The 46,673-nt window shown below is 35.9% G+C and carries 34 protein-coding genes; 14 read left to right on the top strand and 20 right to left on the bottom strand.

The annotated features are described in order from the left end of the window. The 4 genes from AC3HD6_RS14880 to AC3HD6_RS14865 form a co-directional block, all read right to left on the bottom strand. The coding region (locus tag AC3HD6_RS14880; protein ID WP_488897054.1) for a transposase at positions 1-331 on the bottom strand (331 nt) is incomplete at its 3' end. A gap of 124 nt (positions 332-455) precedes the next feature. Beyond that, a complete protein-coding gene (locus tag AC3HD6_RS14875) occupies positions 456-809 on the bottom strand; it encodes an ISAon1 family transposase N-terminal region protein (RefSeq protein WP_488897053.1) in 354 nt (117 codons plus the stop codon). Between the two features lie 108 nt (positions 810-917). Then, positions 918-1,787 carry an alpha/beta fold hydrolase gene (locus tag AC3HD6_RS14870; RefSeq protein WP_488897052.1) on the bottom strand — a complete coding sequence of 290 codons (870 nt, stop codon included), beginning with the start codon at positions 1,785-1,787 and terminating at the stop codon, positions 918-920. 96 nt (positions 1,788-1,883) lie between these two features. Further along, on the bottom strand, positions 1,884-2,375 hold the full coding sequence (locus tag AC3HD6_RS14865) for a tetratricopeptide repeat protein (protein ID WP_488897051.1): 492 nt from the start codon (positions 2,373-2,375) through the stop codon (positions 1,884-1,886). Between the two features lie 146 nt (positions 2,376-2,521). Between AC3HD6_RS14865 and AC3HD6_RS14860 the strand changes: the two genes are divergently transcribed. After that, entirely contained in the window at positions 2,522-3,403 is an 882-nt protein-coding gene (locus AC3HD6_RS14860) for a DUF808 domain-containing protein (protein ID WP_488897050.1), read from the top strand. A gap of 68 nt (positions 3,404-3,471) precedes the next feature. Here AC3HD6_RS14860 and AC3HD6_RS14855 read toward each other — a convergent pair whose 3' ends face one another. From AC3HD6_RS14855 to proS, 7 genes are all read right to left on the bottom strand, one after another. Next, the gene (locus tag AC3HD6_RS14855; RefSeq protein WP_488897049.1) at positions 3,472-4,476 is read right to left on the bottom strand and encodes a hypothetical protein; all 1,005 of its coding nucleotides are present in this window, start codon (positions 4,474-4,476) and stop codon (positions 3,472-3,474) included. A 75-nt stretch (positions 4,477-4,551) separates the two neighbouring features. Continuing rightward, on the bottom strand, positions 4,552-5,670 hold the full coding sequence (gene dnaJ, locus AC3HD6_RS14850) for a molecular chaperone DnaJ (protein ID WP_488897048.1): 1,119 nt from the start codon (positions 5,668-5,670) through the stop codon (positions 4,552-4,554). Positions 5,671-5,770: 100 nt separating this feature from the next. Continuing rightward, positions 5,771-6,310, bottom strand: a complete 540-nt coding sequence (locus tag AC3HD6_RS14845) for a nucleotide exchange factor GrpE (protein WP_488897058.1) — start codon at positions 6,308-6,310, stop codon at positions 5,771-5,773. Positions 6,311-6,619: 309 nt separating this feature from the next. After that, positions 6,620-6,913, bottom strand: a complete 294-nt coding sequence (locus AC3HD6_RS14840; protein WP_488897047.1) for a Bor family protein — start codon at positions 6,911-6,913, stop codon at positions 6,620-6,622. Between the two features lie 148 nt (positions 6,914-7,061). After that, the gene (locus AC3HD6_RS14835) at positions 7,062-8,402 is read right to left on the bottom strand and encodes an Nramp family divalent metal transporter (RefSeq protein WP_488897046.1); all 1,341 of its coding nucleotides are present in this window, start codon (positions 8,400-8,402) and stop codon (positions 7,062-7,064) included. Between the two features lie 113 nt (positions 8,403-8,515). Beyond that, positions 8,516-9,847, bottom strand: coding sequence for a DUF937 domain-containing protein (locus AC3HD6_RS14830; protein WP_488897045.1), 1,332 nt, complete (start codon positions 9,845-9,847; stop codon positions 8,516-8,518). Positions 9,848-9,963: 116 nt separating this feature from the next. Next, positions 9,964-11,439, bottom strand: a complete 1,476-nt coding sequence (gene proS / locus AC3HD6_RS14825) for a proline--tRNA ligase (RefSeq protein WP_488897044.1) — start codon at positions 11,437-11,439, stop codon at positions 9,964-9,966. A gap of 142 nt (positions 11,440-11,581) precedes the next feature. On the opposite strand from proS, the gene AC3HD6_RS14820 reads away from it, so the two are divergent. Beyond that, complete coding sequence (locus tag AC3HD6_RS14820) at positions 11,582-12,676, top strand: prolyl-tRNA synthetase (protein ID WP_488897043.1); 1,095 nt, start codon at positions 11,582-11,584, stop codon at positions 12,674-12,676. A 35-nt stretch (positions 12,677-12,711) separates the two neighbouring features. Further along, a complete protein-coding gene (locus tag AC3HD6_RS14815; RefSeq protein ID WP_488897042.1) occupies positions 12,712-14,115 on the top strand; it encodes an OmpP1/FadL family transporter in 1,404 nt (467 codons plus the stop codon). 155 nt (positions 14,116-14,270) lie between these two features. On the opposite strand, the gene AC3HD6_RS14810 is transcribed toward AC3HD6_RS14815, so the two are convergent. Both AC3HD6_RS14810 and AC3HD6_RS14805 read right to left on the bottom strand, forming a co-directional pair. Further along, positions 14,271-14,978, bottom strand: coding sequence for a ZIP family metal transporter (locus tag AC3HD6_RS14810; RefSeq protein WP_488897057.1), 708 nt, complete (start codon positions 14,976-14,978; stop codon positions 14,271-14,273). Positions 14,979-14,980: 2 nt separating this feature from the next. Then, positions 14,981-15,706, bottom strand: coding sequence for a class I SAM-dependent DNA methyltransferase (locus tag AC3HD6_RS14805; RefSeq protein WP_488897041.1), 726 nt, complete (start codon positions 15,704-15,706; stop codon positions 14,981-14,983). Between the two features lie 137 nt (positions 15,707-15,843). Here AC3HD6_RS14805 and AC3HD6_RS14800 point away from each other — a divergent pair, with 137 nt between their 5' ends. The 3 genes from AC3HD6_RS14800 to AC3HD6_RS14790 all read left to right on the top strand — a co-directional run bounded on the left by AC3HD6_RS14800 (position 15,844) and on the right by AC3HD6_RS14790 (position 18,516). Next, positions 15,844-17,010 carry a THUMP domain-containing class I SAM-dependent RNA methyltransferase gene (locus AC3HD6_RS14800; RefSeq protein WP_488897040.1) on the top strand — a complete coding sequence of 389 codons (1,167 nt, stop codon included), beginning with the start codon at positions 15,844-15,846 and terminating at the stop codon, positions 17,008-17,010. Between the two features lie 12 nt (positions 17,011-17,022). Continuing rightward, a complete protein-coding gene (locus tag AC3HD6_RS14795; protein WP_488897039.1) occupies positions 17,023-17,424 on the top strand; it encodes a branched-chain amino acid ABC transporter substrate-binding protein in 402 nt (133 codons plus the stop codon). Positions 17,425-17,508: 84 nt separating this feature from the next. After that, positions 17,509-18,516: a glycosyltransferase family 2 protein gene (locus AC3HD6_RS14790; protein ID WP_488897038.1), complete on the top strand. Its 1,008-nt coding sequence runs from the start codon at positions 17,509-17,511 to the stop codon at positions 18,514-18,516. A gap of 393 nt (positions 18,517-18,909) precedes the next feature. Here the strand turns inward: AC3HD6_RS14790 and AC3HD6_RS14785 are convergent, their stop codons facing one another. Beyond that, complete coding sequence (locus tag AC3HD6_RS14785) at positions 18,910-20,136, bottom strand: aminotransferase class I/II-fold pyridoxal phosphate-dependent enzyme (RefSeq protein ID WP_488897037.1); 1,227 nt, start codon at positions 20,134-20,136, stop codon at positions 18,910-18,912. A 156-nt stretch (positions 20,137-20,292) separates the two neighbouring features. Here AC3HD6_RS14785 and AC3HD6_RS14780 point away from each other — a divergent pair, with 156 nt between their 5' ends. Further along, entirely contained in the window at positions 20,293-20,751 is a 459-nt protein-coding gene (locus AC3HD6_RS14780; protein WP_488897036.1) for an Lrp/AsnC family transcriptional regulator, read from the top strand. 67 nt (positions 20,752-20,818) lie between these two features. On the opposite strand, the gene AC3HD6_RS14775 is transcribed toward AC3HD6_RS14780, so the two are convergent. The 4 genes from AC3HD6_RS14775 to AC3HD6_RS14760 all read right to left on the bottom strand — a co-directional run bounded on the left by AC3HD6_RS14775 (position 20,819) and on the right by AC3HD6_RS14760 (position 28,766). Continuing rightward, positions 20,819-21,850 carry a bestrophin family protein gene (locus tag AC3HD6_RS14775; protein WP_488897035.1) on the bottom strand — a complete coding sequence of 344 codons (1,032 nt, stop codon included), beginning with the start codon at positions 21,848-21,850 and terminating at the stop codon, positions 20,819-20,821. Between the two features lie 207 nt (positions 21,851-22,057). Beyond that, positions 22,058-24,130, bottom strand: coding sequence for an alpha-ketoacid dehydrogenase subunit alpha/beta (locus AC3HD6_RS14770; protein ID WP_488897034.1), 2,073 nt, complete (start codon positions 24,128-24,130; stop codon positions 22,058-22,060). Between the two features lie 76 nt (positions 24,131-24,206). Next, the gene (locus AC3HD6_RS14765) at positions 24,207-26,357 is read right to left on the bottom strand and encodes a S8 family peptidase (RefSeq protein WP_488897033.1); all 2,151 of its coding nucleotides are present in this window, start codon (positions 26,355-26,357) and stop codon (positions 24,207-24,209) included. A 276-nt stretch (positions 26,358-26,633) separates the two neighbouring features. Continuing rightward, a complete protein-coding gene (locus tag AC3HD6_RS14760; RefSeq protein ID WP_488897032.1) occupies positions 26,634-28,766 on the bottom strand; it encodes a S8 family peptidase in 2,133 nt (710 codons plus the stop codon). A 271-nt stretch (positions 28,767-29,037) separates the two neighbouring features. Here AC3HD6_RS14760 and dnaE point away from each other — a divergent pair, with 271 nt between their 5' ends. The 3 genes from dnaE (at position 29,038) to AC3HD6_RS14745 (ending at position 39,485) form a co-directional block, all read left to right on the top strand. Continuing rightward, complete coding sequence (gene dnaE, locus AC3HD6_RS14755) at positions 29,038-33,705, top strand: DNA polymerase III subunit alpha (RefSeq protein ID WP_488897031.1); 4,668 nt, start codon at positions 29,038-29,040, stop codon at positions 33,703-33,705. Between the two features lie 300 nt (positions 33,706-34,005). Next, entirely contained in the window at positions 34,006-37,398 is a 3,393-nt protein-coding gene (locus AC3HD6_RS14750; protein WP_488897030.1) for a T9SS type A sorting domain-containing protein, read from the top strand. 125 nt (positions 37,399-37,523) lie between these two features. Next, positions 37,524-39,485: a T9SS type A sorting domain-containing protein gene (locus tag AC3HD6_RS14745; protein ID WP_488897029.1), complete on the top strand. Its 1,962-nt coding sequence runs from the start codon at positions 37,524-37,526 to the stop codon at positions 39,483-39,485. Positions 39,486-39,842: 357 nt separating this feature from the next. On the opposite strand, the gene AC3HD6_RS14740 is transcribed toward AC3HD6_RS14745, so the two are convergent. Next, positions 39,843-40,670 carry an ion transporter gene (locus AC3HD6_RS14740; RefSeq protein ID WP_068942290.1) on the bottom strand — a complete coding sequence of 276 codons (828 nt, stop codon included), beginning with the start codon at positions 40,668-40,670 and terminating at the stop codon, positions 39,843-39,845. A gap of 61 nt (positions 40,671-40,731) precedes the next feature. On the opposite strand from AC3HD6_RS14740, the gene AC3HD6_RS14735 reads away from it, so the two are divergent. After that, positions 40,732-41,829, top strand: a complete 1,098-nt coding sequence (locus AC3HD6_RS14735) for a Nif3-like dinuclear metal center hexameric protein (protein WP_488897028.1) — start codon at positions 40,732-40,734, stop codon at positions 41,827-41,829. Positions 41,830-41,831: 2 nt separating this feature from the next. Continuing rightward, positions 41,832-42,608 carry a zinc ribbon domain-containing protein gene (locus AC3HD6_RS14730; RefSeq protein WP_488897027.1) on the top strand — a complete coding sequence of 259 codons (777 nt, stop codon included), beginning with the start codon at positions 41,832-41,834 and terminating at the stop codon, positions 42,606-42,608. A gap of 303 nt (positions 42,609-42,911) precedes the next feature. On the opposite strand, the gene AC3HD6_RS14725 is transcribed toward AC3HD6_RS14730, so the two are convergent. Continuing rightward, the gene (locus tag AC3HD6_RS14725; RefSeq protein ID WP_068942296.1) at positions 42,912-44,690 is read right to left on the bottom strand and encodes an AMP-dependent synthetase/ligase; all 1,779 of its coding nucleotides are present in this window, start codon (positions 44,688-44,690) and stop codon (positions 42,912-42,914) included. Positions 44,691-45,056: 366 nt separating this feature from the next. Here AC3HD6_RS14725 and AC3HD6_RS14720 point away from each other — a divergent pair, with 366 nt between their 5' ends. After that, positions 45,057-46,196 (top strand): acyl-CoA dehydrogenase family protein, encoded by a 1,140-nt coding sequence (locus AC3HD6_RS14720; RefSeq protein WP_068942298.1) that lies wholly within the window; start codon positions 45,057-45,059, stop codon positions 46,194-46,196. 21 nt (positions 46,197-46,217) lie between these two features. Further along, positions 46,218-46,583, top strand: a complete 366-nt coding sequence (locus tag AC3HD6_RS14715; protein WP_488897026.1) for a hypothetical protein — start codon at positions 46,218-46,220, stop codon at positions 46,581-46,583. Positions 46,584-46,673: the final 90 nt, after the last annotated feature.

Raw genomic sequence — 46,673 nt, 5'->3', positions numbered from 1 at the left:
TGATTCTGATTTCTTGAAGTGCTTCTATAGCTAGTTTTTGAACATGAAAGCGGTCTATGACCAGGGAGGCACCAGGAAAGCATCTTTTCGCAATGCGCTTCATGGAGCCTGCCATATCCAAAGTAATCTCTTTTACCATCATCCGAAACCTTCTGTTGATTTTCAAAAGATGCTCTATGACAAAATCACTCTGAGTTCCTTTTATAATAGCGACAATGCTTCTTTTTTGCCCTTTGGCTCTTTTAGAGGTAAGGACTGTATAAAGCTCTCCATCAGATAGGGCTACTTCATCTAAAGATAAGGAATCTGAAAGATTTTCAGGATAAATCACCCATTGATCTGCATGACCTCTGTATTTCCAGTCCTTGTATTGGCTGAGTGTATTTTTATATTGTCTTTGAAAAGTCTTTCCCTTAACTCCAAAGAACTCTGCGATGACCTTGAGGGGAAGAGCTTTAGTATCGGCTAATTTTTTTTAAGAAACCCGCAAAGTCTTTAGTCATACGTGTTCCTTTAGATACAAGCTGCCAATCTCTTTGAAGAATTTCTCCTGATGACTTATCTGTCCATCTTCTTCTTTTCACATGGAGTTTTACAATTTTACCCCTTAATGGATAATCATCCACAACAATCTCAGATAGAAACCCCTTTGATTCCAACTGACGCTCTTTAAACTCTTGTGGAATACTGGTTTTTTCTTCAAAATAGATATGAAGTTCACCATTGTGGTCTTCTGCTTTGAGGATGTCAAAGTATTCAACTAAAAATTCTGGAAGTAATAATTTGAGAAGTTCGTGATCGCTTAACATAATTCAAAGATACATCAACTTAACATTTCCCCCAACTTTTGAGACTGATCCCATTCATGTCTATAAAACTTATTCAAAGTTTATTTATGATATAGACTTAAAAGATATTTATTTCTTGATCCAATCCAGGATATTCGGATAGATGATGCTATCTCTTTTTCTTTTGCTGAAAAATCTTGGAGCATGACCTGTTTTTTTCATAAAAACAAATTTGTGGGGAACATTCATATGAGTCAATGCGGAGTCCATAGCGATGCCTTGGTGCTGATTCACTAAAAAGTCTTGATTTCCCTGAAATAATAGCGTAGGAACTTTGGTTATGTTGGCAATGGGACTCGCTTCTTTAAAGGCTCCGGAGAAATGTTTACGGTCAAATTTAGCTCCTACAACCTTTTGAATGGTAGGGGAAGTATATTTAGAATAAAAGGAATTAAGATATTCAGAGCTGTAAAAATCTGTAGGACCGCTTAACGAAATGATCTTTTTAATCTGATCTGGGTGCTGATAACCATAGAGGAGAGCAAGATGTCCGCCGGCACTTTCACCAAGAATAATATAATTATTAGGTTGCAATTCTGCTTTTTCTGCTAAAGAATTGAACTTTTCAACAGCAAGACCAATATCTTCCAGCTGTTGTTTATAGGTGATTTTTTTCTTTTGAGAAACCAATCGGTAGTTCATGTTGAGACTAGGAATATTATTCTTGAAAAGCATTTTCTGAATCTGAATCATATGTTCTTTTTTTCCCAGCGTCCAGGCTCCACCATGTACAATAAGAACTACAGGAGAATTTACAGGATAATCTTTAGGAAGAAAGATATCCATTTTCTGTCTTTTATGCTCTCCATATTTTAAGTTATAAATCTTTTGCTGTCCATCAGGGCCTACCCAAACTCTGAATTTCGTATTACAGGATTGCAAGAGGAAACTAATGCATCCCATAACGAAAAAATGGTACCTGAGAATGAGCTTTTTCATAGATTAAAAGTACAGAAAAAGAAGCTGTAAAGCTAAAGAAAACAGATGATTTATATAAGGTTTTATTTTGTTCTTCAGAATGTTAAAAAGCTGTTTTTATAACACTTCTTTATACAAAGCATTTGCATAATTATACATGGATCTGTTGTACCTGGGTAAATGCTTAGAAATTGCTTTTAAGGTGATCGATAAAGCTTCCTCATATTCCCCGGCTGAAGAAAGAGAAAGCGCTAAAAAAGAATCAACAGCATCATTCAGATCATCTGAATAGTTAGCTTTTTCTTCTCTTAAAATATGGATGCTTTCCACTATTTTTCCATTGTTTCTTAAGGTACTTGCCAGCTGGATCCTCGCTCTTCTTCTTCGTAAACCTGAGAGTCCTGAATTTAACGCGGCTCTGTATAAGGGTTCAGCTTGTTTTTCATTCCCGGTTGAATCAAAGGCACATGCCATTTCAAAATCTGCAATTGCTGGCGAATCTGCAAGGTTGGTTATATGCTCCTTGAGCAATTGAATAAATTCTTCGTTGCTTATTGTTCTAAGCTTCTGCCAGATATCTTGTAATCGCGACTCCCAATTCTCATCCATTGTATCAATTTTAGACAAAGATATAAAATATTGAAAGCGAAGTATTGCTTTATAATTCTTAAAATTATTGTTACATTATGAATCAGAAAATGGAATTAAATATTTATTTTTGCTGAACTTAACAAAGATTAAAAAAACATTAAAATATGGCATCAGGCTTTTTTGCAATTTTAGATGATATTGCAGCATTGATGGATGATGTAGCGGTTACGAGTAAAATAGCTACACAAAAAACAGCAGGAATTTTGGGAGATGACCTGGCTGTAAATGCAGAAAAAGCCACAGGCTTTCTTTCTTCCAGGGAACTTCCGGTATTGTGGGCCATTACCAAGGGTTCCTTTATCAATAAGTTGATTATCCTTCCTATTGCGTTTTTGCTCAATTGGCTTTATAAACCAGCCATTGAGATCATCCTGATTTTGGGAGGTTTATACCTTGCTTTTGAAGGGGTAGAAAAAATTATTGAATTCCTGTTTCACCGTTCCAAAAAAGGACATGAAGTAGTAGAAGAGAGTAAAGAAGATGAAAACTCTGAGGTTTCTGAAAAAGCAAAAATTAATTCAGCCATCAGAACAGATTTTATTCTTTCTATTGAGATTGTAATCATTGCTTTGGGAACAGTAATCCAACAGGAGCATCCACTTATTACGCAAATTCTTACCGTAACTTTTGTTTCATTTATTGCAACAGTAGGAGTTTACGGAATCGTAGCATTAATTGTAAGAATGGATGATGCTGGTTTTAAGTTAATCAAAAAAAGCCATGATAAAGGATTCTTTTCCAAACTTGGACATCTTTTAGTAAAAGCATTACCGGTAATTATCAAAATTTTAGGTGTTGTAGGAACAATTGCCCTGATTTTAGTTTCAGGAGGAATTTTCGCTCATAATATCCATTATCTGCATGAATTGCTTCCAACATGGCCAGATATTTTAAAGGAATTCACCTTCGGAATTATTGGTGGGTTGGCTGCTGTAGCTGTTTTCACTATAGGAAAATCAATCTATTCATTAGCTACGAAAAAATAAAGATACTTTTAGATAATAAAGAAATCCTATACTATTTTCAGTATAGGATTTTTTTTTGATTAATAATTTTACTTCATATTGGTTTTGATCAGCTCAATTGCGGTGATAATTTTTGATCCAAACATATCCTTTGCCCAGGTTTTAGAACCTTTTAGCCTTTCTAAAATTAAGAAAAGAGCCAGTCCTTCCTCCTGTGACCACCATTTTTTATTCCGTCTGACCCCATCCAATGCTATGTTTTTATCCATCTTAGCACCTTTAGGATGGATCAGCCATAAGTACATGGAATATTGTCCCATCCCTTCCATGGTAAGGAAAATATCATCTATCTCTTTTAATCCTTGATATTGATCTTTAAAATACTTTGTCTGTCTGTCTTTAATTAAGGTTAATCCCTTTATAAGTTGTTCTGTATTCAGTTCCTTATCACTAATACTATTATAAAGACTATTTATTTCGGACTGGTATAGATCAAGATAATCTTTATTTTCACTAAAAATAGCCTGAATCATGTCATCATTGAAAGGGACTTCAAAATTATTTTGTTTTTCAAGTTGGGTAATATTCTTTCCAAAGTTTTGCATTTGTTGAGTATGGGAAAACTCATGGAGGAAAACACCTGTGATTAAATTATCCAACCCCAGTTCCTTGCTTTCTATTCCTGCTTTTTTCCAGAAACTCGGTAAAGGCATTACAAAAAATGATTTTTGGTCCAAAGGGGCTTCTGATGCAAATGACATAATTCCTACGGGAACAGTCTTTTTATTAGGTAGGGTAAGGGAATTGTGATGAGGCTTTTTTTTCCAGTTGTATTTGAGATTTAGGAGATTATACCCTTTTATTGACTGACCTTTAGGAATGGTTACCGACGAGGTGGAGTACACATAGGTTTCATCGAAAAATACAAAATGTACAGGGTGAATTTTGTCAATTTTATAAATGTCTTTATACACTAATGACCATGCAGAAAACCACTGATTCACTGCAGTATCAAACTCTCTGTTATCATTTTGTTGTCCAAATGCTTTTAATGAGACTATAAAAAGCAATAAAAAAAATACTGTTCTTTTCATGTCCGGACTTTTTTAATAAAGAACTAATATACAAATAGATGAAATAAAAAAAGAGACCCTAAGGCCTCTTTTATATTAATTGAATAAATCTTTTACTTTATCAAAAAAAGTTTTCTCCTTTCCGGAAGGTTCTGCAACCATTTCTCCGCTGGACATCTGCTTTTCAAAGAAGTCTTTTTGTTCCTTAGTAAGCTTTTGTGGCGTCCAAACATTGATATGAATAAACATGTCTCCTTTACCATAGCTATCAATACTTGGAAGACCTTTTCCTGCTAATCTTAAGATTTTTCCGGATTGAGTTCCAGGATCAACAGTAATTTTTACTTTTCCGCCTACGGTAGGAATTTCTTTTTTAGTTCCTAAAGCAGCTTCAGCAAATGAAACATACAGTTCCTGGTGAAGGTTGTCACCTTCTCTCTTAATTGTTTGATCTACTTCTTCCTCGATGATTACTAATAAATCACCCGGAGTACCACCAAACGGAGCATCATTTCCTTTTCCTCTTACATTAAGCTGGATTCCGTCTCTTGCTCCTGCAGGAATATTGATTGTGATTTCCTCTTCATCTTTTACCAGACCCTGAGCATTAGCTCCGGCAGGAATTTTATCAGCAACCTTACCGATTCCCTGACAAGTACTACAAGTAGTCTGAGTCTGCATTTGACCAAACATAGTGTTCATTACTTTAAGCTGAACACCGGAACCGTTACAGGTAGGACAGGTTTTTGAAGTGGCACCTTCTGCCATCTTCATTTTTTTTACTTTAATGGTTTTGTGAGTTCCGTTTACCATTTCTTCAAGGTTCAGCTTGATTCTGATTCTTAAATTAGAACCTTTCACCTGCTGACGGCCTCCACCGCCGCCGCCGAATCCGCCGAAACCACCACCGAAAATATCTCCAAACTGGCTGAAAATATCCTCCATGTTCATTCCGCCTCCGAAGCCTCCGCCTCCGAAACCACCATTTCCACCCATTCCGGCGTGACCGAATTGGTCATATCTGGCACGTTTCTGATCGTCGCTTAATACTTCGTACGCTTCAGCTGCTTCTTTAAATTTTTCTTCAGCCTCTTTATCCCCTGGATTTTTATCCGGGTGGAATTTGATGGCCATTTTACGGTATGCTTTTTTTATCTCGTCGGCAGATGCAGATTTGCTGATCTCAAGAACCTCGTAATAATCTTTTTTTGACATGACAATTTAATAATTGATTGTTGATAAATGATAAAAGATATTGTAAGCTAATAAGTGAAACATTCATCAGTTATCACCCATCATTTATCATTTATGAATTTTAGTTTCCTGTTACTACTTTTGCAAAACGGATTACCTTATCATTCAAAGTATATCCTGTTTCAATAACATCTACGATTTTCCCTTTCAACTCTTCTGATGGAGCCGGAATTTGAGTAATAGCTTCATGGAAGTCTACGTTAAAGCTGTCACCAGCATTCACTTCCATAGCTTTTAATCCTTTTTCAGTAAGTTTATTTTTAAATTTCTGATAGATAAGTTCCACCCCTTGAAGATCATTTGGATTTCCGTTTTTAGCGATTTCTTTTAATGCTCTTTCAAAATCATCTAAAACGCCCAGCATAGAAACCATCATATCCTGGTTAGCATATTGGAAGAATTCCAATTTCTCCTTAGAAGTTCTTTTTTTATAGTTCTCGAATTCAGCATATAATCTGATGTAACGGTCTTTTTCTTCTGCCAAAAGTTCCTCAGCAGATGGAGTAGCTGTCACATTGTCCTGAGACGTTGCCTCATTCTGAATGTTGTTATCTTCTTGATTATTGATGCTTTCTTCGTTAATATCCTGATTTTCCATAATTCAATATTTATTTACAGGATAATTCGCAAAGACTCTGCCAAAGGAAAAAACAGGACATTTAGGCAGTAAGCTAAATAGATTTATTACCGTATGGATTAGTTTTATAAATAATAAATGAAAGTATAGTCAGCAGCATTATCTTTCCAGTTAAGAAACCGATACCATAGTTGTTTAAAGAATTAAGCTGGAAGATGATTATATCTGCGATAATATAGATGAGATATACTGCAATTATAATTGCAATATAAAAAATACTTTTTTTCATAGTAAATAAGTAGGCAGTGATCATATATCACTGCCTATAAAATTTTATTTTGTAACGGTTGTCATAGTTGGAGTGTATATACCCAATGTAAGAGCAGCAATTAATCCATTTACAAAAGTTTGTTTTGTTTCCACAGTATAGTTTTCAGAATCGCCGGCCATCGCTCTTGAATCTGATACTGAAATGGGAGCTAAGCCTTCAATTAAGTAATGATTCCATTGGGTTACTTTCTGTGTACCTAATGCTCCTTTTCCTACCACACTTGTGTAAGAATAGCAAGATGTTAATGCAATTGAGGTTACCATTACAATTGTCATCATTTTTAGTGTTTTTTTCATTTGTTAAATCTATTTAAATTATATCTGATTTTAAACTATAAGAAGAAACACCAATTTTATGCCGTTTTTGATTGTAAATGTCTGAATATTAATTATTTAAATTATTTATTTGTTTTTAATTTATTTTATCTTTTATTTAAAAAAATATTCAATGATTTTCTCCAAAAAATGTCTGATATAGTAAATATAAATTTAAAATAATGATAATTGCCGAGATAGCCCATACACAAACTTTCAGGAGTGGTTTGTTCACAAATTCACCCATTTTAGCCTTATCATTGGTAAACATGACAAGAGGAACTACGGCAAAACTTAGCTGCATTGATAGAATCACCTGGCTTAAAACCAATAATTCTGTTGTGCCTTCTTCTCCATAAAGAATAGCAACAATTAATGCAGGAATAACAGCAATAAGCCGTGTAATCAATCTTCGCAGCCATGGTTTTAATTTAATATTTAAAAAGCCTTCCATCACAATCTGTCCAGCTAGAGTTCCGGTAAGCGTTGAGTTTTGTCCGGAAGCTAATAGAGCAATAGCAAATGCAATACTTGCCATTGAAGCTCCTAAAATTGGAGTTAACATCTTATAGGCATCATGAATATCAGCTACATGTTGATTTCCAGTAGTGTGGAAAGTAGCGGCTGCGAGGATTAAAATGGCTGCATTAATAAAAAATGCCAGCATCAGGGATACTGTACTGTCTAAAGTTGCAAATTTAATGGCTTCTTTCTTTCCTTCAGTATCACGAGAATAGTCTCTTGTCTGTACAATACTGCTGTGAAGATACAGATTATGTGGCATTACAGTAGCTCCTAAAATACCGATAGCAATATAAAGCATAGCCGGATTCTGTATGATTTCTTTTTGAGGAACCAATCCGCCAAGAATTTCATTAAAAGCAGGTTTAGAAATAACAATTTCATAGGCAAAACAGGCAAGAATAATAAAAATAAGTCCACCTACAATACTTTCTATCCATCGAAATCCTTTTGCTTGAAGCAAGAGAATCACCAATACATCTACTGTCGTAATCACAATTCCCCAGGTCAGCGGAATATGGAATAATAGATTTAAAGCAATGGCTGAACCAATAACCTCGGCCAGATCACAGGCAGCAATGGCTATTTCGCAGAATACCCAAAGAATGAAATTGGTCGTAGGATGGAAATGATCTCTACAGGCCTGTGCTAAATCTCTTTCAGCAACTACACCAAGCTTAACGGACAAATGCTGTAGAACCACTGCAAAAATATTGGAAATAAGTATAACTGAAAGTAGGGTATACCCAAATTGTGCTCCTCCGGCAATATCTGTGGCCCAGTTTCCCGGATCCATATATCCCACGGCAATCATTAATCCAGGCCCAGCAAAAGCAAGGTATTTTCTCCAGAAACTGGCTTTTTTAGGGACTTTAATGGAAGAATAAACTTCTGATAAAGAATGTGATGTTTTATCTTTTCGCCAAGCGCTTTTTAAATTGAAATTCATAAATGTTAGAAATGACTAACAAATTTAATTAAATAAATGTAAACACAAACATCAAGACATGAAAAAATCCCGAAAATCACTTTCCGGGATTCAATTTTTATTGATTCTAAAGATTATTTAGAGAATCTTACAGACATTTTTCTGTCCGCAGCTCTTTCAGCATCAGAAGCTTTTGCATCTACTTTAGCAAACTTACTTCCGTACCCTTCTGCTCCAAGAACCTGAGCTCCAACTCCTGCTTTTGCTAAAGCAGCTTTGATATAATCAGCTCTTGCCTGAGAAAGTTTTACGTTGGAAGCTTCATTTCCTGTCTTATCAGTATAGCCGCCAATTTTGATTTTTGCATCAGGGAAAGCTTTAAGAATAGCTACTAAATTATCAAGCTGCCCTTGTGATCCAGCTTCTAATTCAGTAGAGCTGCCCATTTTAAAGTTAACATGGTCGAAATCGTACCATTTGTCTTTCAATGCTGCATCGTCTGCCGCATTTTTGTATCCATCAGTTTTCAGGAATGCAATCATCTGATCTTCCATACCTCCCTTGTAGCCTTTTAGCATTACACCGTTAAGGTCAATGTTTTCATCAGTTTTAGCTGTAGGAGCAGCTGTTGTAGCTGGAGTAGAAGTCGTTGCAGAAGCTGTATCTACAGATGTTCCTGTAGAGTCTGAGGTAGAAGTCATCGTGGTAGTCGTTTGCTTCTTCTCACACTGTTTCCAAAGGAAATAGGCAGCTGCAATTAATAATAAAAGCGGAAGCAACCATTTCCAGATTGAGCCTCCGCCTTGATTATTATTGTTGTTATTTTCAAATTGTTCTCTTATTTCTCTTGCTCCTTCACTTACATTTTCTCTTGCTGTAGCAACACCTTCAGCGATGTTATCCTTGGCAGTAGAAGTTACTGAAGAAACTGTTTCTTTCGCTTGACCAAACCAATTTTCAGCTCCTAATCCAAAGGAAGCTAAAGAAAGTCCTGCTGGCAGTAAAGACGAAATAATGCCTTTCTGATCATTCAGTAAGCTGGAAATACCTGAAGCACCCAAATTATTGTCTGCTGCATATTTTCCTACTGTGCCTACTGTAGCCCCGGTAACCAGGTTTAACAAAGAACCTGCAGAAGTGTTGCTGATTCCTGAAAAACTGGCAATGGAATTAACTAGTCCGCCTACTTTATCTCCAAAAAGAGAAGATAATAAATTGGTAATAATAGGGTTACTAGATGACCCACCTAATAAATTTCCTAAAATTCCGCTTGAAGAGGCTTTCGTAATAGCATCCACAACACCAGGATTGTCTGCGTTATTGGCTAATCCACCTACTACAGCAGGTAATAAGCCACCAATTGCTTTAGAAATTCCGGATTCGCTTTCTCCAAACTGTGATGCAGCCTGTGAAACCAAAGCGGGACCTAATTGTCCTTTAATTAAATCAATGACATTTAAAGACATAATAAATTTTTTTAGATTAATGTTGAGATAAATTTAAACAAAAATCCGTCTAAATGTCATTTTTTTTTCAATAATTGTTGAAAAATTAACGAAATTTTCTAAAATCGTTAAAATTATTAATACGCTTTTGCGAATAATACACGTCTCTTCGATGGTTTTCCAGAAATCAAAGAAATACCTTCTTCAATATCATCATCTAAAGGAATACATCTGATTGTTGCCTTCGTTTCGTCCTTGATCTGTTCTTCTTCTTCAGCTGTACCATCCCAGTGTGCATAGATAAATCCTCCTTTTTCTTCAAGAACTTTCTTGAATTCTTCGTAAGTATCTACTTTAGTGACATTATTTTTTCTGAATTCAAAGGCTTTGTTATAAATATCTTGCTGAATCGTTTTTAATAACTCTTCAATATAAATATCTATTCCTTCTATAGAACGAACTTCTTTAGTAAGATTGTCTCTTCTCGCAATTTCTACAGAATTGTTCTCAAGATCTCTTGGTCCCATAGCAATTCTTACCGGAACACCTTTCAATTCATATTCAGCGAATTTCCAGCCTGGTTTGTTCTGAGTATCGTTATCAAATTTTACAGAAATACCTTTTGCTCTTAATTTAGCCTGGATATCTAAAGCCACTTCACTGATCTGGGCTAATTGCTCTTCTCCTTTAAAGATAGGAACAATCACTACCTGAATTGGAGCCAGAGTTGGAGGCAGTACCAATCCGAAGTCATCCGAGTGAGTCATAATTAAAGCTCCCATCAAACGGGTAGATGTTCCCCAAGATGTTGCCCATGCATGTTCTATTTTTCCTTCTTTGTTGGTGAATTTTACATCAAATGCTTTTGCGAAATTCTGCCCTAAGAAGTGAGATGTTCCTGCCTGAAGGGCTTTACCATCCTGCATTAATGCTTCAATACAGTAGGTTTCATCTGCTCCTGCAAATCTTTCAGAAGGTGTTTTTAATCCCTGAACTACAGGAATTGCCATAAAGTTTTCTGCAAAATCGGCATATACTTTATTCATTTTTTCAGCCTCTTCTACAGCTTCTTCTTTTGTAGCGTGAGCTGTGTGTCCTTCCTGCCATAAGAATTCTGCTGTTCTAAGGAACAGACGGGTTCTCATTTCCCAACGTACAACATTAGCCCATTGGTTGATAAGGATAGGAAGATCTCTGTAAGACTGGATCCAGTTTTTATAAGTATTCCAGATAATTGCTTCAGACGTAGGACGAACGATAAGTTCTTCTTCCAGTTTGGCATCCGGATCTACGATTAATTTTGAAGGATTATTAGGATCTGTTTTTAATCTGTAGTGAGTAACTACCGCACATTCTTTTGCAAAACCTTCTGCATTTTTTTCTTCAGCCTCAAATAAGCTCTTGGGCACAAAAAGCGGGAAGTATGCGTTCACGTGACCTGTTTCTTTGAACTTTTTATCCATTTCATCACGCATTTTTTCCCAGATTGCATAGCCATACGGTTTGATTACCATACATCCACGCACTCCTGAGTTTTCAGCTAAATCAGCTTTTACAACCAGCTCATTATACCATTTGCTGTAATCTTCGCTTCTTGAGGTTAATTTTGCCATTATCTTTTAAAATTTTTTTAACTTTTGCACATTATTGTTATCTAAAAATAAAAATCTATTTTTGATAGATTTTTTAATCAGTATTGGTACATTTTTGGTACAGATTGCAAATATAATTTAAATTAAAAATTTTTACGTTATCATGAAAAGAAATATACATAAAAATTTGCTTGGGCTGCTAAAATCTAAAGGGATATTAGCAATCTCAGGCGGATTATTGCTTATGTCTTGTGGTGCTCAGATGGGAGGGTATAGCGAGACAGATGGGGTATATTATGACCCCAATAAGGATACGCTGCCAGAAGGAGTTATCATTAATGGTGGCGGAAACAGAGTAGGAGATTACTACGACTACTATCAGGATTCTAATGTTATTCAGAATGCACAGACGAATTCCAGAGAACAGCAAAATAAATATAATGAATGGAGTGATGTAGATCCTAATTGGGGAAATGCAACCAACTCTGACTGGGGAATGTATGCAGGATCTCAAACCAATTACTATGACAATTCCTGGGGATGGGGATCTCCTTGGGGTTGGGGAGGATATAATCCATATTGGGGCTGGAACCGCGGCTGGGGCTGGGGTGCTGGTCTTTCATGGGGTTGGGGCGGATCGTTCGGCTGGGGCTGGGGAGGCTCTTTCGGATGGGGAAGCCCATATTGGGGATACGGATATTCTCCATACTGGGGTGGATACTATGATCCATTCTGGGGTGGTTATTATGGAAATCCTTACTGGGGATACGGAGGTGGCTACTGGGGCGGACATAACAGAATTTATATGAGAAGTGGTAACAGCGGCTCAGGAATGAGTAATGCTGTATACAGAACAAACACTGCCAGAAATAACAACGGATTCAGAAATTCTAATGGATTTAGAAACTCTAATTCCGGTGGTTTCAGAAATGAAAACGGCGGTTTTAGAAATGAAAACGGTGGCTTTAGAAATGGTAACGGCGGATTCAGAAATGGAAACTCTGATGGATTTAGAAATGGAAATTCAAATGGAGGTTTCAGAAATTCAGATTCTGGTGGATTCCGTAATTCTGCACCTCAACAGCCAAGATATAATGGAGGTTTCAGATCCGGTGATTCCGGAGGTTTCAGGAACAATGGCGGATTTAATAATTCCAGCGGTGGTTTCAGATCTGGTGGTTCATCAGGCGGCGGTGGCGGCTTTAGAGGTGGTTCATCCGGCGGGGGTGGCGGCTTCAGATCAGGAGGCTTCAGATAATATTCAACTTCATTAAAAAACTATTAAAAAAAATAATGTTAAAAAAATCTTTAGTATTAATGGGTATTTCTGCTGCATTTTTTGCACAGGCTCAAGATGTTTCATTAATAAGAAATACTGTAGATGTTTATTCTAGTACTCCTATGGTGGGATCTGCCAAGTTTAATGCTATGGCAGGTGCTAACGGAGCACTGGGAGGTGATGCGAATTCATTGCTGACTAACCCGGCAGGTTTAGGAGTTGCTATTTCAGGAGAAGTTTCTGCAACCTTATCCGTTATGGGGAATAAAAATAGCTCTTCCTTGGGTGGAAATAAAATGGATTTTAGCAAGACAAGAGGCGATTTAGGAAATGCGGGAGGTGTAATTGCTTTTCCATTAATGACTGAATCAGCATGGAAATTTATTAATATCGGGGTTAATTTTTCAAATCAATCCCTTGATAATATCATACAGACTCCTGGAAATGCTAATATAATAGCTGCTTTACCTGATGGTGCTGCTACATTAGACGGACATGCCTATTCAAGATATGGGAATTTATCCAAAATGAGTTTCGGTGTTGGAGCCAATTATAATCATAGTGTATATATTGGAGCAGGATTGAATTTTTTCAATGCTACTGTAGATCAGTATGATAGATTAGGCTTAAAGATGAATAAAAATAATTATGTAGATGTTTTTGACAGACAGGATACTCCTTATTCGGAAAGATCCTCTGGATTCTCAGCTACAATAGGGGTAATTGGAAAATTAAGTCCCAATTTCAGATTAGGAGCATCTCTTGAGACCCCTACATTCTGGAATATAGATCGTGACTTCAGCTTTTACAATAATCCGGATTATGGAAATGGGATAGGTTCTGAAAACAGAAAATTTACTTCACCGCTTAAAGCTACAGTGAGTGCTGCGTTTGTTGCCAGTAAAAACTTCTCATTGAACGTAGATTATACTCTAGGTCTTACAAAACCAGATTATAAAGTATATGGTAATGTTGAAAGGGATCTGAATTCTTTCTTTAAAGAGAATTATAAAAATATGTCAGAGGTAAGAGTAGGTGCCGAATATAGAGTACAACAGCTGAGATTAAGAGGTGGATATTCCTATTTATCCAATCCGGTTGATGCTCTTACGGTTAGCAGATTTGATAATGCAGGGAATGTAGCAGATCAATCTTATAGTAATATGATGTTAAGCGATAGAAACTTACTTTCATTTGGTATTGGGTATGATTTCAAATCATTCTATATTGATGCATCCTATCAAAATGTAAGTTCAAAGTACAGCAATCCTTTTATGAGAGGACTTATTGGAAATGATTACGATAGTGCTTATTATTCATTAGATTCAAAATCTATCTATGAAAGTGATGCTTATGCAGTAAGTGAAGTTAAAAACAGCAGAAACAACTTCTTCCTTACCATTGGTTGGAAATTCTAATTCCCATAGATATCATGGAATAAAAATAAAAGAGGCTGTCTCAAAAGTACCCCTCTCTTGGACTCCTGTCTGACAACTTTTGTCATTTAGAAAATTCTCAGAGCATTAGTTTACCTTTTGAGACAGCCTCTTTTTTATGCTTAAAAAATAAGTCTTTAATGATGGTGGAAAAGGTGCATCATCAGAGCAAGAGAAACACCTAATACGACAAGTCCTATTTTAACCCAATCAATATTGTGGTTCTTATTGCTTTCAAAAATAATCACCGATGAAATATGAAGGAAAATTCCACCTACAATAGCCAGAAAATAAGGTTGAAGATCTGGGTTGAAATAATTTCCTAATAACATTCCCATAGGAGAAGCTAATGCAAAGAGAGCAACAATTAATAAAGAAGGATAAGTTGATGAACTCTTTGATTCTCCTTTTCTATTGAATAAAAATGCGCCCAAAATAAATGAGATAGGAAGATTGTGAAACACGATCCCTAAAAGGTAAGGTGATAACTCATGTTCTTCATTGGCCAAGGGAATCCCTTCAATAAATGCATGAATAAAAAGTCCTACCATTAAAGCCATGGGTAGAATATTATGTTCATTGTGGTGATGGAAATGTCCATGCTCAAAACCTTTGGTAAGCGCTTCCAAAATCATTTGCAGAAGAACTCCTGCAATGACGAATATTCCCAGACTGCTGCCTGCTGAAGAAGTATATACCTGAGGGAAAACTTCGTTTAGGCAGATGGTGATCAGGAAGCCTGCACTTAATACCAATAGATTTTTAGCCAGCTTTTCCTTTTTACCAAAGTGTTTCCCCAGAAAAACTCCGGCAACTACACTTAAAATCAGTAAAAGTACTGTTATCATTATTTTTTCTTAAATAAATTGATACAACGGGGGGAGGTCTCTTTATTAAACTCATTCAACTGATAATCACCCCAGATTTTTATTCTTTCAAAACCACAATCCGAAGCATAAGCATGGATGGCTTCCAATGTGTGAAGTTTCACTTTTTCAAAGAAATGAAAAGACTGGCCCTCTGTTTGAAAACGAATATCTTTAATAACATGTCTGCCTTCGATTTTTTTCAAAATCTTAAAATCGATATTTCCACGGGTAATAATGTTTTCGGCAACCAGAGTGTTTCTTACATATTCCTCATTCAGATAATCCAGAACAAAATATCCTCCAGGTTTTAGTGCATTATATACTGATTGAAAAACTTTTTTATCATCATTTTCATTGTCAAAATAACCGAAACTGGTAAACAGGTTGAAAACAGCGTCCATAGGATCTGCATCAATTGGGTTTCGCATATCATGAACCTGAAAAATCAGGGTTTGATTTTCATACTGTTTATCAGATTCAATACTTTGTCTTGAAAGATCCAGACCTAAAACATCGTACCCTAATTTGTTGAGAAAAACAGAATGTCTTCCTTTTCCACAGGCAAGATCAATGATCCTGGATTGAGGCGGAAGCTGTAGATCCGCAGTAAGTTTTGTAATGAAGCTTTCAGCTTCAGTATAGTCTCTGTTGCTATAAAGCAAATGATAATAAGGGGTATCAAACCAAGATTCAAACCATTCCATAATGCAAAAATAACTAAATTTGTGGTCTTAAAAGCAAAGTATTTTACAACATAGAAAGATTGAAAAATTCAATTGAGTAATGAATTGGATAGTTAATCTTTTAATTATTAATGCTTTAAAACTTTTAATTCAAAATTATGGACATAGAAAATCTACAAATACAGATTAAAACATTCTTCGGATTAGAACAAATCCTGGCAGAAGAAATCAAGAAATTAGGCGGAAGAAAGGTAGAAGTGAAAAACAGAGCGGTTAACTGTGAAGGAGATCTTGGTTTTCTTTATAAGATTAATTATTCTGCAAGAACAGCATTAAAAATCTTGGTTCCTATTCATCAGTTTAAAGCTTTCAACCAGCACCAGTTCTATGACAGGTTATTCAAATTTGAATGGGATGAATTTATGGATGTAGATCAGTCTTTTTCTATTGATGCTACGGTAAATTCTGAAACTTTCAAACATTCTCAGTTTGTGACATTAAAAATGAAGGATGCAATTGTAGATTATTTTCAGGATAAATATAAAAGACGTCCCAATGTAGAGACGAGAACTCCGGATATCAAATTCCATCTTCATATTGACAGAGAATTGGTGATGATTTCTATGGACTCTTCTGGTGATGCGTTATTCAAAAGAGGGTATAGAAGAGAGCAGGGAGAAGCTCCGATCAATGAGGTTCTTGCCAGCGGAATGCTGCAACTGGCAGGCTGGGATGGAAAAGGAAACTTTCTTGACCCAATGTGCGGTTCCGGAACACTGTTGATTGAAGCGGCGATGATTGCCATGGACCTTCCGGCTCAGATTTTCAGAAAAAGATTCGGATTCCAGAACTGGAAAAATTATAATGCTGATTTATTCTCGAAAATTAAAGAATTCAGAATCAATAGAGTAAGACAGTTTGATGGAAAGATTGTAGGGTATGATATTGATGCAAGAATGCTAAATGCAGCCAGAATGAATGTGGAGGCGGCAGAAATGGAAGATGTAATAGAGATCAAAAAACAGAATTTCTTTGATTCTAAGAAAGAACTTTTCCCATTATTGATGGTATTTAATCCACCTTATGATGAGAGAATTTCCATCAATGATGATGATTTCTACAAAAAGATAGGAGATACGTTTAAAACAAGCTATCCAAATACTTTAGCATGGTTGATTTCATCTGACCTGGAAGCCGTGAAAAAGATAGGCTTACGTCCTTCAAGAAAGATCAAACTTTTCAATGGAAAGCTGGAGACAAGATTCCTGCAGTACGAAATGTATGAAGGAACGAAAAAGATTCATAAATTGGAGGATAAATCTTAAATATACCTTTAGATGTCTTGGAATATTCTTGAGATTTTAGGGTTATTAGCAGATGCTGCTTCAATTGTGGCAACTGAGCGGGTGAAGGATTCAGAAGCTCGTGCCCGAAAAAAGGATAAGAAAAAAGATAAATATTTTACAGAGAAAGTTAGCGCAGGATTTATTCTTGCTGCTGCTGTTCTCTTTTTTATTGTTTTTCATAAGCCTTTGCCGGTAGGTGATCAAACCACAGCTTTAATTGTATCTTCTTTAATAGGAACAGCCATCTCAGCTTTACTGTTTTTTCTTCTGAATCTTATGGAGCTTTATTATTTTAAAAGTATTTTTAAACTGCTTATTTTCAGCTGTTCTGTGATTGCATTTTTTATTGCTTTGGTAATGTTTGTTTACTATGAATCCGGAGTGTTTATCTAAGATTATTAAAATTAATTCTCCCAATAAGCTGTTAAACTGTTTGTGGTTTCCTTTCCGAATAAGTAATTTTGAAAAATTTTCAATTTGAAGCCTAGTATTTCCATTATTGTTGCCATTTACAACCGAAAGGACGAACTTTTCGAGTTGCTGACTTCTTTGACCCAACAGACTGATAAAGAGTTTGAAATTATTATCGTGGATGATGGTTCAATCATTGATCTGAAACCTACCATTAAGAATTTCGAAGAGATCCTTGATATTAAGTATTTCAGGAAAGAAAATTCGGGGCCGGGGCTTACTAGAAATTATGGTGCCAAGAGAGCTGCCAATGAATGGCTGGTATTTGTAGACAGTGATGTGATTGTTGAAAAGGATTATATCGAACATATTAAAAAAGATATTCAGACAATTCCTTGTGATGCATTTGGAGGAGCAGATAAAGCTCATAAGGGTTTTAATCTGATGCAAAAAGCAATTTCATATTCCATGACTTCTGTTTTTACGACGGGAGGAATCAGAGGAAGTAAGAAAGCGGTTTCAAAATTTCAGCCCAGAAGTTTTAATATGGGTGTGAAAAAAGCTGTTTTTGAGAAAGTAGGCGGTTTTTCTGAAATGAGAATAGGAGAGGATCCGGACTTGTCTATGACCCTTTGGGAAAGCGGATTTACTACTGCTTTTTTTGATGATATTGCAGTATATCATAAACGTAGAGTAGACTTTGGGAAATTCTCCAAGCAGGTGTATCAATTTGGTTGTGCAAGACCGATTCTTAATCAAAGGCATCCGAATTATGTAAAAATATCCTTTGCATTTCCTACCTTATTTATGTTAGGATATATCATGGGATTTGTGGAATATTTTATTCTAGAAAAAGGATTTATTCTTGCTTTCTATGGATTGTATACATTTTTGGTGTTTTTCCATGCTTTATTATTGACTAAGAATATTAGTATTGCAGGAATGGCGGTAATTTCTACTTATATTCAGATGTTTTCTTATGGATATGGATTCCTGAAATCCTGGGTTCTGTTGAATGTTTTCAGGATGAAGCCGGAGGATGCATTTCCGCACCATTATTACAAAAATAACTAGCTGCCTGTTTTAAGGTTCCTTTCAATTTTTTTGTTGGAAAACGCTAAGGCGCGGAGGTTTTTTTATATTGTATGTTATAAGGTGTAAGGATTTTATCTCCGATAAAATTGATGGGGGTTAGATTTTCTCGCAGATTACACGGATTACGCAGGTTTTTTACCTATTTTGGAATAAACATAAAAATGGATTCAATATAAATGGGCTAAAGCCCATTTATAATAAAAACAAAAATTCCATTGGCTTTAGCCAAAAACTAAAGAAGATCTAATTTCATAAGACTAATTCTAAATCTCACATATTTTAGTCATAACTAAAAAGAGTAATGGAGTTTGTATTTAAATAAAAATAAAGAAGGCTGTTTCATTGAAACAGCCTTCTTTTGTACAATAAAATTTAGGATATAGAGATGTTTTCATGGTTAAGAACTCCTACTTTCAGCATACATTCTTTCATTTTATGGTAAGTTCTTTTGATGTCGTGGTCCAGACCAATAGAAAATCTGATTAATCCATCAGAAATACCAATTGATGCACGTTCTTCTTCCGGAATCTCGGATGATGTAGATTTTCCTGAGCAAGAGAAAAGGGTTTTATAGAAGCCTAAGCTTACAGCCAGATAGCCAAGGTTTTCGGTCTGCATCATTTCCATAAGTTCGTTGGCTTTTTCTGTAGTTCCTGCATCCAGTGTTAATAATCCTCCGAATCCGTACTCTTCATCAATCATGCTCTTCATCAGTTCATGATTTTTATGAGAAGGTAATCCCGGATAAGATATTTTTAAACCATCCTGCTCAAATCTTTCCGCAAGATAGAGAGCATTGTGACTATGTTGTTTTATTCTGATATGAAGGGTTCTAAGGTTTTTAAGGATGCTGGATGCTCTTAAGCTGTCCATGGTAGGTCCCAACAGCATACATGCCCCGGAGTTTACATTTTTAGTGTCATCAATAAATGCCTGAGAGCTGCAATATACACCTCCAACAGTATCACTGCTTCCATTGATGAATTTTGTTAAACTATGGATCACAACATCCGCTCCGAATAATTGTGGAGAAATAGAAAGTGGAGAGAATGTATTGTCTACAATCAGTTTTAAATTATGTTTTTTACAGATTTCAGAAAGCTTTCTAAGATCTGCTACTTCAAGTAGAGGATTGCTTACACTTTCGCAATAAATCACTTTTGTATTGGGAGTAATAGCAGCTTCTATAGAATCAAAATTATTGATATCCACAAAAGTAGTGGCTACATTGAATTGTGGTAAAAAGTTTTTAAGGAAAGCATAGGTTCCTCCATAAATAGTTCTGCTCGAAATAATATGGTCACCGCTTTTGCATACCTGCATCAAAACCGAAGTGATAGCTCCCATTCCGGATGCTGTAACGTTGGCAGACTCTGTATTTTCCATTTTGGCTAAAGCCTGAGCCAGATAAAGATTCATAGGTGATGAATGTCTGGAGTACAGGTAACATCCTTCCGCATTTCCTTCAAAAGTATCAAACATAGTCTTTGCAGAAAGGAAAGTATAAGTGGAGCTGTCAGAAATAGAAGGGTTTACTCCTCCGAATTCACCGAAATACTGAAGATCCTGGATCTCGTTGGCTGCGTTAAAATTTTCCATAAGATTGTTTTTATTTTACCAGCCTAATTTGCGCTATTTTCCTAATTATTACAACATATATTTGAATTTATAGATTATAAAACTGCTAAATGTTGTTTATTTAGAAAATATAATTGCTATCTTCGGAAATATTAATTTTTTACCAAAAATTTATCTATGGAACTTGATGATATTGATAAAAAACTATTGTTGTTTTTGCAGGAAGACTGTAAACAAACTACCAAAGAGCTATCCGGAAAGCTTGGTTTATCGGTTACAGCTATTTATGAACGGATTAAAAAGCTTGAAAATGCCGGTGTAATTTCAAAATATGTAGCCTTATTGGATAAAAGTAAGGTTCAGCGTAATTTTATCATTTTATGTCATATAAAACTAACGCAGCATAAAAAAGAATTTGTTCTGCAGTTTGAAAAAGAAGTGATGAACCTCCAGGAAGTAACGGAATGTTTTCATGTAAGTGGAGACTACGATTATATCCTTAAAATAGGAGTAAGGGATATTGAAGATTATCGAAATTTTATGCTAACGAAACTTACGACGCTTCAACACATCGCAAGTACGCACAGCTCATTTATGATTTCTGAAGTAAAAAATACAACAGCAATTGTTTTGTAAGAAATTATATGAAAATACTAATTGAGTCTTCTATCATTACTCATTGCTGATTACTCATTATTGATTATTAAACCAGCACTCCGTTTTTAGAAGCAATAGGATCCGGTAATTCTGTTTCTCCTGTCATTTGAAGAAGGTCAATTTCGATAGTTCTACAGATGGAGAGCATTGGAACATCAAACATGAGGCCTGCAAAAGGGTTTTCAGAATAATCACCTACCAGTTCCATAATAATATAAATCCATCCGATAATAATACAGAAAGGAATAGAGGTCCAGATTCCCCAGTCACCCAATTTTGCAAATTCATTCACAAGCCCAAGAGGAAGTAAAGTGATAAAAAGAATGTTGAAAACAAATGCCGTACTCGCAAACTGTCTTGGAGAAGGGAATTTTTTGATTCTTTCTGCCTGTCCTTGAAAGCCATAGAATTCATTCAGACTATTCTGTAGCTGTGTCTGATTAAAATCTGTAATGGCATTCATGTTTTTTAACTCATTGATATCTTTCGCCTGTTGGGAGATCAGGTAGGTTGCAAAGTTTTTATAAGTGTTTTTCAGTTCATATTCTTCTTCTGAAAGGTATTTATGCAAGAAAATAGGAGCTCTTCCATAATCAGGAAAACCTGCCTTAATCAATCTGTTTCTTCTAAGGTTGATATTTCCAAATTTATTATTTTCACTACTGATATGCTCCCATTCTGTAGGAACTAAAAGCTGCTCACGGAAAGTGTATAGCCATGCGATATGACGATTGATAATCTTTTTTTTGCGATCTTCGAGATCAAAAATACCTATTTCTTCGTTCTTAGTATCAAAAGCCTGTACCATAGACGCAAATGAACGACTGGAATTCACAATACCACCCCATATTTTTCTTGCTTCCCAAAGCCTGTCGTAAGCCTGGTTATTTTTAAAACCTACTAAGAAGGCTTCTGCAGTACCTATAAGTGCTACCGGAACCCATGGTATGGTCATCCAATGCCAGTTGAAGAAGTAAAAAAGTATAGCAATCAACGTGCACCAGATAGAGATTAAGATAAGATGTACACCGGATAGATTGAGAACTTGTTTATAATTGACGTATTTAGTAGTGATCATAAAGATAAATGTGTTTTTGCGTGTATAGACAAAATAAGTACCAAACTTTTTAAGAGTTTATCGGGGAATGCCTGTTATAAATTTAATTTCAGTTTTTGTTTAAGTATAATGTTCTCGGATTGAGTTTGATAAATCCTAAATAAAAGTAATGAAAAAAAAGCATAAAAAAACCTCTAAATAATTTTAGAGGTCTGATTTTATATGGATTTAATATTGCAACATTTCTTCAATCTTCCTGGAAAGCTTTTCAGCATTTGGAAGCATTTCTTTTTCCAATACCAGATTGATAGGAACCGCTGGTACATCTAAAGATCCCATGGTTTCTACCGGAGCATCCAAATATTTAAAGCAATTCTTGGAAATTCTGTGTGCAAATGCTTCTGCAAATGAATTGTTAAGCTGTTCTTCGGTCAAAACAATACATTTTCCATGTGCTTTTACTCTTTCGAATACTAGTTCTTCATCTAATGGAATTAAAGTTCTTAAATCAATCACTTCTACTTTTCCATTAAAGTTCTTGGCTGCTTCTTTCGCCCAGTAAACTCCCATTCCGTAAGTTACCACTAATAATGTTCTGCCTTTTTCTGTTTCATCTTGATCAGCTTCTATGATAATTTTTCCTTTTCCGAAAGGTAAAACATAATCTTCAGCAGGTTCAATGGTTTTAGCATCTTCGGTTCCCGGAACTTTACTCCAGTATAATCCCTTGTGTTCCAGCATAACTACTGGATTCGGGTCGTAGTAAGCCGCCTTCAAAAGACCTTTGAAGTCTGCAGCATTACTTGGATATGCTATTTTGATTCCTTTAATATTGGCAAGAATACTTTCAACGCTTCCACTATGATAAGGACCACCACCGCCGTAAGCTCCGATAGGAACACGGATAATATTGCTTACAGGGAATTTTCCACCACTCAAGTAGCTTGATTTTGATATTTCGGTAATTAATTGGTTGATCCCTGGATAGATATAGTCAGCAAACTGAACTTCAACGATTGGTTTCAGCCCTACAGCACTCATTCCGGTTGTAGAACCAATAATGTATGCTTCCTGAATGGCCGTATTGAAAACTCTTTTGCTCCCAAACTTCTTTCCAAGAGTTACTGTTTCTCGGAAAACCCCACCAATTCTTTCACCTACATCCTGACCATAAAGAAGGGCTTCGGGATGCTTCCACATCAGTTCCTGTATAGCATGAATGGCGGCATCTACCATTACGATCTTCTCACCATTGGCAGGTTCACGTGTTCCTGTCTCTTCTGTAATCGGAGTAGGAGCAAATACATGCTGCATTACTGTCTCAGGCTTTGGCTCTTCTGCGTTTTTAGCTTTTTCAAAAGCTTCTTCAGCTTCAAGGCGGGTCTTTTTTGTAATTTGTTTTAAAAGATCTTCATCTACACCTGTTTCCAATAAATGTTTTCTAAGAATTTCTCCTGGATCTTTGGCTCTATGTTTTGTTAAATCTTCTTCATCTCTATAGAATTCTCTTCTTACTCCTGAAGTGTGGTGCCCAATCAATACTGTCTTTGCGCAAACAACCAAAGGTTTTCTTTCTGTTCTTACAAAGTCTACTGCTTTCTTCATAGCTTCGAAACTCTCCACAAAATCAGTTCCGTCAACTCTCATTCTGCTTAATCCGGTGAATCCTGCTACGAAATCGTAAGCATCACAGGTTCTGGCTTCCTCTTTGGTGACAGAGATTCCCCACTCATTATCCTGAACAAGGAAAATAATAGGAAGTTGATGTAAAGCTGCAAACTGCAAAGCTTCACTTACTTCACCTTCTGTTACAGAGTTGTCACCAAGACTGCAGATCACAACAGGATTATTTTCAAACTGCTGAAGTTCGAAATCCTGAATATATTTTATTCCCTGGGCAACACCTGTTGTAGGAATCGTCTGCATTCCAGTTGCAGAACTTTGGTGAATGATTTTCGGTTTATTTTCATCTCTGCTGGAAGGATGAGAGTAATAGGATCTACCTCCGGAAAAAGGATCATTAGCTTTGGCTAATAATTGAAGCATCAATTGATAAGGTTCAAACCCAATTCCCAAAAGAATACTTTCGTCTCTGTAATAAGGGGAGATCCAATCTTCCTTTTTGAGTTGGTAGGCGGTTGCTAATTGGATGGCTTCGTGGCCTCTTGAAGTACTGTGGACGTATTTACAGATGTTTCTGTTTTCCTCATAAATGTCGGCCATTGCTTTAGCAAGCATCATATGATTGTACGCTTTAAGTAAAATATCCTGAGAAACTTTTTCGTGAAGTGTATTTTCCATAGGAAGCAAATATATATAAAAAAAACAAAATACTAACAACTGTTAGTATTTTGCAAAAAAAATATGAATTTGTTGATTATTCTTTAATGATTTTTTTAGAAATAATGTCATTACCGGTTTTTACTTCTACGATGTAAATTCCTTTTGTATAAGCCGATAAATCAATGGTTTCCTTATCACTTTCGATTGTTCCATTACGTAATTTTTTACCGGAAAGATCATAAATTGTGAAGGTAGATTTTTTAGGAGCTTTCAGGATGTTTATTACATCTTTTGTAACAGAAGGAGCCACAGCTAAACTGCTTAAAACTCCCGCTTTAGACTCTTTCGTTCCTAATACTTCGTTATATCCGGTTACTATAATAGAGTAGTCTTGAGGAGTATTTTCGTTATCATTGTTTTTAAGAGTGCCTTTATTGGAAATTTCAATTCTGTAAGTTCTTCCTGCTACAGGAGCGTCTACTATTACCTGTTCAACGTTATCTACGGTATTGTCTCCTTTTAAAGCTGTCATTGGACTGTTGTAATCAAGTCTCCATGGAAGGTAGATAGTGTTGTCCGTAACATCAATAATTCTTACATCCAAATCATTTATTAATTTGGAAATTCTATTGTTATGTAAATTTTGTAAAGATGTATTGTTGTCAACGCTTGGGTACTCAGGATCCACCCATGAAATTGTGACTTTTAATGGTTCATTTCCGGAAGCAATAACTGTTTTTTTGTTAGGAGTTCCGCTGGTCAATGTTTCATTGTTGAAAATAATTGTGTTATTGGATTTTCCTACAAGAAGTTCTGCACCTTTTTTTGCATTAATAAAGCCCCAGCCAAATTGAGCATCAGGTCCAGCAGCGTTACCTGCTTCCAAGGCAGAATGAATCATTAATGTTTTTGCAGATGCTGCATTTAATAAGGCTCCAGAAAATAGCTGTTTGTTAATCTGGGTCCAAAGCCCAATGATTCCTGTAACAATAGGGGCAGAATAAGAGGTTCCGCTGCCAGTTTCCACGCCGCTGTTTCCTGTTGAATTATTTTGAGTGGTAGCACTCGCCACATCTGTTCCGACTGCTGTAATATCTGGTTTGATTCCACCATCATCTCTAGGCCCTGCACTGCTGTAATTAGAGTGAATAACATTCGCAGCCACGGAATATCTTCCGTCATTGGCTGTTATTCTATCTGCAGCAGCAACAGAAATAATATTTTTAGCTACAGATCCGGGAGATATACAGTCGTACCCTTGAAGACAGTTAACAGGGGGAAGAGTGTATGTAGTGGCAAATTCTACCCAGCTGCCAGCCGCATTTTTATAATATTTTTTAAAATTAGTTGTTTGTGTTGAATAAGCATTGTTTCCCATATTGAAGGAATTTCCAGCAGACTTAACAATTATATAAGAAGGGTCACTATAAACAAGTAAGTCATAAAACTTATCATTAATAATATAAGATCCCTGCATGTCATATGATGTAGTTGAGGGAGTAAAGCTTCCGTTCCATCCCCAAGCATTGAGATTGTTGACCGTTATAACATCCCAGCCGGCACTGATACCATAAGAGTGGTTAGAGATGTTAGGTTCTGCAGTTAAGATCTTTTGAAATACGTTTTTTGATGTTGTTTCTCCCTGTAATATAGAGCTTCCGAAAGAGTATGCATCTATTGTACAGTTGGGAGCAATGCCTTTAAAATTGACTTGTCTTCCACTAGGTGTAAAGGTGTAAGAAAAGTCTCTTGCTCCAATAAAACTGGCTACAGATGTAGCATGATCGCCATAATTAAGGCTGCTGCTTTCTTTATTGGTAATCCTGCTCGGAGCATTGTTGAAAAGAACATGACCAGCATATACTCTTGCTGTACTAGACACAGTGCTTCCGTCAAAGATGGTAAACTTAATGTTTTCACCATTAAAAGATCCTGTTAGCCCCGTAATATTGCCTCCCTGTAAATAGTCTGAATTGGAATTTTTAATTTGGTCCATATCGTGAACTTTATAAAAATAAGGCTGATTGCCATCCGTAAAACCTGCAAGGCTGGCTTTGAGCTCATCGATTTCTTTTAAAGCTTCTGGATCTCTGTTTGAGCTATATTTCTTAGCTATATAGGTATTCAGTTTTTGAATATCCTCTGTTCTTAATTTTTCAAATTCTCTTTTTAGAATTTCATTTTTGTTTTGTGCACTTGTTAAAGAAATAAGCAAAGTACTGATCGAAATAAAGATTTTCTTCATAATATTTGATAGATATTTAAAGGTTGTTGTGTTTTTCAAATATATGAAGGTTGTGTTTTTTTTCCTTTTTTAATGTTAATAATTTGTTTTTTTTGTGCTTAAATTGATTTTTGTTTGGTTTTGTGTTTAAAAAATTTAATTTTTTTAAAATTTTATAGTTTTATTTTCGCTCAGGTTGAGATAGGGAGTAGAAGAAATAAGTTTAAAAAGAAGTTCCAAATAAAAAAAGGATACCAACATGAGTTAGTATCCTTTATAAATTGATGAGTGTTAAACTTACTCTTTAATCACTTTTTTAGCAACAACATCTTTGTCAGTTTTTACTTCAACGATGTAAATTCCTTTAGGATGAGCAGATAAATTAATTGCTTCTTTATCACTGTTGATATTTCCGCTCTGTAATTTTTTACCGGACATATCATAAATAGTAAATGTAGATTTTTTTGGAGCATTTAAGATATTTGTAACATCTTTAGTAATTGAAGGAGCAACAGTAAGGCTGTTTAATGCATCGGCTTTAGCAGCTTCTTTGGTTCCTAATACTTCAGTATATCCTGTTACGATGATTGAATAGTTTTGAGGAGCAGTAGCACCAGTACTATTCTTTAAAATCCCTTTGTGCTTTACTTCAATTTTATAATTTTTCCCTGCAGCTGGAGCATCTACTATAACTTGTTCAACATTGTCTACGGTATTGTCTCCTTTTTGCGCTACCATTGGGCTTGTAGCATTCAGTTTCCAAGGTAAGTAAACTGTACCTGATTCTACATCTGTAATTCTTAAATCTAAATCATTTATCAATCTTGAATTTCTGTTGTTATAAGCAGTTGCATAAGTCAACCCGGCAGTATTAAATGCAGGATCAATCCATGAAATAGTAACTTTTAAAGGAGTAGTTCCTGAAGCTTTAACGGTCTTTGTATTAGTAGCTTCGTTGTTTAGCGTTTCGTCATTAAAGATAACGGAATTATTAGATTTTCCTACTAGAATTTCTGCTCCTTTTTTAGCATCAATATATCCCCATCCGAAATGTGGATCTGGACCTACAGTTCCTGCTTCAAGTGCTGAGTGGATCGTTAATGTTTTAGCAGCTGCAGCATTCATATCTGCATTGTTAAACAATTGCTTATAGATCTGCATCCATAATCCAATAACTCCTGTAACAACTGGTGCAGAATATGAAGTCCCACTACCATAATCATAGGATGTACTTCCAGTTGTATTCTCGGCTGTAGATGCAAGGAATACATCAGTTCCAGTAGTTGAAATATCTGGTTTTATACCTCCATCATCTCTCGGACCCGCACTACTGTAGCTGGAATGTACTACGTCTGAAGCTGCGGCATATTTGAAGTTGTTAGTAGTGATTACATCTGTAGCTCCTACTACAATTATATTCTTTGCAAGTGACCCAGGACCTATACAATCAAAACCTTGTGCACAGTTAGTCTGTGGTAATGTATCTGTACTTGTGAAAAGAACTGGATTATCATTATCATCAAGGTAATATTTTGGAAAAGCTGAAGTACCTGGATAATTAGGTCCGTCACCATAAGAGTTACCTGCAGATTTTACAATTACATAAGTAGGGTTAGCATAAACAATATTATCATAATTTTGATCTTCTCCTAAATAACTACCTTGTAAATCTAATGTTGTATTAGGGCTTTCAAAAATTCCACCCCAAACCCATCTAGGATTTCCATTATCATCTTCATCATAATTCCATCCTACACTAGCTCCATAAGAGTGGTTTGAGATCTTTGGTGCAGCTGTTATTATTTTTTGGAAAACAGTACTTACTGCTGTGTTTCCAGGTAAAATAGTATTGGCAAATCTGTAAGAATCCATTGTAGAATTAGGTGCAACACCTTGAACGTTAAATGTTACAGGAGTAGTACCTAATTGTCCACTAGCAGTAAGACTTCTACTTCCTATAAAACCAGCAACACCTGTAGAATGTCCACTATAGATATTAGTGGCGGCTTCTTTATTAGTAATTCTGCCAGTTGCATTATCAAATGCAGGGTGAGCTGCGTACACTCTACCACCGTCAAAAATAGTGAATTTTATTCCTTCACCTTTAAAGGCTCCAGCTAAACCACTTACTCCTCCTGCAGTGTTAAGAGCATCGGCATTAGCATTAGAATTTTGTCTTGTTTCGTGGCCTTTATAAAAATAAGGTTTACCATTAGGAGAAAACCCTGCTAGATTAGCTTTTTCTTCTTCAATTTTTTTCTGGATATCAGCTGACTTTGCAGTACTTCCATACTTTTTTGCAACATAAGAGTCAAACTTAGCACTGTTCTCCTTGTTTTGTCTTTCAAACTCTCTTTTTAATCCTTCATTGTTTTGCGCACTTAGCATTGAAATAGCTAAAGTACCGACCAAAAGTAAATGTTTCTTCATAATGATTAGTAAATATTAAAAATTGTAACGGCTCAAATATAGGTTAAAATATTTATAAAATTCTATTTAGAATGATTAAATATTGTTTTTTTTTAATATTTTAATCAATGTTTTACATGTTTTCGGATTAAATGTGTTTGATTTACTAAATGTATTTGATTTTTATATTGTTAAATTTATATAGTGTGAGTATTGGGACTTTAAAGACGGTAAATTCGAAAAAATGAAGTAACTTTACATTCTCTTTTGTATAAAAAAGTTAGAAAATTATATGTATTTAATTTTTGACACAGAAACAACCGGTTTACCAAAAAATTTCAACGCTCCGCTTTCAGATTCTGATAACTGGCCAAGAATGGTTCAGATCGCATGGCAGGTGCATGATGATGATGGTAACTTAATTGAAAATCAGGATTATATAATAAAGCCTGAAGGGTATGATATTCCCTTTAATGCAGCCAGAATTCACGGGATTACAACCAAGATTGCTAATGAGGAAGGGCGTGATCTGCAGGAGATCTTAGAAGAGTTTTCTAAGGTGCTTGAAAAAATAAGAGTAGTTTCCGGTCACAATGTTGAGTTTGATTACAATATTGTAGGAGCAGAATTCTATAGAAAAAATATAAAAGACAATCTTCAGGAAAAACCCAGAGCTGATACAATGATTCTGGGGACCGATTTCTGCCAGTTAGGCGGAGGTCGTGGAGGACGTTTTAAACCTCCGAAACTTGAAGAACTTTATGAAAAACTGTATGGGAATAAATTTGATGAGGCCCATAATGCTGCTGCCGACGTAAATGCTACAGCCAGAGCATTTTTCGAAATGGTAAGGATTGGTGTTGTTCCTGCTGAAACATTAAAGATTTCAGAAGATCAGTTAGCCTATTTTAAGAGTCTTTATCCTGATCCGATCAAGCCTTTTAATATTGTTATCAGAAGGCAGGTCGCAGATTTCCATAATAAAAAGAAGCAACAGGATTTTGGAAGTATTGATGAAATTGATTTAGGAAAATATTTCAATTTTAATAATCATAGTGTCTTTTCAACCTTAACAGCCACTTCAAGTATTAATGACTTGATTAAAAAAGCTTCTGATGAGAATTTTCCAGCTGTCGGAATGGTGGATCTGGGAAATATGATGGGGGCGTTCAAGTTTGTTTCTGCGGTAGAAGGAGCTAATGGTGACAGAGCTAAGAAACATAAAGAATATCTGACAAAAAAACAGGAAGCTGAAGAAAATGGAACTGAATTTAATGAAGCAGAACCTGTTTCTGAGCCATTAATCCCTGTTGTAGGCTGTGAATTTTATATTTCAGAACGATATGAACAGAAGCAGTTTACCAAAGATGATCCGGATAGGAGAACTCAGGTTGTCCTTTTGGCAAAAGACTTTAACGGCTACAAAAATTTAGCAAAACTATCAAGTATCGGTTTCTTAAAGGGATTCTATTTTGGAGTTCCAAGGATTAGCCGTGAACTGATTGCTCAATATAAAGAAGGAGTTATTGCTTTGACTTCCGGGATTATGGGAGATATTCCTGATGCGATCTTAAATACCGGTGAGCAGAAAGGTGAGGAGCTTTTTAAATGGTGGAGTGAAACTTTTGGAGAAGATTTTTATGTTCAGCTTCAAAACCATAATCTGCCTGAGGAAGAACACCTAAACGAAGTTTTATTGTATCTGGCAGATAAATATAATGTTAAGATTCTGGCCCAGAATGAAACATATTATACCAATAAAGATGATGCGAATATCCAGGATATTGTAAGCTGTATCAAAGATGGGGAAAAACTTACAACTCCTATAGGGAAAGGCTTTGGAAAGAGAAGAGGATTGGCTACGGAAGAGTATTATATAAAGAACTCTGATGAAATAAAAGAAGCTTTCCTTGCTTATCCGGATGCGTTTGAAGCCTATGATGAATTTTTTGCAAAGTTTAAACCTTATACCTTAAAACGAGACGTTCTCCTACCAAAATTTGATATTCCTGAGGAATTTATCCATGCAGAAGATGAGGTAGACGGAGGGAAAAGAGGAGAAATGGCTTATCTTACCTATCTTACTTACGAAGGTGCAAAGGTTAGATATAGAGATACAGGGATTACCGATGAAATCAAAGAGCGTCTTGACTTTGAGCTTGAAGTAATTGCCAATACCGGTTATCCGGGATACTTCCTTATTGTACAGGATTTCTGTAATGAAGCCCGTAAAATGGGAGTTTGGGTTGGTCCGGGAAGGGGTTCTGCTGCAGGGTCTGCAGTAGCTTACTGTATTGGAATTACCAATGTTGACCCTATTAAATACGACCTCCTTTTTGAGAGGTTCCTGAACCCGGAAAGGGTATCCATGCCCGATATTGATATCGACTTTGATGATGAAGGTAGAGACCGGGTTATCAAATGGGTAATTGAAAAATATGGACAAAGCCAGGTAGCACAGATTATCACCTATTCAGTCTTAGGAGGGAAATCTGCGATTAAAGATGCCGGAAGAGTTTTAGACGTTCCGATTCCTGATACGAACAATATTGCTAAACTTATTCCTTCTACACCAGGGATGAATATTGCGAAAGCATTAGCAAAATATGATAAACTGAAACCGGAGGAACAGATGCTCGTTGATGAGATGAGGTATGTTCTTGAAAGTCCTGATGATTCCCGTCACGGAGTATTGGCAAGTGCTAAGAAGATGGAAGGATGTATCAGGAATACCGGAATTCACGCCTGTGGGGTAATAATTACTCCGGAAGATGTAAGTAATTTAGTTCCGGTAACCATTGCTGCGAAAGATGCTGATATCTTAGTGTCTCAGTTTGATAACTCAGTGGCGGAAAGTGCAGGTCTTCTGAAGATGGACTTCCTGGGTCTTAGAACGCTTACCATTATTAAAGATGCGTTAAAGCTAGTGAAAGCAAGATATGGATTAGATATTGATCCGGATCTTATTCCATTAGATGATGCTAAAACATATCAATTATTTAAAGAAGGAAGAACAGTCGGGATCTTCCAATATGAAAGTCCCGGAATGCAAAAATACATGAGAGAGCTTAAACCTACGGTTTTTGCCGATCTTATTGCCATGAATGCCCTTTACCGTCCGGGGCCTATTAAATATATCCCAAACTTTATTAATAGAAAGCACGGCATTGAAGAAATTGTTTATGACTTGCCGGAAACAGAAGAATATTTAAAGGAAACTTACGGAATTACCGTTTATCAGGAGCAGGTAATGCTTCTTTCTCAGAAACTGGCCAATTTTACAAAAGGTGAGGCCGATACGCTGAGAAAAGCGATGGGTAAGAAACAAATTGATGTTCTTAATAAAATGTATCCTAAATTCATTGAAGGAGGTAGAAAAAACAATCTTAATGAAGAAAGGTTGGAGAAAATCTGGAATGACTGGAAAGCCTTCGCGGAATATGCCTTCAACAAATCCCACTCAACCTGTTATGCCTTTATTGCGTACCAAACTGCTTATTTAAAAGCCAATTACCCGGCAGAATATATGGCGAGTGTGATGAGTAATAACATTAACAACACTGATTCAATTACCATGTTCATGGAGGATTGCAAGAGTATGGGAGTGGATGTTTTGGGACCTGATGTAAATGAATCTCAATACAAATTCTCCGTAAACGAAAAAGGGCAGATCCGTTTTGGCTTGGGAGCGATTAAGGGAATTGGTGAAGGACCAAGTGAAGCTATTACAAGAGAAAGAGAAAACGGAAGATTTAAAAATATCTATGATTTTTTTGAAAGAATACTGCCTTCCCAAATGAATAAAAGGGTAGCGGAAAGTTTAGTGGTTGCTGGTGCTTTTGATGAACTGGATACTTTTCACAGAGGTCAGTATTTTGATATTGATATGGCTGGGAAAACGAATCTGGAGCGATTGATCAGATATGGACAAAGCTTTCAGGAAAGTAAAAATGAGATGGAGCATTCTCTGTTTGCTGATTTTGCAGATGAGGTTCAGATTGAGCAGCCAAAACTTGCACCATGCCCTGAATGGCCGAATATGCATAAGTTGAACAAAGAAAAAGAAACCATTGGATTCTATCTTTCTGCCCATCCATTGGATGAATTTAAATATCAATTCCAATTTATGCAGGGGAGGCTTTCCAAGAAGTCGGTTCTGGAAAAAGAAGAAGAAGAAAAAGCTACCACTGATGAAGCTCCTGTTTTGGAACAAGACTCAACTGATGAAACTACCGACCTTACAGAAATTGTTTCCGATGAATTATCTGTTGGGGAAGAAGAAATAATTGAGGAAGCAACCAAAAAAGCAGAGCCAAAAGGTAATTTCTTATTCCTAAATCTGGATGAGGTAGATGCTTATAAGGAGCAGGCTTTTGCTAATAAACAGGAAGAGCTGTTTGAAGAAAAAAAGAAAGACTGGAAAACACTTCAGAAGGAAAGAGAAAATGGCGGCGGTGGAAAAGAATATACTGTAGCTGGGCTTATTACGGAATATAGAGTGCAGGATGGTTTCAGAAGCGGTGAAAAAGTAGCTTTTGTCACTCTGGAAGATTATTCCGGGTCTTATTCTTTCAGATTGGGAGATAGGGACTATATGAGGCTGAAGGAAAAACTGGAAGTCCAAAGGTTTGTCATCTTTAAAATAAAATTTGCTCAGGTAAAAGATGGAAGAGTCTTTGTCAATGTAAATGATGTGATTGAGCTTCAGGAAGCATTTGAAAGATATGCTAAAAGTATTTCTTTAGTGATGGATGTGATGGATGTAAGACTTGAGGATCTGGATTTCTTCAAGACAGTTCTGGAACGGAATAAAGGAAACCAGAAATTAAAATTCTATATCAAAAATATTGAAGATGATTCCCAAATAGAAGTACAATCGATGAAGCATTCTGTAGATTTGAACGGGGATCTTATCAAAGAAATACAATTACTTAATAAGTATGAGTTCTATCTTAACTAAAAAGATAAAAATATGAATTTAAAAGTGGCCTTTGGTCACTTTTTTTTATTTTAATAAACTAAATGGTAAATATTATTTGAGTTATATAATTGATTTTTTGAAAGAGTTCAGTGTATTGATATATAGTGTTTTATGTTTTCGTTAACAATTGAATGGTATGTGTTAAAGTTAAACAAATATTTAATTTTTATGTAATAATATGATTATTTTGTGTTTTTTTTATTAGTGTTTTAAAATATTTTATGAAATATATTTAAATATTTTATACTTTTACCGCCTAACTATTATTATTACTAATTTATGAAGAGAATTTTACTCACGTGCCTCATCGCTTCTTATTGTGGTGTGTCTGCACAGATAGGGCCGCCGCAAATTGCTAGCCCTAATACCAATAACGGATATGGTATTACTCAAACTTCCGGAACTTATACGCCACTATCTGCAAGTAGAACTATCTGGCAAGCAGGGGATACTATGGCTACTGATTTAGTGTCAGCTGCTATTCCTTTACCTTCAACTTTTACATACAATAACCAGAAATATAACTCAGTTTATATTAGCAACAATGGTTTTGTAACGTTAGGAGGAGCGATGAGTAATGGAACCTATACGGCATTATCTAGTGATATTTCTCCTACTACCCCGGAAGCCGTTTTTGCTGGTTTCGCTGCAAATTTGAAGAATGCCAATACTACAACTTCTGAAATTTCATATGAAACGGTAGGTTCAGTATTTACGGTGCAGTTTACCGATGTACAAGGGAGTTCAGGCTCCGCTTCCCAACTGCTGAATTTTCAGATCCAGATGAATCTTACATCTGGTACAGTTGCTTTAGTTTATGGAAACTGCGTCTCTGGAACTGCTAATTTTGTTGGACAGGTAGGGATAAGGGGCTCTGAAGGTTCTGATATCAATAATTTTACAGGTACAAACTGGAGTGCGCTTACTCCAGGAACTTCTACTACTTCCAACCCAACTTTAGGAACGTCTAATGGAACAAGTGTTCCTGCTTCAGGGTTAACATTTACTTATTCTCCAGGGACATGGCTGGCTGCTCCTACAACCTTTGCTACGCTACCTTTTACAGAAGATTTTAGTGCATGGGCAAATGGTAACTCTACTTTAGATTTACCTAATGCAAACTATTGGAGAACGTGGCCGGCAAGAGGAGATAACTCTTGGAGACAAAGTAATATTTCCAGTACAGGATTTACTTCAGCTTCAGGATGGACTGGGAGCAATGGTGCTGTAACATTAGGAGGAACGGCCGTGGCTCCAGCTGCAAGATTTCATTCTTATAATTGTTTATATGCTACAGGATATATGGATTTGTATATCAATTTATCCTCGGGTTCTGGTGATAGGATTTTAAGTTTTGATTATGTGAATCCAACCGGTACAGATGTCTTAAAGATTCAGCTTTCTACAGATGGTGGAGTTACCTTTACAGATGTCGGCTCTCCTTTTGGTACTACAACAACAACTTGGGTTACCAATTATGTAAACTTAGCATCTTCCAGCCCCAATGCAATCATCAGATTTTTAGCTAAAGGAGATAATGGAAGTGATGATATTTATGTAGATAATGTTAAAATTTCAGCAGTTTCAGTAGCACCTGATTGTACAACTATTACATCACCAGCTAATGCAGCTACGGGAGTAGCAGTAGTTCCTACTCTTAAATGGAATGCTTCACCAAGTGCAACTTCTTACAAAATGAATTTAGGAACTACACCGGGTGGAACAAATATAATGAATGGAGTAGATGTGGGGAATGTTGTAAGTTATACTTTACCGACAGCAACACAATTGCTATATGGTACAACATATTATGCTACTATTCTACCTTTTAATAGTACCGGGACAGCCAGTGGATGTACTGAGACATCATTTACTACAAAAAATATCGGATGTCCTACTGTTTCTGCACCTACTTCATCTGCAACCTCAGTATCCATACTTCCGACTATTACATGGAGTGCTGTAACTGATGCAACAGGATATAAAATCTCTGTTGGTACTACAGCAGGAGGAACGGATATCATGAACAATGTAGATGTAGGAAGTGGAACTTCTTATACTTTGACAACTGCACTTAATTATAATACAAAATATTATTATACAGTAAACGCATACACCGCAACAAGTACATCTGCATCATGTACAGAAAGAAGCTTTACAACTGTAACTTTATGTCCTTCTGTATCTGCACCTAGTTCAGCGGCAACCGGAGTTTCGATACTTCCAACGATTACCTGGAGTGCAATAACCGGGGTGACAGGATATAGAATTACTATGGGAACTACTGCTGGTGGAAATGATATCATGGATAATGTAGATGTAGGAAACGTAACCACCTATACATTTACTACTCCTTTGGCATTCGGTACAAAATATTACTATAAGGTAATTGCTTATTCAGGAAGTACTGTAGGAACAGCTTGTACGGAGAGAAACTTTACAACAAGTACTTTATGTCCTTCAATTTCTTCACCAAGCTCAGGAGCAACTGGGACGTCTTTAGTTCCTACCATTACCTGGAATGCAATAACAGGAGTTACAGGATATAAAATATCTATGGGAACTACTTCTGGTGGAACTGATATTTTAAATAATGTAGATGTAGGGAATGTTACTTCATATACACATACTACACCTTTAGCATTTACAACAAAATATTATTATACTGTAACAGGATATACCGGAACTCTTACCGGAACGAGTTGTTCTGTAAATAACTTTACCACCCAGGGGGCATGTCCGGTTGTAACATATCCTGCAGCTGGTGCAACACTTCAGCCGATAACGCCTTTAATAAAATGGAATGCAATGCCAACAGCAGCTTATTATACCTTAACAATTGGTACAACGGCCGGTGGTTCTGATATTATGAATAATGTTAATATTGGAAATGTTACTTCATATACGGTTACGGCTCCATTAACACTAGGAACTAAATATTATTATAAAGTAAATACCGATACTTCAACAGCTTGTACTGAAAGATCATTTACCGTGAATGCTAGCCCAGCACCAGCCAATGATAATTGTTCAGGAGCATTGATTGCAGCCTCTTTACCATATACCTATTCGCAGACTGATGGAGCAGGAGCTACCAATGGAGCGGGATTTGTGACGGCTTGCTCAGGATCTAATGATGGAATGTGGTTTAAATTTACCGGAAATGGTAGTGAGATTACTGTAGCTGCAAAAAGTACTACAGCCTGGGATCATAGAGTATCTGTTTACAGTGGAGGTTGTGAGGCTTTTGTTTGTGTAGGAACAGCAGATGAAAATGCTTCAACTCTTGGGAATATTGAAACCTTTACATTTAATTCAGTCGCAGGAACTGTATATTATGTAAATGTGGGATATTATTCTTCGTCATCAGATAGTGCAGAAGGGAACTTTGATTTAAGTATTACAAGTGCCACCTTAGCAACTTCTGAAGTAGTCACTGAGAAAATAAAAGAAATAAAAGTGTATCCTAATCCATTTACAGATATCCTGAATATTTCTGATATTTCTAAAGTACAGTCTGTTTCTGTTATTGATCTTGCGGGAAGAGTGGTAAAAACAATTGAAAAACCATCTTCTGAACTTTATTTAGCAGAATTGAAAGAAGGGATGTATCTCATTGTCTTACATATGAAAGACGGATCAAGACAAGTGGTTAAGTCAATTAAAAGATAAAACCAATTAATATAACAATTTAAAGCAGTGACTCAACAGTTGCTGCTTTTTTTTAATATTTTTTTAATGTTGTATTGAAATTATTATTAATTTGGTAAACACATTAACACCTTAAAAAATATACCATGAAGAAAATCTTACTTTTGTGCTTACTGATGGTAAGTGTATTTTTAAGCGCTCAGATTACCTTAGGACAAGGAAGCACTACGATCGGGAAAGTTCCGGTTGATACCTATTGGGATTATTCCTATTCCCAGCAAATATTTACAAAACAAGAAATAAATGCTAATGCTGCAGGAAACATTACAGGTCTCAAATTTTACCTAGACCCTGCTGGAGACATTACAAACTCATCAGATTGGGTTGTTTATTTGGGGCATACCGCTAAAACTGAATTTGCAGCTGATGATGATTGGATCTCAGCCTCAGATCTTACAGAGGTATATGCAGGTGCCGTAAGCAATCTAAACGGAATGGTAGAAATTACTTTTGCTACTCCTTTTCCTTATAATAATACACAGAATTTAGTGGTTGCGGTTCATGAAAATAGTCCTGCGTATGATGATGAGCGAGTGTTTTATGTACATAACCTTAATAATGTATCAGGCAGATCTATTGGGGTAAGTAGTTTTTCAGATGTTGATCCTTCAGATCCTGGCTATGGTAGTTTATATGACTATAGATCTGTTGTTACTTTTACAGGGTTAACCCCCAGTACAACCCCAGCCTGTACTTCTCTGATGTCACCAGAAAATAATGCAGTTATGGTACCAGTATCTTCTAGTATTAGCTGGTATCCATCATCTGGCGCTACAAGCTATAAAATATCCATAGGAACTACTCCAGGAGGGTCTAATATTGTAAATCAGCAAACGGTAGCCACAACGAGTTTTACTCCATCAACTCCTCTTTCTTTAGATACTACTTATTATGTAAGAGTTGTAGCAGTGGGAGCAGGAGGAGAATCTTCAGGCTGTACTGAGACTAAATTTACGACTACGCTCTCTGCTCCTTTGAATGATGAATGTGCTACTGCAGTTACATTAACCGTAAATCCAGATATGAATTGTGGAAGTAAAACTTTCGGGCATACCTATCAGGCTACTGATTCCAATATTTCTGTAGATCCTTGTTATGGGGAAGCAGATGATGATGTGTGGTACAAATTTACAGCAACTTCAGCGACTCATACCGTTTCATTGAGTAATATGGTTTCTATTGGATCAGAGGAAAGTTATTCACTAATGTTTCAGGTTTTAAATGGAGATTGCGGTAACCTGGTCAATGTTGAGTGTTCAGATTATGATGACTTTAAGATAATTGCTGGCCTGACGCCGGGGGCAACCTATTATGTAAGAGTATTTACTGACGAAGGAGCAGGAACAGCTCAAAGTTTTGATATCTGTATAGGGACAGTTCCTCCACCTCCGGCAAACGATGACTGCTCAGGAGCGTTAGTTGCTGCTACATTCCCTTACTCATATACACAATCTGATGCTGCAGGATCTACTAATAATAATGGGTTTATTTCAATCTGTTCTGATTCTATGAATGACGGAACATGGTTTAAATTCACCGGAGATGGTACAGCTCATACTATTAAAGTATCAATGCCGGCAGGAAGTAATTTTGATCCTCAGATAGGAGTATTTAGTGGTACTTGTGATAATTTAGTATGTGAAAATACGATGGATATTAATGGACAGGGTGTTGCAGAAGAAATATCGGTACCAACTGTTGTAGGAACTACATATTATGTCAATGTAGGAAATTATAGCGGTTTCACAGACAATTTAGAAGGACCGTTTACGATTACTATTAATAAAGAAACTCTTGGAACTTCAGAAGTATCTAAGGCTAAGAATGAAATTAAAGTATATCCAAACCCATTTGCTGAGGTATTGAATATTGCAAAAGCAGATCAGGTAAAATCAGTCTCTGTACTGGATGTTTCAGGCAGATTAGTGAAAACCATTGAAAATCCTTCATCTGTTCTTCATTTAGGAGATCTGAAACAAGGCTTATATGTAGTGGTATTGAATCTGAAAGACGGAACAAAACAAACAGTGAAGGCCATTAAGAAATAAAATAATTATTTACAGAATATTCAGTAACATATTGAATATCTTATTTGATAAAAAAGATGAGCAATTTTTTGCTCATCTTTTTATTTTGTTCTATAATCTGTATCAGATTTCCAACTAGTCAGAATTATCTCTTATTGCTCATTACCCATTACTTATTATTTATCTGGCACTGGTTGTATGTCTCCCGTATTCAATAGATCGAAAACAGTGGGGAAGAACATGACGAGAATAAAATAAATAATAATCATCAGCACTATTAATACGAAAAGAATAATTACTAAACTATTCGGTTTGTTTTTCTTTGTTGGTTCCATGATTTTGTGGTATTTGGTGAATAGATTAAACTAATACCATATATTAAGCTAATTTCTTGCCACACTGCTTGCAATACCTTGCATCATCATCAATATCTTCATTCCCACAACGGTCGCACACCTTTTCTAAATTTTGTCTTTTGTTTCGCATTTCAGCTGTAACAATTCCTGTTGGAACAGCAATAATGGAATAACCGGCAAGCATCAGAACCACTGCAAAAAACTTTCCCAATGGGGTGATAGGAGATACATCTCCATATCCTACAGTAGTTACCGTTACTACGGCCCAATAGATCGACTGAGGAATGGTTTCAAAACCTTGCCTGCCGCCTTCCACCATAAACATAAGCGAGCCTACAATTACTGAAAATATGATCAGAAAAAGAAGGAATATATAAATTTTTCTTGAACTGTTTTTTAAAGCTCTTACAATAAGATAGCCGTCATTCATGAAATCCAATAAATTGAAAATCCTGAAAATTCTCAACATTCTCAGCATTCTGAAGATCAGGAAATACTTTGTGATTGGAAAGAAAAAACTAAGATAAAACGGTACCAAGGCAAGGAAATCTATGATTCCGAAAAAACTGAATATATAGTGCTTCTTATTTTTTAGTACAGCAATCCGCATCGAATATTCCGCGGTAAAGAAAATAGAAATAATCCACTCAAGAATCAGAAAGGTATAATGAAATCTTTTATCAAGCTGAGGTACACTTTCCATCATAATAATAGCAGTACTCACAAGAATTAAAGACAATAAGATAATATCGAACAGTTTTCCGAGTCTCGTATCGGAGCGATAAATGATTCGGTAAAGGTATCTTTTCCAAAGTTTGTCTTCAGGAACAAGATTGTGTTCTCTTTCCATTCTGAATGTTTTTTAAAATTAACAAATTATCGTTATTTTCGTAGCAAACATACAGAATAAAATGACAATAAGAAAAGTAATCTCAGAAATAGATAGGCTCATTCCGTTGCAGCAGGCAGAAGATTTTGATAATGTAGGATTGTTATGCGGAGTTCCTGACCGTAATGTATCCGGAATTCTGGTTTGTCATGATGCATTGGAAAATGTGGTAGATGAAGCTATTGAGAAAAACTGTAACCTGATTGTATGTTTTCATCCTATCATTTTTTCCGGACTGAAATCTTTAACCGGGAAAAACTATGTAGAAAGAGCTGTTTTAAAAGCTATTGAAAATAAAATTGCCATTTATGCCATTCATACAGCCTTTGATAATGACTTTTTTGGCGTAAATCACGGGATTTGCAGTCAATTAGGATTAAAGAATATGAAAATTCTGCAGCCTAAAGAAAATAATTTAAAACAACTGACCGTTTTTGTGCCTAAGGAATATTCCGGAAAAGTAAAAGAAGCCATGTTCTCTGCAGGAGCAGGAAGTATAGGGTTTTATGACGAATGCAGCTTTACTGTTAATGGAAACGGAACATTCAGACCCATTGAAGGCTCAAATCCATTTTCCGGACAACAGAACATCCGAGAGAATGCCGATGAAGATATGATTTCTGTAATTTTTGAAGGATTTAAGCAGGGACAGATTATTGGAGCAATGAAGGCCGCTCATCCTTACGAAGAAGTCGCTCATCAGATCTACAGTCTTGATAATAAAAATCATCATGTTGGTTTGGGAATGTATGGCGAACTGGAAGAAGAAATGGACGAAAAAGAATTTCTGGGATTTGTAAAAGAAAAATTCGGACTTGAAATCATCAAACATTCTAATTATATCAACAAAAAAATTAAAAGAGTAGGGGTGCTTGGAGGTTCAGGAGCTAGTGGAATACGTTCTGCAGTTTCCAAAAAATGTGATGCTTACCTTACAGGAGATCTTAAATATCATGATTATTTTCTCGCCGAGTCTAAAATGTTGCTTTGTGATATAGGACACTATGAATCAGAACAATTTGTAACTCAACAATTATTTGAAATTTTATCACAAAAATTTAGTACATTTGCAATTTCAAAATCTATTGAAAAAACAAACCCAGTAAATTATTTCATTTAAATATGGCAAAAACCAACGATATTTCAGTTGAAGAAAAATTAAGAGCTTTATACGATTTACAGATCATTGATTCAAGATTGGATGAAATCCGAAATACTAGAGGAGAATTGCCAATTGAAGTTGAAGATCTTGAAATCGAGATTGAAGGTCTTGAAAAGAGAGCTGAAAAATTTCATGCAGATATCAAAGATCAGGATGATCAGATTAAAACAAAGCATGAAGTTATTAACCATGCTAAAACTTTAATTGAGAAATACAAATCTCAGCAGGATAATGTAAGAAACAATAAAGAGTTTGAAGCATTAGGAAAAGAAATCGAATTCCAGGATCTTGAAATTCAACTTGCTGAAAAGAGAATTAAAGAATTCGGAGCTAAAATTGCTCACAAAAACGAAACTTTAAGTGAACTTACTTCAAAGATCAACGATTTGAAAAACCACTTGAAATTCAAGAAAGAAGAATTAGATGGTTTGATCTCTGAAACTCAAAAAGAAGAAGAGTACTTATTAGAGCAATCTAAAGAATATGCAGGTAAAATTGATGAGAGATTACTAGCTTCTTACAACAGAATCAGAACAAACTCTATCAATGGTCTTGCTGTAGTAGGATTAGAAAGAGGAGCTCCGAAAGGGTCTTTCTTTACTATTCCACCACAAAAGCAAATGGAAATTGCTCAGAGAAAGAAAATCATCATTGATGAGCACTCTGGAAAAATCCTTGTTGACGATGAGTTGGTAATGGAAGAAAACGAAAGAATGAAATCTGTAATTAAATTCTAATTATTGATTTTCAATAATACAAAAGCTGTTTCAAATTGAAACAGCTTTTTTGTTTTGTTGAAAACGAATGCTATAAATAATTTCACAAATGCCACAAATTATCCAGCTTTTGTGGGTGAAATCTTAATACATCATAAGATGAATAAAAACATTCTTTATTTCTAAAAAATTGCAATAGCGTACTTTAAAATCTGAATCTGAGAGAATAAAAAATCACTATAAATGGTTAGCCAAAAACTTATCGGTTATTTAAAACTAAAAGCCACAAAAAAACCGCTTCATTTCGAAGCGGTTTTTGATATTTTAATCCTGATGCTCATACATCTTATTGTAAAGACTCATAAACTTTTCTTTTACGGCCTTTCTCTTTAATTTCAGTGTAGGAGTCAGAAGTCCGGTTTCAATGCTCCAAACCTCAGGAGTTAGTTCAATTTTCTTGATTTTTTCCCAGTTTCCAAGGTGCTCATTAATTCCGTCGATTTCTTTTTCAATTCTTTGTTTCAATTCTGCACTCTTTGCAATTTCTTCAGGAGTAGAACCAATGTTCAGGTTGTTTCTCATGGCCCAGCTCTTAGCAAATTCAAAATCAGGTTGTACAAGAGCACATGGCATTTTTTCGCCATCACCTACAACCATAATCTGCTCAATGAATTTTGAAGCTTTAGCTAGGTTTTCAATAGTCTGAGGGGCGATGTATTTACCGCCGGATGTCTTGAACATTTCTTTTTTACGATCGGTAATCTGTAAGAATCCGTCACTATCAATATGTCCTATATCTCCTGTTTTAAAGAATCCGTCTTCTGTAAACGCTTCTTTGGTCATTTCTTCATTCTGGAAATAGCCTTTAAACACAGAAGGCCCTTTTACTGTAATTTCGCCATCTTCCTGAATTTTCACCTGTAAATTATCCAATGGAATACCCACCGTTCCTACTTTCATTTTTTCAAAACTATTTACAGAAATCACAGGAGAAGTCTCCGTTAACCCATATCCTTCCAAAATAGGAATTCCTGCATTCTGGAACATTAAATTCAGTCTTGTAGATAAGGCTGCAGATCCGGAAACTAAAGTTACGATTTCACCTCCTAAACCTTCTCTCCATTTCGAGAAAACCAGTTTGTCTGCAATAAGTTCCTGAATGCCTGATGGTTTTGATACAGATTTCTTCTTGGTAATTAAATTTAAAGCCCAGAAGAATATTTTTGATTTTAAGCCTCCGGCAGAAGAACCAGTATTGTAGATTTTATCGTATACTTTTTCTACCAGTCTTGGTACTACTGTCATATAATGAGGTTTCACTTCTTTTACATTTTCACCCATTTTTTCGATGCTTTCAGCAAAATAAAGAGAAAAACCGTTATATTGATAAAGGTAGAAAAGCATTCTTTCAAAAATATGACAGATCGGAAGGAAGCTTAAAGCTCTTGTCTCTTTATAATCCAGGCTTCTTTTCTTAGGAATCCTTGGGATAGAGCCCAATACATTAGAAACAATGTTATTGTGAGTAAGCATTACTCCTTTAGGTCTTCCTGTAGTTCCTGAAGTATAAATAATTGTTGCTAAATCTTCTGTGTTGATCGCATTGGAAAGGTCCTCTACTTCAATTTGGGTAGATTCATCCTCACCAAGATCCAAAATTTCACTCCAGTTGGCAGCGCCGCTTATTTTATCAAAAGTAAAGATTCCTTGTAAGCTTGGAATGTTGTGCTTTACTTTCATGACCTTATTTAGCAGTTCCTTGTCAGAAACAAAGCAATATTGTATTTCAGCATTGTTGAAGATAAATTCATAATCCTCCGGAGAAATACTTGGATAAACCGGTACCGAAACAACACCGATCTGGGATAGTCCGAAATCCATAATAGCCCATTCTGTACGGGAATTGGTGGTTATCAAAGCGATCTTATCACCCGGTTTTATACCTAGCTTCAGTAATCCTCTGGATATCTTATTTCCCTCATTGATAAACTCCTGTGTTGAAGTTTTTTTCCATTCACCATGATACTTCGTAACAAACATATCCGTTTTAGGATATTTTGCTAAAGCGTAGTGCGGAATATCGAATAATCTCTTGATCGTCATGATTTTTTAAATAATTTATAAAGAAACCTAAATATAAGCATTTTTTTTAATTGTATACACCTCAATCTTATAATTGAGGATAAGTTGAATGTGTGCCATAACAGTTTTTACTGAAAGTGGTTCTGGATGCCTTAAAAGTGCATTACTGTTCTAATCATATAGAATGAAGACTTGTAATATGACAGATTATTATGGATCATTCTAATTCCCATTTTGTAACTCATCAATATGATAAATTCTGAAGCTCAAACCTCGTATCCTGAATCTTTTCCATCTTCCTTTCCATCAGCCTTTTCTCTACTTTTAATTTATTTTTTCAGATTTGCTTAAAAAGTGTAAATTTACGGCTATCTAATTATTTTTTTTATGGACTTTAATTTATCGGAAGAACAGCTGATGATTCAGCAGGCGGCAAGAGACTTTGCACAGAACGAACTATTACCTGGTGTTATTGAAAGAGACCGCGACCAGAAATTCCCTGTAGAACAGGTGAAAAAGATGGGAGAAATGGGACTTTTAGGAATGATGGTGGATCCAAAATACGGTGGTGCAGGTATGGACAGCGTTTCTTATGTGCTGGCAATGGAAGAGATTGCAAAAGTAGATGCTTCTGCAGCGGTGGTAATGTCTGTAAACAATTCATTGGTTTGTGCCGGTCTTGAAAAATTTGCGTCTGAAGAGCAAAAAGTAAAATATCTTACTCCTCTTGCAAGCGGGCAGGTAATCGGAGCATTCGCTTTATCTGAACCAGAAGCGGGTTCTGATGCAACCTCTCAGAAAACTACTGCTGAAGACAAAGGAGATTACTACCTTTTAAATGGTATTAAAAACTGGATCACCAACGGTGGAACAGCTACGTATTATATCGTCATTGCACAGACTGATCCTGAGAAAAAACATAAAGGAATCAACGCTTTCATCGTAGAAAGAGGATGGGAAGGTTTTGAAATCGGATTAAAAGAAGATAAACTGGGAATCAGAGGAAGTGATACACACTCTTTGATCTTTAACAACGTAAAAGTTCCAAAAGAAAATAGAATTGGTGCTGACGGATTTGGGTTCAATTTTGCAATGGCTGTACTGAATGGAGGTAGAATTGGTATCGCTTCGCAGGCTTTAGGTATCGCTTCAGGAGCTTACGAATTGGCGTTGAAATATGCTAAAACAAGAAAAGCTTTCAAAACTGAGATCATCAACCACCAGGCTATCGCATTCAAATTAGCAGATATGGCTACTCAGATTACAGCAGCAAGAATGCTGTGCTTCAAAGCAGCTTGTGAGAAAGATGCTGGAAAAGATATCTCTGAAAGTGGAGCTATGGCAAAATTATACTCTTCTCAGGTAGCTATGGATACTACGATTGAAGCAGTACAGATCCACGGTGGATATGGATACGTGAAAGAATATCACGTAGAAAGATTAATGAGAGATGCAAAAATCACTCAGATCTATGAAGGAACTTCTGAAATCCAGAAAATTGTGATCTCAAGAAGCATCGCAAAATAACAATTATAAAACACACACTCTATGAAAAAATCTTTGTGGATCATCCTCGGTGTCGTACTGCTATTGTTAGGAGTATTTGTATGGTATAAGTTCTTCTTTGTTTTTGGAGAAGGCGTAAAATCCGGATACCTGAATTATGCTATGAAAAAAGGCTATATCTTCAAAACGTATGAAGGTAAGCTGATTCAGGAAGGATTTGGAAAAGGAAAAACAGGAGGTATTACAAGCTACGAGTTTGAATTTTCTGTAGATGACCCTGAAGTTTTCAAACAATTGGAAACCAACAGTGGAAAAACCTTTGACCTTCATTACAAAGAATACAATGGAGCTCTTCCGTGGAGAGGAAACACAAAGTTTGTCGTAGACAAAGTAGTGAACATGAAATAATTGAAAGGCTTCTGTTTGGAAGCCTTTTTTTTGCTGGGTAGGATGTTTTGAGCTATTTATTTACAACTTTATCATTATTGTTTTTAAAAC

This window comes from Chryseobacterium sp. II3a, from assembly GCF_057815135.1.
The sequence above is the reverse complement of the archived record's forward strand: the minus strand, read 5'-3'. Positions and strand labels throughout refer to the sequence as shown.

Excerpts from the sequence above, each read along its gene's own strand:
- AC3HD6_RS14840 (WP_488897047.1), bottom strand. The coding sequence starts at position 6,913 with ATGAAAAAAACACTAAAAATGATGACAATTGTAATGGTAACCTCAATT.
- AC3HD6_RS14855 (WP_488897049.1), bottom strand. The coding sequence starts at position 4,476 with ATGAAAAGAACAGTATTTTTTTTATTGCTTTTTATAGTCTCATTAAAA.
- AC3HD6_RS14815 (WP_488897042.1), top strand. The coding sequence starts at position 12,712 with ATGTTAAAAAAATCTTTAGTATTAATGGGTATTTCTGCTGCATTTTTT.
- AC3HD6_RS14805 (WP_488897041.1), bottom strand. The coding sequence starts at position 15,706 with ATGGAATGGTTTGAATCTTGGTTTGATACCCCTTATTATCATTTGCTT.
- AC3HD6_RS14740 (WP_068942290.1), bottom strand. The coding sequence starts at position 40,670 with ATGGAAAGAGAACACAATCTTGTTCCTGAAGACAAACTTTGGAAAAGA.
- AC3HD6_RS14735 (WP_488897028.1), top strand. The coding sequence starts at position 40,732 with ATGACAATAAGAAAAGTAATCTCAGAAATAGATAGGCTCATTCCGTTG.
- proS (WP_488897044.1), bottom strand. The coding sequence starts at position 11,439 with ATGGCAAAATTAACCTCAAGAAGCGAAGATTACAGCAAATGGTATAAT.
- AC3HD6_RS14830 (WP_488897045.1), bottom strand. The coding sequence starts at position 9,847 with ATGTCTTTAAATGTCATTGATTTAATTAAAGGACAATTAGGTCCCGCT.
- AC3HD6_RS14795 (WP_488897039.1), top strand. The coding sequence starts at position 17,023 with ATGTCTTGGAATATTCTTGAGATTTTAGGGTTATTAGCAGATGCTGCT.
- AC3HD6_RS14760 (WP_488897032.1), bottom strand. The coding sequence starts at position 28,766 with ATGAAGAAACATTTACTTTTGGTCGGTACTTTAGCTATTTCAATGCTA.
- AC3HD6_RS14835 (WP_488897046.1), bottom strand. The coding sequence starts at position 8,402 with ATGAATTTCAATTTAAAAAGCGCTTGGCGAAAAGATAAAACATCACAT.
- AC3HD6_RS14865 (WP_488897051.1), bottom strand. The coding sequence starts at position 2,375 with ATGGATGAGAATTGGGAGTCGCGATTACAAGATATCTGGCAGAAGCTT.
- AC3HD6_RS14780 (WP_488897036.1), top strand. The coding sequence starts at position 20,293 with ATGGAACTTGATGATATTGATAAAAAACTATTGTTGTTTTTGCAGGAA.
- AC3HD6_RS14785 (WP_488897037.1), bottom strand. The coding sequence starts at position 20,136 with ATGGAAAATTTTAACGCAGCCAACGAGATCCAGGATCTTCAGTATTTC.
- AC3HD6_RS14725 (WP_068942296.1), bottom strand. The coding sequence starts at position 44,690 with ATGACGATCAAGAGATTATTCGATATTCCGCACTACGCTTTAGCAAAA.
- AC3HD6_RS14730 (WP_488897027.1), top strand. The coding sequence starts at position 41,832 with ATGGCAAAAACCAACGATATTTCAGTTGAAGAAAAATTAAGAGCTTTA.
- dnaJ (WP_488897048.1), bottom strand. The coding sequence starts at position 5,670 with ATGTCAAAAAAAGATTATTACGAGGTTCTTGAGATCAGCAAATCTGCA.
- AC3HD6_RS14860 (WP_488897050.1), top strand. The coding sequence starts at position 2,522 with ATGGCATCAGGCTTTTTTGCAATTTTAGATGATATTGCAGCATTGATG.
- AC3HD6_RS14775 (WP_488897035.1), bottom strand. The coding sequence starts at position 21,850 with ATGATCACTACTAAATACGTCAATTATAAACAAGTTCTCAATCTATCC.
- AC3HD6_RS14770 (WP_488897034.1), bottom strand. The coding sequence starts at position 24,130 with ATGGAAAATACACTTCACGAAAAAGTTTCTCAGGATATTTTACTTAAA.
- dnaE (WP_488897031.1), top strand. The coding sequence starts at position 29,038 with ATGTATTTAATTTTTGACACAGAAACAACCGGTTTACCAAAAAATTTC.
- AC3HD6_RS14820 (WP_488897043.1), top strand. The coding sequence starts at position 11,582 with ATGAAAAGAAATATACATAAAAATTTGCTTGGGCTGCTAAAATCTAAA.
- AC3HD6_RS14870 (WP_488897052.1), bottom strand. The coding sequence starts at position 1,787 with ATGAAAAAGCTCATTCTCAGGTACCATTTTTTCGTTATGGGATGCATT.
- AC3HD6_RS14720 (WP_068942298.1), top strand. The coding sequence starts at position 45,057 with ATGGACTTTAATTTATCGGAAGAACAGCTGATGATTCAGCAGGCGGCA.
- AC3HD6_RS14750 (WP_488897030.1), top strand. The coding sequence starts at position 34,006 with ATGAAGAGAATTTTACTCACGTGCCTCATCGCTTCTTATTGTGGTGTG.
- AC3HD6_RS14765 (WP_488897033.1), bottom strand. The coding sequence starts at position 26,357 with ATGAAGAAAATCTTTATTTCGATCAGTACTTTGCTTATTTCTTTAACA.
- AC3HD6_RS14800 (WP_488897040.1), top strand. The coding sequence starts at position 15,844 with ATGGACATAGAAAATCTACAAATACAGATTAAAACATTCTTCGGATTA.
- AC3HD6_RS14715 (WP_488897026.1), top strand. The coding sequence starts at position 46,218 with ATGAAAAAATCTTTGTGGATCATCCTCGGTGTCGTACTGCTATTGTTA.
- AC3HD6_RS14875 (WP_488897053.1), bottom strand. The coding sequence starts at position 809 with ATGTTAAGCGATCACGAACTTCTCAAATTATTACTTCCAGAATTTTTA.
- AC3HD6_RS14745 (WP_488897029.1), top strand. The coding sequence starts at position 37,524 with ATGAAGAAAATCTTACTTTTGTGCTTACTGATGGTAAGTGTATTTTTA.